Origin of the sequence: Halomicronema sp. CCY15110, from assembly GCF_016888165.1 — a bacterium.
Taxonomy (GTDB): Bacteria; Cyanobacteriota; Cyanobacteriia; order Phormidesmidales; family Phormidesmidaceae; genus Halomicronema.
Genome location: NZ_JACSWC010000349.1, coordinates 1 through 57,671, shown reverse-complemented (window position 1 = coordinate 57,671; position 57,671 = coordinate 1). Strand labels below are relative to the sequence as shown.

General features: G+C 55.7%; 38 protein-coding genes and 1 other RNA gene (1 of these 39 running past the window's edge). 22 read left to right on the top strand and 17 right to left on the bottom strand.

All coding sequences use genetic code 11. The features are described 5' to 3' along the window. From JUK32_RS16665 to JUK32_RS16650, 4 genes are all read right to left on the bottom strand, one after another. A protein-coding gene (locus JUK32_RS16665; RefSeq protein ID WP_204139992.1) for a CBS domain-containing protein crosses the window boundary here: on the bottom strand, positions 1-355 show its 5' portion. It extends 137 nt beyond the left edge of the window; the window shows 355 of its 492 coding nt (coding positions 1-355); its start codon is at positions 353-355; its stop codon lies off the left edge, out of view. 176 nt (positions 356-531) lie between these two features. Continuing rightward, entirely contained in the window at positions 532-1,575 is a 1,044-nt protein-coding gene (locus tag JUK32_RS16660; RefSeq protein WP_204139991.1) for a M42 family metallopeptidase, read from the bottom strand. 100 nt (positions 1,576-1,675) lie between these two features. Continuing rightward, entirely contained in the window at positions 1,676-3,988 is a 2,313-nt protein-coding gene (locus JUK32_RS16655; protein ID WP_204139990.1) for an ATP-dependent helicase, read from the bottom strand. 205 nt (positions 3,989-4,193) lie between these two features. After that, the gene (locus tag JUK32_RS16650; RefSeq protein WP_204139989.1) at positions 4,194-5,327 is read right to left on the bottom strand and encodes a GDSL-type esterase/lipase family protein; all 1,134 of its coding nucleotides are present in this window, start codon (positions 5,325-5,327) and stop codon (positions 4,194-4,196) included. A 342-nt stretch (positions 5,328-5,669) separates the two neighbouring features. On the opposite strand from JUK32_RS16650, the gene rplU reads away from it, so the two are divergent. The 3 genes from rplU to menD all read left to right on the top strand — a co-directional run bounded on the left by rplU (position 5,670) and on the right by menD (position 8,331). Further along, the gene (gene rplU / locus JUK32_RS16645) at positions 5,670-6,080 is read left to right on the top strand and encodes a 50S ribosomal protein L21 (RefSeq protein ID WP_204139988.1); all 411 of its coding nucleotides are present in this window, start codon (positions 5,670-5,672) and stop codon (positions 6,078-6,080) included. A 33-nt stretch (positions 6,081-6,113) separates the two neighbouring features. Then, positions 6,114-6,389 (top strand): 50S ribosomal protein L27, encoded by a 276-nt coding sequence (gene rpmA / locus JUK32_RS16640; protein ID WP_204139987.1) that lies wholly within the window; start codon positions 6,114-6,116, stop codon positions 6,387-6,389. Positions 6,390-6,561: 172 nt separating this feature from the next. Next, complete coding sequence (gene menD, locus JUK32_RS16635; RefSeq protein WP_204139986.1) at positions 6,562-8,331, top strand: 2-succinyl-5-enolpyruvyl-6-hydroxy-3-cyclohexene-1-carboxylic-acid synthase; 1,770 nt, start codon at positions 6,562-6,564, stop codon at positions 8,329-8,331. Between the two features lie 14 nt (positions 8,332-8,345). Here the strand turns inward: menD and JUK32_RS16630 are convergent, their stop codons facing one another. Next, complete coding sequence (locus JUK32_RS16630) at positions 8,346-9,653, bottom strand: aminopeptidase P N-terminal domain-containing protein (RefSeq protein WP_204140047.1); 1,308 nt, start codon at positions 9,651-9,653, stop codon at positions 8,346-8,348. Between the two features lie 207 nt (positions 9,654-9,860). Next, entirely contained in the window at positions 9,861-10,625 is a 765-nt protein-coding gene (locus JUK32_RS16625) for an MBL fold metallo-hydrolase (protein ID WP_204139985.1), read from the bottom strand. A 451-nt stretch (positions 10,626-11,076) separates the two neighbouring features. Here JUK32_RS16625 and JUK32_RS16620 point away from each other — a divergent pair, with 451 nt between their 5' ends. Further along, complete coding sequence (locus JUK32_RS16620; protein ID WP_204139984.1) at positions 11,077-11,604, top strand: prepilin-type N-terminal cleavage/methylation domain-containing protein; 528 nt, start codon at positions 11,077-11,079, stop codon at positions 11,602-11,604. Between the two features lie 66 nt (positions 11,605-11,670). On the opposite strand, the gene JUK32_RS16615 is transcribed toward JUK32_RS16620, so the two are convergent. The 3 genes from JUK32_RS16615 to JUK32_RS16605 form a co-directional block, all read right to left on the bottom strand. Beyond that, entirely contained in the window at positions 11,671-15,219 is a 3,549-nt protein-coding gene (locus JUK32_RS16615) for an AAA-like domain-containing protein (RefSeq protein ID WP_204139983.1), read from the bottom strand. Between the two features lie 16 nt (positions 15,220-15,235). Next, complete coding sequence (locus JUK32_RS16610) at positions 15,236-16,840, bottom strand: AAA-like domain-containing protein (protein WP_204139982.1); 1,605 nt, start codon at positions 16,838-16,840, stop codon at positions 15,236-15,238. 235 nt (positions 16,841-17,075) lie between these two features. Further along, complete coding sequence (locus tag JUK32_RS16605; protein ID WP_204139981.1) at positions 17,076-18,182, bottom strand: pentapeptide repeat-containing protein; 1,107 nt, start codon at positions 18,180-18,182, stop codon at positions 17,076-17,078. 253 nt (positions 18,183-18,435) lie between these two features. Here JUK32_RS16605 and JUK32_RS16600 point away from each other — a divergent pair, with 253 nt between their 5' ends. The 7 genes from JUK32_RS16600 (at position 18,436) to rnc (ending at position 24,734) form a co-directional block, all read left to right on the top strand. Further along, positions 18,436-18,870, top strand: coding sequence for a secondary thiamine-phosphate synthase enzyme YjbQ (locus tag JUK32_RS16600; protein ID WP_204139980.1), 435 nt, complete (start codon positions 18,436-18,438; stop codon positions 18,868-18,870). A gap of 4 nt (positions 18,871-18,874) precedes the next feature. Next, the gene (gene era / locus JUK32_RS16595) at positions 18,875-19,813 is read left to right on the top strand and encodes a GTPase Era (RefSeq protein WP_204139979.1); all 939 of its coding nucleotides are present in this window, start codon (positions 18,875-18,877) and stop codon (positions 19,811-19,813) included. A gap of 208 nt (positions 19,814-20,021) precedes the next feature. After that, positions 20,022-20,504 (top strand): ABA4-like family protein, encoded by a 483-nt coding sequence (locus tag JUK32_RS16590; protein WP_204139978.1) that lies wholly within the window; start codon positions 20,022-20,024, stop codon positions 20,502-20,504. Between the two features lie 73 nt (positions 20,505-20,577). Further along, a complete protein-coding gene (locus tag JUK32_RS16585) occupies positions 20,578-22,266 on the top strand; it encodes an ABC transporter substrate-binding protein (RefSeq protein ID WP_204139977.1) in 1,689 nt (562 codons plus the stop codon). A gap of 287 nt (positions 22,267-22,553) precedes the next feature. After that, complete coding sequence (locus JUK32_RS16580) at positions 22,554-23,171, top strand: TetR/AcrR family transcriptional regulator (protein ID WP_204139976.1); 618 nt, start codon at positions 22,554-22,556, stop codon at positions 23,169-23,171. Positions 23,172-23,242: 71 nt separating this feature from the next. Then, positions 23,243-24,052, top strand: a complete 810-nt coding sequence (locus JUK32_RS16575; protein ID WP_204139975.1) for a Uma2 family endonuclease — start codon at positions 23,243-23,245, stop codon at positions 24,050-24,052. A 10-nt stretch (positions 24,053-24,062) separates the two neighbouring features. Further along, on the top strand, positions 24,063-24,734 hold the full coding sequence (gene rnc, locus JUK32_RS16570) for a ribonuclease III (protein ID WP_204139974.1): 672 nt from the start codon (positions 24,063-24,065) through the stop codon (positions 24,732-24,734). 15 nt (positions 24,735-24,749) lie between these two features. On the opposite strand, the gene JUK32_RS16565 is transcribed toward rnc, so the two are convergent. Further along, on the bottom strand, positions 24,750-26,069 hold the full coding sequence (locus tag JUK32_RS16565; RefSeq protein WP_239112749.1) for an amidohydrolase family protein: 1,320 nt from the start codon (positions 26,067-26,069) through the stop codon (positions 24,750-24,752). Positions 26,070-26,362: 293 nt separating this feature from the next. Between JUK32_RS16565 and JUK32_RS16560 the strand changes: the two genes are divergently transcribed. Then, the gene (locus tag JUK32_RS16560) at positions 26,363-28,726 is read left to right on the top strand and encodes a serine/threonine-protein kinase (protein WP_204139973.1); all 2,364 of its coding nucleotides are present in this window, start codon (positions 26,363-26,365) and stop codon (positions 28,724-28,726) included. 419 nt (positions 28,727-29,145) lie between these two features. On the opposite strand, the gene JUK32_RS16555 is transcribed toward JUK32_RS16560, so the two are convergent. Further along, positions 29,146-31,179: an AarF/ABC1/UbiB kinase family protein gene (locus tag JUK32_RS16555; protein WP_204139972.1), complete on the bottom strand. Its 2,034-nt coding sequence runs from the start codon at positions 31,177-31,179 to the stop codon at positions 29,146-29,148. A 364-nt stretch (positions 31,180-31,543) separates the two neighbouring features. Here JUK32_RS16555 and recN point away from each other — a divergent pair, with 364 nt between their 5' ends. Next, on the top strand, positions 31,544-33,307 hold the full coding sequence (gene recN, locus JUK32_RS16550) for a DNA repair protein RecN (protein WP_204139971.1): 1,764 nt from the start codon (positions 31,544-31,546) through the stop codon (positions 33,305-33,307). A 104-nt stretch (positions 33,308-33,411) separates the two neighbouring features. After that, complete coding sequence (locus JUK32_RS16545) at positions 33,412-35,019, top strand: sodium:proton antiporter (protein ID WP_204139970.1); 1,608 nt, start codon at positions 33,412-33,414, stop codon at positions 35,017-35,019. 122 nt (positions 35,020-35,141) lie between these two features. On the opposite strand, the gene JUK32_RS16540 is transcribed toward JUK32_RS16545, so the two are convergent. Then, positions 35,142-36,359: a 4-hydroxy-3-methylbut-2-enyl diphosphate reductase gene (locus tag JUK32_RS16540; protein WP_204139969.1), complete on the bottom strand. Its 1,218-nt coding sequence runs from the start codon at positions 36,357-36,359 to the stop codon at positions 35,142-35,144. 162 nt (positions 36,360-36,521) lie between these two features. Then, complete coding sequence (locus tag JUK32_RS16535) at positions 36,522-37,817, bottom strand: DNA methyltransferase (protein ID WP_204139968.1); 1,296 nt, start codon at positions 37,815-37,817, stop codon at positions 36,522-36,524. 288 nt (positions 37,818-38,105) lie between these two features. On the opposite strand from JUK32_RS16535, the gene JUK32_RS16530 reads away from it, so the two are divergent. The 3 genes from JUK32_RS16530 (at position 38,106) to JUK32_RS16520 (ending at position 42,619) form a co-directional block, all read left to right on the top strand. Continuing rightward, on the top strand, positions 38,106-39,197 hold the full coding sequence (locus tag JUK32_RS16530) for a hypothetical protein (RefSeq protein WP_204139967.1): 1,092 nt from the start codon (positions 38,106-38,108) through the stop codon (positions 39,195-39,197). Positions 39,198-39,507: 310 nt separating this feature from the next. Continuing rightward, entirely contained in the window at positions 39,508-41,394 is a 1,887-nt protein-coding gene (gene ftsH2, locus JUK32_RS16525; protein ID WP_204139966.1) for an ATP-dependent zinc metalloprotease FtsH2, read from the top strand. A 139-nt stretch (positions 41,395-41,533) separates the two neighbouring features. Next, a complete protein-coding gene (locus JUK32_RS16520) occupies positions 41,534-42,619 on the top strand; it encodes a glycosyl transferase (RefSeq protein ID WP_204139965.1) in 1,086 nt (361 codons plus the stop codon). A gap of 86 nt (positions 42,620-42,705) precedes the next feature. Here the strand turns inward: JUK32_RS16520 and JUK32_RS16515 are convergent, their stop codons facing one another. Continuing rightward, on the bottom strand, positions 42,706-43,149 hold the full coding sequence (locus JUK32_RS16515; RefSeq protein WP_204139964.1) for a hypothetical protein: 444 nt from the start codon (positions 43,147-43,149) through the stop codon (positions 42,706-42,708). A 377-nt stretch (positions 43,150-43,526) separates the two neighbouring features. Here JUK32_RS16515 and ssrA point away from each other — a divergent pair. Beyond that, positions 43,527-43,917, top strand: a transfer-messenger RNA (tmRNA) gene (gene ssrA / locus JUK32_RS16510). A gap of 960 nt (positions 43,918-44,877) precedes the next feature. Here the strand turns inward: ssrA and purD are convergent. Beyond that, positions 44,878-46,149 carry a phosphoribosylamine--glycine ligase gene (purD, locus tag JUK32_RS16505; RefSeq protein WP_204139963.1) on the bottom strand — a complete coding sequence of 424 codons (1,272 nt, stop codon included), beginning with the start codon at positions 46,147-46,149 and terminating at the stop codon, positions 44,878-44,880. 531 nt (positions 46,150-46,680) lie between these two features. Between purD and JUK32_RS16500 the strand changes: the two genes are divergently transcribed. The 3 genes from JUK32_RS16500 to ppk2 all read left to right on the top strand — a co-directional run bounded on the left by JUK32_RS16500 (position 46,681) and on the right by ppk2 (position 51,725). After that, positions 46,681-49,635, top strand: coding sequence for an adenylate/guanylate cyclase domain-containing protein (locus JUK32_RS16500; RefSeq protein WP_204139962.1), 2,955 nt, complete (start codon positions 46,681-46,683; stop codon positions 49,633-49,635). 424 nt (positions 49,636-50,059) lie between these two features. Further along, positions 50,060-50,404, top strand: coding sequence for a hypothetical protein (locus JUK32_RS16495; RefSeq protein WP_204139961.1), 345 nt, complete (start codon positions 50,060-50,062; stop codon positions 50,402-50,404). Positions 50,405-50,702: 298 nt separating this feature from the next. Continuing rightward, positions 50,703-51,725: a polyphosphate kinase 2 gene (gene ppk2 / locus JUK32_RS16490; protein ID WP_204139960.1), complete on the top strand. Its 1,023-nt coding sequence runs from the start codon at positions 50,703-50,705 to the stop codon at positions 51,723-51,725. A gap of 201 nt (positions 51,726-51,926) precedes the next feature. On the opposite strand, the gene JUK32_RS16485 is transcribed toward ppk2, so the two are convergent. Continuing rightward, complete coding sequence (locus JUK32_RS16485) at positions 51,927-53,885, bottom strand: FAD-dependent oxidoreductase (protein ID WP_204139959.1); 1,959 nt, start codon at positions 53,883-53,885, stop codon at positions 51,927-51,929. A gap of 417 nt (positions 53,886-54,302) precedes the next feature. Then, a complete protein-coding gene (locus JUK32_RS16480; RefSeq protein WP_204139958.1) occupies positions 54,303-56,048 on the bottom strand; it encodes a DUF3370 domain-containing protein in 1,746 nt (581 codons plus the stop codon). A 464-nt stretch (positions 56,049-56,512) separates the two neighbouring features. Between JUK32_RS16480 and JUK32_RS16475 the strand changes: the two genes are divergently transcribed. After that, positions 56,513-57,592 (top strand): MBL fold metallo-hydrolase, encoded by a 1,080-nt coding sequence (locus tag JUK32_RS16475; protein ID WP_309224564.1) that lies wholly within the window; start codon positions 56,513-56,515, stop codon positions 57,590-57,592. The last annotated feature ends 79 nt before the right edge of the window (positions 57,593-57,671 follow it).

The following is a 57,671-nucleotide window of genomic DNA, read 5'->3' as shown; positions in this document are numbered from 1 at the left end:
CTTGGGCCGCTTCCTTGAGTGAAGCCGTGGGGAGGGTGGTCGTAACCTTGTCGTGGCCCATCACTTCCGCCACCGTTTGCCCGAGGGCTTTGTGCACTTCTTCGTTATAGCGGGCGGGATTTTCCAAATAAATGACGCTGTCGAGCAGCATGATGTAAGCCGGGAGGGGGGCACCCGTGACCTGCCACATCAGGTCAGCTTCCGACAAAATGCCTTTGAGTTCACCATTGGCGGTGACCACCGGCAAGCCACTGATGCGGTTGTTAGCCAGCAGTTGAATCGCCTCTGGTAGTAGGGTTTCGGGGGTGACAGTTAAGAGGTCACGGGTCATCACGTCGGCGACCGTTTTGGTCATCTGAGTTTCTCCCAGGTAAGGTCAGTCATGGCAGTGGACGCGGCTCATCAGGGCCGGATTGGCTCCCCTTGAGGATGGCAAGACCGAGCTAATCGCCCGTTGTGGGGCGATCCCGATCGCACTGCCCATTAGTTACTTTCATTTTAGGGAAGTGCCTTCGGTGAACTAGCTGACCGTTATAGGTCGTTACAGTATTGGGTCAGGATGTCGATGCAGTGGGCGATCGCTCCCAAATGGGCAATTTCGTAACCGTGGGTGTTGTGGGTGGGAAAGCTGAGGCAAGCGGCTTTGGGCACATGGCCAAAGGTCATCGCAATGGAGGCATCGCTGCCAAACCCGGTGATGATGGCTTGTTGGATGGGACATTGACGCGCCTGAGCCGCTTGCAGCAGTTGTTGATTCAGGTCTTCGTCATACAGGCCATATTTATCTTGGGAGAGCAGCACCGGCGCATCGTTCGCCGCGATGGGATATTCTTCCGAGAGGGGACAAATTTCTAACGCAATCAGGGCATCTAGCTGGTTACGGTGACTAAAGTACAGCGCTCCGATCGCTCCCACTTCTTCCTTGGCTGAAAAAACGAGATAAACCGTTTTGGTGGGAGCGTTAATCCATTCGGCGAGCGTCAATAAAATCGCCACTGAGGCTTTGTTATCGAGGGTATAGCTAGCGATGTAATCGCCCAAACGGTAGGGTTGCTTGCGGTGTTTGCCCACCACCAGGCGCGTGCCGGGGCGAATGCCCGCTTGTTCGAGGTCGGGCAGCGATCGCTTGGTTTCTACCCAGGCGGTTTCCCAAGTCACCGCCGCGCCCTCCTGTTGCACCTTTTGGGCCGACTCGTGGGAGATGTGGCGGGAGCCAAAGGACAAAATGCCGGAAATGGTTTCGTGATCCCCGAGAAAATCCACCACCCCTTCGCCATAAATCCACGGATAAGAACCACCCAGCCGCCGCACCAAAATCCGGCCATCGGGTTCGATATTTTTGACGATGCCGCCGATTTCGTCTTTGTGAGCGGTGATGGCGATCGCCCCGTCTCCGGTGCCGGGTATCCGAGCCACAATGTTGTCGGCATCATCTTGCCAGTGGTCGATCTCCAGGGCCACCAGTCGATCCATAAGAAATTCGTTGATTTCGCGTTCCGCCCCGCTGGGCGAGTGACACATCACGAGTTCGGCAATTTCGTCGTACAGAGTGTTGTAGAGCTCAGAATTAGACATGGCAATCGATGGGGCGAGCAAAAATTTTCCTTTAGCATGACACTAAAACACATCGGCCAATGGCGACTGACGCCCTCAAAAATGGGAGCGCTCATCAGGGCTAACGGGCACGCACCTCAGCCAATTCAGCCATCACCACAGGTAACGCCGCACAGGGGGGCAGTTCGCTGAGATTGTCAGGATTGCTCCAGGTAAAGGGGGCGGAGTGGGCCGCTGTCATCCACAACAAGCGCTTAGCGCGGGTCATGGCGACGTAGAGCAGGCGAAACTCTTCAGCAGTTTTGAGGTTTTTGGCCTGCTGCCATGCGGTCAATAAGTCGGGGATCGGGGCGGGGGTGGGCTCGGCGTGGGTGTGGACGCGAATTTGGGCGCGGGCGACTTCGGGCAGGCTGAAATCCCCTAAAAAGGTCTGTTGCTGCGGCACCCACAGATTGCCGGGGATGGTGCGTTCATGCAAGAAGGGCAAAAACACCACATCCCAGTCCAAGCCTTTGGCCTTGTGCATGGTGAGGATAGTGAGTTGGCCACGCCGGGTGTAGCGATCCTCCCGATCTTCGGTGTCTACAGCTTCAAATCGCTCCGACCCGACGATTTCTTGCAGGGTATTAATCATGGCGCGGAGAGTATTGTCTTCGCGGTTTTGCTGGGATAAGCGGGCGGCTAATTTGTCGGCAGTGGCGAGTTCGCTCTGGTTGTAGCCGAGGGTCAGCCCTGCAAAGGGGATCAGGTGATATGGGGGCAGTTCGAAGCGCGATCGCAGCAACCCCGTACACAACCGTCGTGCTTGTTCAGCGGCGTCGGTTAACGGGGGCGAGTCCAGCGGTCCCGGATACATAAACTGTTCGGGTTGCTTTGCCAGCAGGTTCAGGTCTTGGGAGGCGATGCGCTGGCGATCGACAAAAACCCGGAGGAGTGCCTTGAGGCGATCGGGCGAATGGGGCCGCTCAATGAACTGTAAAATCGTCAGCATCTCTGACGGCACGTGGGTTTGGCGTTCTTGTTCTCCCACGTCGTAGATCTGCAAACCGGTGCTCAGCAAATCGATCCCCAGCGTTTCAGGGTCGTTGAGAAGTTGGTGAATAAAGCGCCCCTGCCGATGTTCGCGCACCAAAATGGCCTGACTCAAACTGGGATTTTCGGTGTGCAGGGCGAGCGATCGCTGGGCCAATAGCCGCACCGTTTCCGTCACCGTGGGGGGGCGGTAAAACTCTACGCCGCCGCCGATAGGAGCCGGATTTGCATCCGGTTGGGGATCATCCCCAGGCACGGGGTGAATCGCCTGGGAGCGAAACGGAGCCAGGGTACCCGCGAGGCCCGACTGATTCACCCAGGTCAACATGGCGTTGGCAGCCGCCATAATCACCGCACTGCTGCGCCCGGCCTGATCCATCACCACGAGACGTTTTTGCTGCTGGGCGCGATCGCAAAATTGGTTAAAGAAAACTGGGTCAGCAGGGGTAAACGTCGAGTTGATCGCCTGATTAGGATCACCGACCCGCACCAGATTCAGCGGTGCCGTGGCATCTTCCGCGTCCTGCGCCAAAGTTTCCAATAATTGGGTTTGCAGCGGTGAGGAGTCCTGGGCCTCGTCTTCAAACACCGCAAACACGCGATTTTGCCAAAACCGCCGCGCCTCATCATCCGCCAGCACCCGCAGGGCCGACAAAATCATGTCGTCGTAGTCAATCAGATGGCGTTGCGACAAGAGGGTTTGATATTGCTCGTAGAGCCCCGCCGCCACCGTCAACACGTCATAATCTTCGACATCATCGGTAAGGGTGCGGGTCACAGAGGCAGCCAACCGAGCCAACTCCGTCGGGGTCATGCCGGAACTTTTGGCCTCGTGAATGACCGTGGTGGCGAGGTTGGGCAAAATTTCTGTGCGCAAAGTGGACTGCCGCCGCAACCGCTCGGTTTCCTCCCCATCAAACTGGCGGCCTTCGATCAATCGCTGATATAAATCGGGATGATCGACCAGCCACCGTTCCACACAGGTCCGAATGAGGCGGTTATTTTGCGTCGGGGTCAGCAAGGTCAGGGTGTCTAAACTGATGCCCGACAAATCGGGATTGCGAGTGGCAATCGTCAGCGCCAGGCCGTGCAGCGTATAAACCACGAAGCTGTTGAGGGGATATTGCAGCGATCGCAGATGGCGCTGCACCTTGGCCTTCAGGTTCGCCGCCGCTGAGCGGGTAAAGGTCACCAACACCAACTGGCGTTTGGCATTTAGCCCGTGACGCTCGATCGCGATCGCCGCCCCCGCCGCCATACCCGTCGACTTGCCCGCCCCTGGCACCGCCGACACCGCCAACGGCCCCCCCTGCCAGTCGGCCAGCGATCGTTGCCCCGCCCGCAAACTGTCTCGAATCTCAGTCAAAGTCGCCGCTCTGTCAGTCGCGATCGCCTCCGCCATCTCGCCTATTCCTCGTCAGTAAGGGATTGGCTCGATTTTAGGCGAAAGCCGCTGGGGGCGGTGGCTAGTGGCAGGGTGGCAGGGTGGCAGGGTACGGAGACTCAGGGCAGGACTCAACGACCCAATTACCCAACTACCCAGCTACCCAGCTACCCAACCACCCAGCTACCCTCACACTCCTCACACTCCACACACCCACTCCTCACTAAATCGCGCTCGCCACGATCGCCTGCTGCCACAACGCATAGCCCTGGGGATTCAGATGCAGGCCATCAGTGGTCAGGTCCGGTCGCAAATGCCCCCATTCATCGCGGAAGGTCGGTTGTAAATCGCGATATTCCACCTGGCGTTGCTGGGTCATTTGGGCCAGCTTGGCGTTGAGCGATCGCACGCGGTCATTACTAATTTCGGCCCGACGGGTTGGCAAAACCGAATAAACCACAATTTTGGCTTGGGGATGTTGCCATTGCAGCACACGCACAGTGCGCTGCAAGTTGCTGACAATCTGAGCTTCCGGCACGCCATTTTTTAAGTCATTCGCTCCGGCCATGAGGTGAATAGTGGTGGCACGGGTATTGGCAAACGTGCTGACCCGCTGCAAGATGCCGCTCGTCGTATCGCCCGAAATGCTTTGATTGAGCCAGAGGCGATCGCGGGGCAACATTTCCGGCGGCAACCACAGACCCAACGAATCGCCCACAATCACTTCCAAACGGTTTTGCCCCTGACCACCGGCCATGGCGCGGGCCTCTTGGGCCAACAGTTGCTGCCAGTCTTGATAGGTGGGTTGCTGCCCCATGACCTGCCACTGGTTGGCATAAGCACTCGGCGCAATCCGCGTATAAGACTGGCCCGACTGCAAGGCGACTTGCCGCTGACGAAAGAGCTCCGAACCGTTGCTGGGGCGGGCTGCATAACGGGGCGAACGGTTGGCGGTGGTTGGACTAGCGGCCACGGTTGGCGGCGCGCTGAAACGGGGCGGCGGCAATGTCGGGGTCGCGATCGGTCGTCGCGTCATGGGCAAGTTCAACGGCATTGGTGCGACGCTCGACGTAGAATCAGCCGGTGATGATGATGCCTGATTCCGCGCCATACCCGGCAAGGCACAAATCGCTAACTGTCGGGCTGTTTCCCCGTGACAAAGTTCACCAAACTGCGGCAAGGCCCGAACGGCGACCGGGGCGATCGCGTCGCTAGCGCGATCACTCATCACCGCATCAGTCATTTCCCGTGCTGAGGGCATCACCGTCGATGGTGGACGATCAGGCGAGGCGATCGCGGTCGCATCACAGTCCCCCGTCAGCGATTGCATCAGCAATAAACAAACCTCAGCAGCCATAATCCACACCTTTGCAGCATGTTGTTTTTGACAAGCCACTCAACATAGATTCAGGACAGTTTTGCTCAAGAACCGTAAAGTTCAGGAGCATCACGGAGCAGTGACGCTAAATCCCATCACCCATCACATCGGGGCAAACGTTGCCGTATATTGCGCAGACTATATTGAGTCCGCAAGCGCACCTTGCTGGGTCTAAACGGCAATTGGTGTCGTCGGATGAACGCCAAGTTGACATCTTCCTTCTACATGGCGAATAATGGAGGTTCGTGTGTAAACCCGCTCGGATCAGGCTGATGAAAAACAGTAAGACTGTTGCCTGCACGGCGATCGCAAGGAAAACCAATGACTTACGCAATTATTGAAGCCAGCGGCAAGCAGTTTCGGGTCGAACCCGGTCGTTACTACGACTTTGACCGCATGGCCGTAGACGAAGACGGCACGGTGGAGATTGATCAGGTGCTGTTCGTCTCTCATGATGGCGAAATGATGGTGGGACAACCCCACGTTGAAGGAGCTTCGATCTCTGGCACGGTGATGCGTCACCTGCGCGGCCCCAAAATCATCGTTTACAAGATGAAGCCGAAGAAGAAGACCCGCAAAAAGCGGGGACATCGTCAGGAGCTGACTCGCTTGATGATTGATACCATCAGCGTCAACGGTCAGGTTTTGGCCGGTGAGGCCAGCACTAGTGAGGCCCCGACTGCTGCTGAGCCCGCCCCAGTGGCAACTGCCGCAGCCGGTGAAGAAGAATAAGTTTCCATCGATTGAGTAAAACGGAGAGAAATCATGGCTCATAAGAAAGGTACAGGAAGTACTCGCAACGGGCGCGACTCAAATGCCAAACGCTTGGGTGTCAAGCGCTACGGTGGTGAAGTCGTGACTGCGGGCAGCATTCTGATTCGCCAGCGGGGCACCAAATTCCACCCCGGCAACAACGTCGGTCGCGGCGGTGATGACACGCTCTTCGCGATGATGGACGGTATTGTGACGTTTGAGCGTAAGGGCAAGAACCGCAAAAAAGTCAGCGTTTATCCCGCTGTAGTTGAAACTGCTGCGGTATAAGCGGCTAAGACAATTGATTATTTGTCAAAAGATGGCTGAAATCAGCCATCTTTTTTGTTGTCTGGTTTGAAAACATCACAGACCTCAAGGTCTGGGCAAATTGTCAGCGACCAGGGTTTTACCCGAATGACTGAAATCGGTCACATTGAGAGAATGCCAATTTGGGTGATGGATGCTGGATTTTAGGAATACCAACACGGTGTGGGCGTCGGTACTCACCGAGACGCTGGCGCATCTAGGGTTGAAAACGGTCATCATTTCGCCGGGATCGCGTTCCACCCCCTTAACGATCGCGTTTGCCAGTCATCCACAAATTCAGGCCATCCCGATTTTAGATGAGCGATCGGCCAGTTTTTTTGCGTTGGGGGTCGCCAAAGCGAGTGGTCAACCAACAGCGTTAGTTTGCACCTCAGGGTCGGCGGGAGCCAACTATTTTCCGGCCATCATTGAAGCCTACGAAAGCGGCATTCCGTTAATCGTGCTGACCGCCGATCGCCCCCCCGAGTTACGCGACTGTGCGTCAGGGCAAACCATTGATCAGCAAAAGCTGTTTGGCGACTACGTGCGCGGTTATCGAGAACTCGCCTTGCCCGAGGCGACGGTGCCGCAATTACGATATTTGCGCCAGGTCATTGCCCAAACGTGGCAGCAGAGTCAGTTGCCGGTGGCGGGGCCGGTACATATCAACTGTCCCTTTCGCGATCCCCTCGCGCCGCTGCCTGGGAACATTGACCTCAAAACGAAGTTAGCAGAGCAAATCCCGCCGGATTTCTTCTCGCATCTAACCCACCCAGCGGAGATCGCCTCCCTCATGTCCTTAACTGGGCCGCTGCCGCCAACCTGGGGACAAACAGAGCGCGGACTGATTATTGCGGGGCCGCACTCTACCGCCAGCGCCGCCGCTGATCGGGACTATTGTGACGCGATCGCCATCTTATCCCAACGGTTGGGCTGGCCCGTACTGGCCGATGGTCTGTCGCCCCTCAGAAACCATGCCTCATTGAATCCTGGTTTGATCACGACCTATGACTTATTGCTGCGTCATGAGGCCCATGCGCAGTCACTGATCCCGGAGCAAGTCATCCAACTGGGGGCGCTACCGACGAGCAAAGTGCTGCGTCAGTGGCTCGATGAAACGGATCCCCAACGGTGGATTATTGACTGCAGTGGTCGCAATCGCGATCCCCTCCATGGGCAGGCGGTGGTTTTACCGCTGCCCATGGCTGCCTTGGTTGCCCAGCCGCCTGTCCCTGACTTCCCTGTCGGAAAGAACCGCTCATCATATGGTCAGCAATGGCTCCAGCGCGAGGAACTGGCTCGTCAGCGTCTCCGCGAAAAATTAGCGGCTGTCGAGGCCCCCTTCGAAGGCAAGCTGAGTTGGTTGCTGCCGAGCCTGTTGCCGCCTGAGACGCCGTTGATGATTGCCAACAGTATGCCGGTGCGCGATGTGGAATGGTTTTGCCCCCCCAGCGATCGCGGCATTCGGCCCCACTTTAGCCGGGGCGCAAACGGCATTGATGGCACCCTCTCCACCGCAATGGGAATTGCCCACCATCACGGTCAGGCCGTGTTGCTGACCGGAGATTTGGCCCTCTTGCATGACAGCAACGGATTTTTAAACGCGCGCATCCGCTCGGGGCATCTAACCATTTTGCTGGTGAATAATCAGGGGGGCGGCATTTTTGAGAGTTTGCCCATTGCTCAGTTTGAGCCCCCGTTTGAAAAGTTCTTTGCGACCCCGCAGGCGGTAGACTTTGCGGCTCTGGCGGCCGCTCACCAGGTCGATTATGAGCTGATCGCGAATTGGTCGGTGCTGGCCGATCGCCTCCACGAGTTACCGACCTCTGGGGTGCGGCTGCTAGAACTGCGGTGCGATCGCAAATTCGATGCCCAGTTCCGGGCCGAGTTACTGCGATCGGCAGGCGACTTCAGCCTTACCTAAGCGCTGAGGAACCGTTAACTTTCCATATCGGCGACGGATTTGGGCACTCCAGCCGTGAGGACTTCGCATCCCGTGTCGGTCACCAACACGTCGTCTTCGATGCGAATGCCGATACCCCGCCAGCGATCGTCCACCTGGGGCTGACCTTCTACCGGTTCGTAGTCAGGCGTTACGTAAATGCCGGGCTCCACCGTGACGACATTACCGACTTCAAAGGGTTTCCAGGTTTTATCGGGATTCCGCAAGACGCCCGTATCGTGCACATCCAGACCTAAGAAATGGCCCGTGCCGTGCATGAAAAAGGCTTTGTGCTTTTTCTCTTCGATCAGGGTGTCGATATCGCCGACGAGGAGCCCCAGCTCAACCAGCCCTGCGGTAATGGTGCGCACGGCAGCATCGTGGAAGGCGTTGAACGGATTACCCGGCTTGACTTCAGCGATCGCCTTGAGCTGCGCCTCCAGCACCAATTCGTAGAGAATGCGCTGCTCGTCGCTAAATTTACCCGACACGGGAAAGGTGCGCGTAATGTCAGCGTTGTAGTAGTCGATGCAGCCCCCCGCATCGATCAGCAGCAGGTCACCGGCCTGCATCTGTCGGTTATTTTCCACATAGTGCAAAATGCAGGCGTTATCGCCCGACGCCACGATGGAAGGGTAGGCCGGATCGCCCCCTGCGAGTTTGAACAGGTGCTCCATCTCAGCCTGAATTTCGTACTCATAGCGACCGGGCTGGGCGATCTCGCGGGCATAATTGTGGGCCTTGACGGAAACGGCGATCGCCTTGCGCATCAACTCAATTTCCTCTGGCCCTTTGACCCGGCGTTGGGTTTGCAGCAGCAGCTTGCCGTCCTCAATGGCGACTGGCCCAGTGCCTCGCTTCACGTAGCTGGCGAGCAGTCGCCGCCAGTGTTTCAGCAGCTTGTCGTTCAGCGCTTCATCATGGCCGAAGTGATAATAGAGGCGATCGCCTCCCTTCAAATACTCCGGTAGTTTTTCATCTAGTTCACTGAGCGGAAAAACCGCGTCGGCTCCTAAAACTTCCTTCGCGGCATCGACGCCCAGCCGTCGGCCTGACCAAATCTCCTTGTCCTTGTCCTTGGGCCGCACAAATAGCACAAAGCGATGTTCCTCATGGTGCGGGGCAAACACGGCCACCGCTCCCGGTTCATCAAATCCGGTGAGGTAATAAAAATCGCTGTCTTGCCGAAAGTTGTACTCGACATCGTTGTGCATCACCGCCAGCGGCGCACTCGCAAAAATTGCGGTGCCCTTGCCCAGGCGTGACATAAGCGTTTGACGACGCTGCTGATAAACCGACTGCATAGTGAAAATCTGAGTAAACAAAGTGTAGAGGTCGACGGGATAGCGACCAAGGGATCGCCAGGCCACCGTTCCCGGTGACGACAGGCTGCTGTTGCCCCATAGCGACACGAGGGTCAACCGCCTTTGGTTAACCACCATAACGCCTGCAACTCCGCTTGGCAGTGCTCAGCTCAGCCATGTCGATGGGGGCACGCCGCCGTTAAACGGTTAACCCATGATCTGAATCACCATGCCGCTACTCGGCAAACTCCCTGTGGAGAGGGAAACTGTGCTGCCCGCTTGCCGCGTGGGGGTGCCGCTCATCAAATCTAAAAACGGCTGGAGTCCAGCAATATCACAGGCTTCGTCGTCAGCCGCAGCGGTGCGGTAGTGGGTGGGAATGACGATGCGCGGGTTGAGGGCACGAATGGCCGCCACCGCTTCCTCGGCGTCATAGGCTTTGGGGCCACCGCCCACAGGCACCAGCATCACATCCGGGCGACCCAGCTGAATCTGCGCTTCCACGGAGACCGGGGCAGCGGCTCCGCCCATATGCACAAAGGTGAGTCCCCCTTGCTCCCAGCGCCAGATCAGGTTTTTGCCAAAGCGGCGTCCACCTTCGCGATCGTGATCCACTTCCACCGACTTCATCCGGATCGGGGGCAATTCGTATTCACCCTGCTCCGAGAGAATCGGCGGATTACCGGGGAGCCCTTCCAACAGGCCCCCTTCGTCAAATAAGCGGCTGCTAATCAACACCACATCAGAGGCCACAGCGGGTGAAGGGTAACCCGCTGTGCAACCGATGGAACGAAAGGGATTAGTCAAAATGCGACGACCGTTGCCCTCAAACAAAAAGCTGGTGTGCCCCAAAGACCGCACCGTCACCCCAGAACTCTGCGCCTGGGCCGATCGCCAAGTTGAGGTCAGGCCCAACCCGAGCGCCGTCGCAAAGCCCATGCCGAATTGCCGTACAAACCGTCGTCGTTGCATTGTTTCCCTACACTCCACATCCACAATGAGGGCTGATGTTCCTGCCATTCAGCGTCATTATCCTATCGTTTTGCGGCAATCTTCGTCGCGGGGCTCATTTTAGTCCCTGATTGCCAGCGGCCCCTGGGCGGCAACCGCTAGGTCATCTCAGGTTGCATCCCGAGTTGGCACAATCGCGCCATGCATCAAGGGTCTCCCGAGATCGCCGCCCCCTTTAGGTCAAGAGGACTTGATGCCCTCTGTCTGTAAAGTCCAGGGCCAGAGAAACCGTCCAATGACCAAGAAATAGGTATAACCACTGTTGGCTGCCTTGTCATGACGACAGGTCACGGGATTTGTGCCCAGTGAGCAACGGCGATTGTGCCTGGATCACCTTCTCATGTAACGATTAGTAACGAGACCTGGGTAACCTAAAGGATACCGACTAGCAGGCGTCAAGAGGTGCAACAGGGTGAGACGCTCCCGTTATCAACAGGCTGGCTTTACGCTGCTAGAAATTTTGGTCATAGTGGTGATGGTAGGAATTTTGGCCGCGATCGCGGCCCCCTCCTGGCTCCAATATTTGGCAAACCGCCAAGTTGAAGCCGCCCAGGACGAGATTTATCAAGGTATTCAGCAGGCCCAAACGCAAGCGATCGCCCAGCGCCGCACTTGGCAATTCACGGTGCGTGAGCAAGATGATCAAGTGGCATGGGCGATCCATCCCCAAACGACGGCGGTGGATAACATTTCCACCTGGCAAACCTTTGACCCCAAAATTACGGTCGATTGGGACAACACTATAGAGTCCCATCAGGAGCAGGTTTACATCCTGACCTTTGACTTCAAGGGGATGGTGGAGGCCCAAAGCATTATCACCGTGGAAGATCGGGCGGACATTGCCCAAAAGAAGTGCGTGTTAATCAATAATCTGTTGGGCCGCACCTCGAAGGGCGAGGAATTGTCGGCTCGCAACCGCTTTGGCTTTGAATGTTTTTGAAGGTCGTGCGTTGGGTGAGGTCAGAGACTGACGCCGATTGCGATCAGCTTATGCGCACGAGCGCCCCTAGAAATCGCAGAGCTGCCGATCGCCTTCACTGAGGTCGGCGTTGGTTTGCAAATAGTCGGCGACCCATTGACAGGCATAATCCACTGGGTCGAGGGTCATGATGGCGGGCAAGTCCCAACGGATGACGGTGTTATCGTTGCTGGCCGAAAAGAGGTATTGCCCATCGGGACTAAAGGCGAGACGGAGCACTTTGGCGGTGTGGCGATCGAGGGTGGTGTGGAGGGTGCCGTCAGGGCTCCACAATTTGATGGTGTTATCGGCGCTGCCAGTCGCTAGGTAGAGATCATTGAGCACTGCGAGGGACGACTCGGGGGCAAAGGTCGCATCCCAAATGAGGTCGGTATGGCCTGTGAGCACCTGCGTCGTTTCACCCGTGGCGACATCCCATAGGCGGACGGTGCGATCGTCACTAGCGGAGGCGAGAACGCGACCATCGGCCCGAAAGTCAAGATCGTTGATGCGGCTTTCGTGGCCTGACAAATCAAGGCTGAGGCTGCCTGCCGCCATCGCCATTAAGCGGATTGTCTCTCCATCACCAATGGCTAACTGCGTGCCCTGAGGATGCCACGCGACACTGCTGGTGAGTCGGCTCTGCGTGGGTATCGCCGATAATTGAGTGCCATCCAGTTGCAGGCGACGTACGGCCTGATCCTCGCTACTGATCGCAAATTCTAGGGCGGTGGGATGAAAGGCCACCCGCCCAGAAAGGCGAGCATTGCTGGTAATGGTGCGCATGGGGGTGCCGTCGGGTCGCCAGAGGCGCACAGTGCCGTCGAAGCTGGAGGTGGCGAATTGGGTGCCATCGGGACTAAAGGCAAGATAAATGATGGGGGCGCGATGGCCCGGAAAGGTTTTGAGCAGCGTGCCGTCGGGCTGCCAGAGTTTGACCAGGCCATCGGTACCCGCAGACGCGATAGTCTGGCCGTCGGGACTGACCGCGATCGCAATGACCGCTGCCGAGTGATTGCCCACCACGCTGTACAGCGGCGATTCTAGCTGCCACACAATCGGAGCGGGGTCATCAATGCGGCCTGACGATACCAAGGTTTGCCCATCGGGACTGAAGTCCAGCGATCGCCCCGCTTCTACCATACCGGGATAAGTCTGCACTGGCTCGCCATTGAGCGGCCAAAACCGCAGTTCATTATCTTCGCTAGTAGAAACTAGTTGCTGACCATCCGGGCTAAAGTCCAAGTCTGTTACGGGCGCTTGGTGACCGGCAAAGGTGTTCAGCAGCTCTCCGGCTAGATTCCAAAGTTTTAGAGTTTTATCGGTACTGCTAGAGGCCAATCGCTGACCATCAAGCGAAAACTGCACATCGGTCACGGTGGCCGCATGGCCGGTCACGGTTTGGCGCAGGCGGCCATCTGCGAGGTGCCAAAGTTTGATGGTGGCATCGGCGCTGCCAGAGGCCAATTGCTGACCATCGGGACTGAACGCTAAGCCGCGCACCATGGCGCGATGCCCGGTGAGGGTATGCAATAGCGTGCCATCTCGCTGCCAGACCTTAACCGTTTTGTCGGTGCTGCCAGAAGCAATTTGTGACCCGTCGGGACTAAACCCGAGGGTGGTGATCAGTCCCTGATGGGCCGGGATGGCCATGAGCGGTTCCCCGGTCGGCACATCCCACAACCGAATAGTGCCTGGGCTGCCCGCCGCCAACACTTGCCCATCGGGGCTAAAGGCGATCGCCCGCACCCCTCCGTCATTACTGCTTAAGGTTTGCAATCGGGTGCCATCAGTCGTCCACAGTATCACCGTGCCATCGAGGCTGGCCGACGCGATGCGATCGCCCTGGGGACTGTAGGCCACCGCGCGCACTTCCCCCTCGTGTCCGGCCAACCGATTCTGCTCATTCAGGCCCAAGATGATGGTGTGCAGCGTGTCATCGATGGCCTGCGCTAACTCGGGATCGGGCTGCTTGAGGGCGGTGAGTTGACGTTGCGCCCGTAGCACCTGCAACACCGCATCCAGCCGCTGTTGCGAATCAAACCATCCTTGGGCGGACGCCAACAAGGCTCTGATTTCACTTTGGCGGGCAATTTGTTCATTTTGGCTGGCCCGTTGTGACTCGACAAAAGCGGCAAACCCGAGCCCTGTGGAGAGCAAGAACCCGGTAGTGATGGCTCCCAATAGCCACCGTTGCAACCGCACATTGCGCCGTGACTGGTGCAGTTGGGCGGCGATCGCCTGACTCCGGTCAGCTTCCAGCGCCATTTGGACTTCGTGGCGATCGCGCTCCGCCGATTCCGCCAAAAACTGATAATCTTCGTCGCTGAGGCGCTTATCTTGCGACCACTGCTGGGCATCTTGCAGAGCTTGCCCCCGCAACAAACGCGAGGGGTCCTGGCGGTCAGAGCCGAGCCAAGCCGTCAAGGCCTGGGAGTAAGGGCGCAAATGCGCTAGGTGATAAGCCGTCCAACTTTCGTTAAACACCGCCTGATAAATCGGGTTTTTGACTTGCAAGGTATTGCCCACCTTGTGCACTAACCCGGCGAGTTGCAGCTCGATCGCCTCCTCGGTGTCATCGGCAGGAATCTGCCCCTGATGGAGGATCTGCTGATAGAGTCCCAAGAGGCGGCCTGTGCGTTGGGGATGCCGCAACAGGCGATCGCGAATCGTCCGCAAATGTTCCGGTTCGTCTTGGGCTTCCCACTGATGCAAAATGCGATCGCGCACAAACTGCTTCACCCAAGCGGCCTCTTTGCCTGCGGATACCAGAATTGGCGTGCCTTGCCCGTGGGCGAGTTGCCAAATCAGCGCACAGAGCTTGTGGGTGAGAAATGGCTGTCCCCCCGTCCAGTAAAGAATTTCCTTTAAAACGACGGGGGCTTGGGCGATCGTGTCGCCTAGCCCAATCAGCAACGGCTGGCACTCATGGCTCTGAAAGCCATTGAGGGAAATGGCCTGACCAATGTTGAAGGGGGTGCGCTGGCGATCGCGAATCAAATCACTGGGGGTGGCCACGCCAAAAATGCCAAAGGTGAGGCGTCGATAGGCTGGGTTGACTGCCCGCTGGTTGTAGCAATAGCGAATCAGCGCAAAGAAATCATCCAGCGAAAACTCTAAACCCAAAATGTTGTCGATTTCGTCGATCAAAATCACAAACACATCTGCGGGATATTGTTCCAGCAAGACTTCCTCAAAAAAGCGCTGGAGCTTTTGCACCGGGGGCAACTCACCCTGATCTTGCCACCATTTTTTGTAATGTCCCTGACTAAAGAGCCCTAAGCCGCGCCAAAGGTCGGCCACCAGCCCCCGATACCACTGGCCCGCCGTCACCTCTTGGCTGCCCAAACTCGTAATATCCACCGTGGCACACCGACAACCCGCAAGTTCTAACTTGCGCAGGGTTTGCACCAGTAGCGAAGATTTGCCCATTTGGCGGCTGTTGAGCACGTAGCAAAATTCTGCCGCCTGCAAAGCTGCGGTCAACTGGGTATCGGCCTGCCGCGAGACATAACTGGGCAGGGCGGGTCGCAAACTGCCCCCCACCTGATAGGGCATCTCGGGCGATTCGGCAAACTGGGTTGCAAAGGAAGCCACGGCCATCCCCAGAAAACTACAAGAGCGAGATCACGGTGACGCGATCGCGCCCTAACCGCTTGGACTCGTACAGCACGCGATCGGCCACTTCTATGAACTGGTTAGGGGTTTGATTAGTCGCTGAGAATGCCACCGCAACGCCGATACTGACGGTGACTCGCGGCATGTCACCTCGGGCCGTTTGCGTGCTGATCTGCGATCGCAGAATTTCGGCCCGTTTTTCCGCCGCGAGCAAATCGGTATTAGGCAAAATAACGGCAAACTCTTCGCCTCCAAAGCGGGCGACAAAATCTGGCGCGGTTCTCGTGTTCGTGCGCAGAATGTGGGCTACCTGACGCAGACATTGATCGCCCGCCAGATGCCCATAAGTGTCGTTATAGGTTTTGAAATGGTCAATGTCGCACATCATCAGGGTGAGGGGTTCCGTCGTTTGGCTCAGTCGCTGCCAAGCGATCTGTAGCCGCAGGTCAAAGGCGCGGCGATTGGGAATTTGCGTCAACGCATCCGTATTTGCCAGTTGCTTGAGGCGTTGATTTTCTTGGTGTAGTTGAACGGGGGCAGCAGTCTCCACCTCGGCCAACTCGGCAGCCAGATATCGCTGGAACAACGCACAAGACACCTGGTAGCGATCGCCGTTGTATTGAATAATGCCCACACTCTCAAGCTGATAAGCCAGATGTAGTGGCAGTTTGAGCCCATTGGGGGCGTTGGCTAATTGCTGTAGCGCGTCAATTAAGTCCGGTTGCTGCCGGATGGACGCATAACAGCGCCGCAGGTATTCTCCCCAGATTCCTGTCGGCTGCATTGCCTGCTCTAACAGCGTTTTCGGGTTTTCAGCCGTACCAGGCAGTTGCGCCAGTAAGGTATGGGTCAGATACGGATGGCCGCCCACCAGCGCCATCAGCTCATCAGTAAATGGCACATAAGCTTCGCCCAACTGCTGGGGCACCTGATAACGCTCGGCCAGTTCTTGCACCTGGACGGTAGTGAACGGGGGCAACTTTAACTGCTGGCCGACGTTAAATGGCGACTGCTCCAACTTGAGCGGCACATACACTTCGGTGCAGTAGGCCAGGACCAACCGCAGGTTTTGCCATAGGGGCGATCGCTGGGCTTGCTCATGCCAAAACCGCAGCAGCGAGAGAAAGTCACCCGCCACCTCTTCATACTCAAACACCCGGTTGACTTCGTTGATCACCAACACCAACGGTGCGTCGAGTTGTCGCAGCAGGTGATTTTCAAAATAGATCGTGCAGCTCACCTTGCTGCCAATCGCTTCATCCCACCAGTCATCCAGGTCAGGGGCAAGGCCGAGTTGGCGTGCCGTCAAGCGACAAAACCAGCGCAGCAGCGTGTCCAAGCTGTCAAAACAAGCCTTTTCCGCTTGCAAAAAGTCAATCTTGCAGGTTTGATGGCCCTGCTGCTGGGCTTGCTCCATCACCCGCATCAGCAAAGAGCTTTTGCCCATTTGCTTGGGCGCTTTGATACGCAACAGGCTGCCTGGACGAGCGATCGCGTTATAGGCAAACGCCTCGACCGGCGGCCGCTCGATATAAAAGGCAGAGTCAATACCCAAAGGGCCAGTGGGACCTGCTTCCAAAAAAGTAATGGGTTGATGCACAGATTGCTTCACCGCAAACAGGGAGCCGATTACGCACTCAAGTGCGTGCTCAACTCTAATATGCACTTAAATTTGCCAGAAATCACCCAACGACGCTCCAAACACCAATGCAATGAAACACTTGTAATGAGGCACCAGAGCAGCGGTGCAACCTAGAAAATGACGACATTATTACCCCCATCGGGTTCGGCATGAGGGATCGACATACCGCTCCCGGCCACCGTAACCAGCGGCCTTAGGCCGAATACAGGTTGCCATCGGGCATCACAGCGTCGATTAAACAAGCATCTTTCAGGTTGGCTTGCCAAACGTTCGCTTGGGACAAGTCAGCCCCCGTGAGGTTGGCCCCTTGGAGGTTAGTCTCCGATAAGTTCGCCATTTTCAGGTCGGCAAACCGAAAATTTGCCCCCTGCAAATCGGCCTTGCGCATGATGGCTTCGCGTAAGTCAGCATTCTCGCAATTGGCCCGAGCCAGCTTGGCCTGGTGCAAATTCGCCCCGATCAGATTGGCCCCGATCAAGGTGGTGCCTTCCAAACAGGCGCGACTCAGGTTAGCCATGCAGAGATTGGTCAGGCTGAGGTTGGCAATGGTGAGATTGGCCCCGTGCAGGGCGGCTCCAATCATATTGGCGGCGCTACAAATGGCGGCCCTCAAGTCCACTTCATGCATCAGGGCATCTTGCAGCGTCGCCATGGCAAAGTTGGCCTCGCGCAAATCGGCTTGATTGAGGGTGGCGCTAGATAAGTTACATCGACTTAAGTCAGCCGTGTAAAGGGCGGCACTGCTGAGGTCAGCCCAGGCCAGATCCGCTTCAGAAAATTGCACCATACAGGCATCGGCTTGGTTCAACGAAGCATGACGCAAATCAGCTTGACGAAATTGAGCCTCGCGCAACACGCTGCGGGTGAGGTCAGCATGAGTCAGATTCGCCGAATTCAGCGTCGCCCCCTGGAGTCTGGCATCGTGGAGCGAAGCTTCCCGCAGGTCAGCACCGCTGAGGTTGGCATAGCTCAGATTGGCATAGCTCAGATTCGCGGTATAGAACAGCGTTTCTCGCAGATCGGCGTGACTTAAATCCGCCTTTCGCAAGTCGGCCATGCAGCAGTCAACTTTGGAGAGATTGATGTCTCGCAGTTGCGCATTTTTCAGCACGGCTTCACGCAGATTGATGCGCCCTTGAGCCCCTTGAGCCCCTTGGGCGGCCAGCATCTGAGCCGTGCGCGATCGCCATTCATTCCAAGCTTCCACCCCACTAGCCAAACGCTTGATCGACGCCGGTTGGGGAACCTGCGTCGAGGCATGAAATAACGATAAATCAGGGACGGATAAAGATTGGGGCACAGGGTTATACCGCTGGTTACGGAATTTCCGCCGTCGGTCAAACGGGCTGGAGGCAGTTCTCTGGCGGTTCTCTATAGTCTGCCCAAGCGAGATTAAGTTTTACATCAACTTTTGGTAAACCGCTTGGCAAGCAAGCCGTTGATAATCTGGCCCTGCTTAAGGAGATGCTCCCTGAATCATTGTTAGCGCGATCGCCTCAGGTTGTCAGCTAACATAAATGATTCATGGTTACTGTCCCTCTCATCCGAGCAATATGCCTGCTACTGCCATCACGCATCATTATCAAAAGGTACTCGATCTTTCGACTCGGGGAAAATCTTTACAGCGCTTTACCCAGCAAGTGCAGGGCGTCGTCAGCGAGTCGGGCATTCAGAGCGGTCTCTGTACGGTCTTCATTCGCCACACTTCGGCGAGTCTCATCATTCAAGAGAATGCCGACCCCGATGTGCTGGTCGATCTCGAAAATTTTCTCGCTAAATTGGTGCCTAATGGTAATCACTACGTCCATAGTGCAGAAGGCCCCGACGATATGCCAGCCCACATTCGGTCAGTGCTGACCAGCACGTCGGAAACGATCCCCATTGTGAATGGCCGCTTGGCGTTGGGCACCTGGCAGGGGATTTATTTGTGGGAGCATCGCGATCGCGGGCATCACCGGGAAGTCGTTGTTCACCTGGTGGGGAGCTAAGCCCATGGTGGATAGTCTTGGTTTCTCGACCATTCCCGCTGCTCCCGATGGCTTTCGCTCTGGCTTTGTGGGCATCGTCGGTCGTCCGAATGTGGGCAAATCGACCCTGATGAATTACCTGATCGGCCAAAAAGTGGCGATCACGTCTCCTGTGGCGCAAACGACACGCAACCGACTGCGGGGCATTCTGACGACGGCGACCGCGCAAATTATCTTTGTCGATACGCCGGGGATTCACAAACCCCACCACGAACTGGGCAAAGTGCTGGTGCATAATGCGCGGATGGCGATCGCGTCGGTGGATCTCGTGCTCTTCGTCGTCGATGGGTCGGTGCCCGCGGGGCGGGGCGATCGCTTCATCGCCGAACTGTTAGCCCAGCAGGACACGCCTGTGTATCTGGGCATGAACAAAATTGACCTGCGCGACGACGACGACGCCGAGGCGATCGCGAACAGCTATCGGGCGATCGCCGATGAACAGGGCTGGCCGCTGTTAGAGTTCTCGGCGGTGACGGGCGATCAGGTGCCGGACTTGCAAACGCAGCTCATCCAAAACCTGGAAACTGGCCCCTATTACTATCCGCCCGATCTGGTTACCGACCAGCCCGAACGGTTCATCATGGGCGAGTTGATTCGCGAACAAGTCCTCTACCACACCCGCGAAGAGGTGCCGCACTCCGTCGCGGTCGCCATCGAGCGGGTCGAGGAGGACGAGAAAATCACCCGCATTCTCGCCACAGTGCACGTCGAGCGGGATTCTCAAAAGGGCATTCTCATTGGCAAAAAAGGCAGCATGATGAAGGCGATCGGCTCCGGTGCCCGCGAGCAAATGCAAAAGGTCATCATGGGCAAGGTGTACCTGGAGATTTTCGTCAAAGTGCAACCGAAGTGGCGACAGTCGCGGACGCGGTTGGCAGAGCTGGGCTATCAGCGGGAAGATTGACCGGGTGGCAAGGTATGAGGGTGTGAGGGTGGCAGGGGTTATCTTGTCTAGGTTCCTGACTCTTATTGGGTAGCCGTACTCGTCTGCCTCCTCGACTGATCGCTACCTATTATTGGGTAGGCGTCCTCGCCTGCCCGCCACTGGGGAATGAGTGCTCATTGGGGCAGAATTTTTCTACAGTGGAAGGCGTACTTTATGCGCGATCGCCATGCTCATCCCCACACCGACGGACCTCGAAAATATCTTTCAAGTAGCCAATCTCTTTGTGCTGCCCTTTTGGGCGCTGATGGTGCTGCTGCCCAACTGGTCACTGACCCGCCGCCTCATGGCGTCGTATATTCCGTTTGCCGCCCTGGCGAGTCTCTACGTTTATCTATTCGTGACGCTGGACGGCGGCATCCTCGAAGCCTTTTCGGATCCGCAGTTGGAACTCACTAGCTTGGCCGGCCTATTTGCCAACAGCCACGTGATGGCGCTGGGCTGGGTACATTTTTTGGTGATGGATTTGTTTGTGGGGCGGTGGATTTACCTGCAAGGGCAAGAAAACGGTATCTTCACCCGCCATTCCCTGGCTTTCTGCTTGTTTGCTGGCCCCTTTGGTCTGTTAATTCACTTTTTCACCGCCGCCATTACCCAGCGCTTCTTCCCATCAGCGGATGACAGCCCAGCCGCAGAACCCTCGGCGGGATAAGGGTTGATTGACAGCGGCTCCAAGACAGGGGTTAATAAAGCACATTTAGATTCGTGAAGGTTGGGGTTGACCTATGGTGTCTTTGATCCGGTCGCGTTGGCGGCAATTCAGTCGGGCTTGGTCGCGGCGGCAGTGGCGATCGCGGTTGCGCTTCGTCACCTTGCTGAGCGTGTGTTTTGCCTTTGTGGTGGCTTGTACCGGCAGTCCCACGCCGGAGACCGAGGCTCCAGCTGAATCTGCTGACGGTGCGGGGAGCGATCGCATTTCCATCGGCACCACGCTCACGGTGCGGACTTTAGACCCCGCCGACTCCTACGAAATCTTCCCCGGCATTTTGCTGCACAACTTGGGCGATCAGCTCTACGCCTACGAACCCGGTAGCACTGAACTCATTCCCCAGCTAGCGGCAGACATGCCCACCATCAGCGACGATGGCCTGACCTACGTCATTCCCCTGCGGGAGGGCGTGGTGTTTCACGATGGCACTCCCTTTGACGCCGAAGCCATGGTCTTTTCGCTGGAGCGCTTTATGCAGAATGGGGGCCGACCCGCCTTTCTGTTGGCGGAGCGCATTGCCTCGGTAGAAGCCACGGGCGACTACGAAATCACCCTTACCCTCAACTCTCCCTTCTCCGCCTTCACCGCCCTGCTGACGTTTTGGGGGGTGACACCGGTCCCATCCGACACCTACGAAATTGCGGAAGGCAGCTTTATCCCGGATAACTTCATCGGCACTGGCCCTTACAAGCTGGCCGCGTTCAACAGCGATTCCATCAAGCTGGACGTGAATGAAGACTACTGGGGCGAAAAGCCTGCGAACGGCGGCATCGATATTCAGATTTTCAGCAGTCCGGCCAACCTGTACAACACCTTCAAAACCAAAGGCATTGATGTTGCGTATCAGACCCTGGACCCCGAGCAGATTGCCGATCTGGAACGCACCGCTGAGGAAGGCAACTGGCAGGTAGTGGAAGCGGGCACTACCGTCGTTAACTACATGAGCCTGAACCAGAAAATTGCGCCATTGGACGATGTGCGAGTGCGTCAGGCGATCGCCGCCATGATCGATCGCAACCTGGTGAACGAGCGCGTGTTTCAAGGCCAGGCCGAACCGCTCTACAGCCTGATCCCCACCAGCTTCGACGTGTACGAGCCCGTACTGCAAGAAGCCTACGGCGACGGCGACTTTGAACTGGCGGAGCAGCTCCTGCGGGAAGCGGGATTTTCGGAAGAGAATCCCTTCAACTTTGAGATTTGGTATCCGTCCGCTTCGACCACCCGTAGCGTCGTGGCCAACACCCTGAAAGAATCCTTTGAAACGGGGTTGCCGGGGCTCATTACTGTGACGGTACAAACCGCCGAAAGTGCGACTCTATGGGGCAACGTCGATAAGGGCGTGTATCCCTCCGTGCTGGCCAATTGGTATCCCGATTACTACGACGTGGATACCTTTGTGCAGCCTTTCCTGAGTTGTGACCAGGGTTCCGAAGCCACGCTTTGTGAAGCCGGGGCCAGCCAGAGCAATGGCTCGTTTTACTACAGTGAGCGAGCCAACGAACTGGTGAGCGCCCAGCAGTCGGAGCAAGACCCGGCAGCTCGCGACGCCATCATTCAAGATATCCAAGCGCTGTTGCAAGAAGACGTGCCCTACATTCCGCTTTGGCAAAACAAAGATTACGTCTTTGCCCACGACGGGATTGAGGGGGTCGCGATTCAGCCGACTCAACAATTCTTGATGTGGCAAATTAGCAAAGGCAGTTAATGCTGGGGGCATTGGCGATCGCACGATCGCCAATGCTCTCTCGGGTCACATACTATGCCAAAGCCGTCGTCACCGCTTTGACGCTGTCGCTGCGGCGACGTCAGGCGAATGGGCCAATAAGTCCGGATGGACTAGATGGGTTTTTCCTGGCTTCAGCAGTGAGCGCTTGTGTGAATAAACAACAACTGACGATACCAAGGTTCGCTATCGTGTATGGATGAAGTCAACCTGTTCGCGATCGCGAGGCAAGTTGTTCTCACCGCCAATTACCAGATGCTTGCTCAACCATGACCGTTACTGTGAATAAGACCGATAAAGCGACCCAAATTTTGAACGGGGCGCTCCAGGAGTTCTTGGCGCATGGGTATGCGGGCACGAGTATGGATCGCGTAGCCGCCACCGCTGGCGTCTCCAAGCCCACGGTATACAACCATTTTCAAGATAAAGAAGGCTTGTTTCGAGCGCTGGTGCAAAAGATCGCGCGGGAACGGTTTCAAATCAAATTCAATGCGGAAATCTTAAGTGGGCCACCGGAAGAGTCGTTGCCCCGGTTGCTGGCTTCCATGGTCAACACGATCGCGGATGATCACGACTATCAAGACTTTGTACGGCTCGTCATTGGCGAGTCGGGGCGCTTTCCCGAACTGGCGCGCACCTTTGTGACCTATCTGGTGCGGCCCGGTTTGCAACAGATGCAAGATTACCTAGAGCAGCATCCCGAATTTGGCTTTGCCGACTCCCAAGCGATCGCCCAAATCATTCTCGGGTCTGCCGTTTACATGTGCCTGACCCAATATATTTTGCAAGGGCACGACATCATGCCCCTCAGCAAAGAAAACTATATTGAGGCCATGGCGAAATTGATGCTGAACTCGGCGCTATCCGAGGCCAGAGCCTCCGTCTAAATCGGGGCGATCGCCCCGACACCAGTGCTCGCCACTTACACTAGAAACGTCACTGCTAAGACCAGCTGCCCATGGGTTCTGTACAAGACTCCTTCATCCCTGCGTTAGCGTCTGCCCCGCCCCGCGAGACGTTGCCGACCATGTATGACTTGCCCAGCGAATTTCCTGAGGAGCCAGGCTTGCCGGACGAATTCCACGATTTGCAGCCGCAGTTGCTGAGCCGCACTTTAAGATTGGCCGCATACAGTCGGGATGACTGGTTTACCGGCACTGACCTAAACGTTTACTACGACCCCAACCACGTCCTCTGGCATAAGCGTCCCGATTGGTTTTTGGCGCTCAATGTCCCCCGTTTATACAACGGTGATGACTTGCGGATGAGTTATGTGGTCTGGCAAGAACAGCAACCGCCCCATGTGGTGGTGGAGTTTTTGTCGCCCAAAACGGAGCGGGAAGACCTGGGCCGATTTTATGGAGCGGGCGATCGCGTGGTCGATCCCCGCGCGGATCAATTTCCGCCCCCATTAGCTCCCGTCAATACGCCACCCAGCAAGGTCGAAGTGTATGAACAGTACTTGGGCGTCAAGCATTACATTGTCTACAGCCGCTACACTCAACGGCTGCGCTACTTTCAGCTCCAGTCGGGGCGCTTTCAAGAACAGGCGTTGCAGCCTGAAAATCCCCGTATTTGGCTGCCCGATTTAGGCATTGGTTTAGGCATCTGGCAGGGTCTTTTTGAAGGCATTCCGAGTCACTGGTTACGCTGGTGCGATCGCTCGGGCAATTGGTTTTGGACGGATACGGAAACTGCTCAGCAAAGGGCCGAGCGGTTGGCGGAACGATTGCGATCGCTCGGTGTAGATCCGGATGAAGTGGACTAGGAAACCGGCCATGGCGAGTCTGCCCTCGTTTCACAATGCGGCGCTGTTTATCCAGGCGATGACCCACAAGTCCTATGCGCGGGAACATCCCGATGCGGGTGGGGACAACGAACGGTTGGAGTTTCTGGGCGATGCGATCCTGACGTTTTTGTGTGGCGAATTTTTGTTTGCCCGGTATCCCGATAAGCCCGAAGGCGAGCTGACGCCGCTACGGGCCTCGCTGGTAGATGCGACGCAGCTCGGTAAGTTTGCCCAGCAACTCTCGCTGCAAACCCACATCCGGTTGGGTAAAGGGGTCGAAGGCAGCGATGGTCGCACCAATGCCCGTCTACTCAGCAGCGCCTTTGAGGCTTTGATCGGGGCGTACTTTTTGGATCAGCGATCGCAAATTGCCCCCGTGCGTGAGTTTGTCTTTCCGCTGTTTGAGGCGGTGGTCGATGACTTCACCGACCCCACCCGCAATATCAACGAAAAAAGCACGCTCCAGGAATGGTCGCTGGGGCGATCGGGCGTCATCCCCACCTATGAGATTGTGAGTGAGTCCGGGCCAGATCACGCCAAAGAGTTCACGGCGATCGTGCGCATTGCCAGTGAACCCTACGGTCGCGGGCAGGGACGCAGCAAACAGGATGCCCAGAAGGCCGCAGCACGAGACGCCTTGCAGCAGCTCAGATTGCTGTAACTCATGCAACGGAGCCTATCCGGTGGCGACCGCTTCCCAGAAAGTCTGAGACTGGAGCTGGGTTTGAGCTACGAGTTTGCCTGCTTTAAAGACGGTGCGATGGGGGGTGGCGGTGGCGATCGCTGCCGAAGCCGAATTCACTCCCAGCAGTACCAAATCCGCCGCACACCCTGGCTCCACTCCATAGTTGTCAATCCCGATCGCTTTCGCCCCTTGGCGCGTCACCAGGTCGAGGCAAAACTCATGCTGCGCCGAGGTGCCCAATTGCAACACGTTCGCCAGCAGGGTCGCAATTTTGAGCACATCGCCATCGCCAAACGGCGTAAACAGATTTTGAATATTGTTGGTCGCGGTGCCGACGGTCACCCCCCAATCCGCTAGCTGATGCAGGGGAGCCACGCCACGCCGGACATTGTAGGTGTCTTGGCGCGACATCATGTAGAGATCCGAGGCGGGTAAGGCCAGTATCGAAATTCCAGCAGATTGGAGATCAGCCGCGATCGCTTGCAACTGCTCTGGCGACAGCCCCGCCAGCTTGGTCATATGCCCGAGGCAAACGCGACCCTGCCACTGGCGCTTTTGCGTTTCCGCCACGACCAGGGGCAACTGCAAGGGGTCGTCGTTGTCTAAAAAATCGAGATGAAAGTCAACGTCACAGTCAAATTCCTCGGCGATGTCAAAGATGATCGCAATATTCCGCTGAGGATCAGGATCCACATAGGGCGCTGACCCAATCACATCGCCCCCCATCGCCATGGCCTGTCGCAGCAACTTTTCAGTCCCCGGTTGATTCGTAATACCCTCTTGGGCGAACACGGCCAGTTGCAGCGTGATGCCCGTTGCATACTCCCGTTTCAGGGGCAGCAGCGCCTCCATCGACTTGAGCCCTAAAATTGGATCGACCTCGACGTGACTGCGCATCGCCGTAATGCCAAAGGCGATCGCCCGCTCTAGCACCGTGCGCGATCGCTCTTGAATGTCCTCAATGGTGTACTGCTGCTTTAATTGCAACGTGGTCGCTAACGCCTCGGCAAAGTCCCCAACTTGGGCGGGCGCTTGTTGCAGCAAAAACGCCTTGTCTAAATGGATGTGGCCGTCCACTAAGCCCGGAATCAGTAAGTGGCCTGCCGCGTTAATTATCGTCTGGGCAGGGGCACGCATCGTTGGTTGCACATCGGCGATGTGGCCATCTTGCAGAGCGATCGCCCACCGCCCAGGCCGCCCGACGAGTGCGGCATTTTCAATTACACAATCCATCATTACGCCATCTTCCTTCACCGGTCGGCGATGGTTGGCCCACATCGGTGAACGATAATCCCATTGGGGCATCGCCATCCATCACCCTGCCCAGCATACCTGCGTCGCGCAGCAGGGCGTTGAGCCCTCTGTACCGGGTTGCTAGTCGGTGATCAAAATTGCCCATCGCTGATGCCGAGAAAGGGAAGCGCGTACAATTTGAAACAGCGTTTCTGCAACATACCGGGCCAACAGCAGTCAATCGTCGAATGCCGCGCCCATAACGGTGATTTACTCCTGACCGCTAGCCCTCACAGCTTGCAGACATGTCGTCAAGGGGGGTCGATCAGCATCTACCTTTCAGCGCAGCCGCCCTCGGATAACAATTCTTTATGACTCATTCGGCAACGGTTACTCAGTCCAAAACGCAGGCCAGCGCTCGGCCCTTTTACCTTCGTTGGCAAACTTTATTGGCTGGCGGCTGTTTGTCGCTAGCGGCTCTATTCACAGCAATCAATAGCCCGCTACTGGTCCAGTGGGAGCGGGAAATCCAAACGCTGTTTTTTGAACTGCGGGGGCCACGGGCGGCCCCTGACGATATTGTGATTTTGGCGATTGATAATGAGTCGTTGTCCCAGGTCGAGCATTATCGGAGCGATCCGGTGCAGTATGCCGACCTAGAGCCGATCCAACAGTGGCCCTGGCAGCGAGAGGCGTATGCGATCGTCATTGAGCGCCTATTGGCAGCGGGGGCCAAAGCGGTATCGCTCGACATCATTTTGGCGACGGACAGCGCCTACGGGCCGGCGGATGACGATCGCCTCACTCAGGTGCTAGAGCAGTATGGCGATCGCGTCACCCTTGCCATGGTTTATGGCGAAAATCAGACGCGGCAGGGGATGACGTTCCAGCCCACACTGCCCCTCGCCAAGTTTCAGCAGACGGGCATTCACCTGGGCAATATCAACTTTCCCCTGGAAGCGGATGGCCGGATTCATCGCCAGGGACATACGTACTTTGAGGAGCTCGCGCGATCGCCGCTCGTCGAAACCTTCGGGGATGACTCGGCTGCCCCCTTAGCCGCCCAGCAGAGTTTTGCCGAAGCGACCTTGGCGGCGGCCCAAGTATCCTGGCCCGCCGATCGGGGCAAGGGCATCCAGTTTCACGGCCCGGTCAACACCTTCACGCACATTCCCTTCTGGTATGTGTTGGATCGCGATCCTTGGGAAAATTACCTGGACTCCGGGGCCGCCTTGCAGGACAAAATTGTGCTGATCGGCACCACCTCGGAGGTGCATCAAGATTTTCATAATGTGCCCTTTGCCCAGAGCGCTGGTTATCCGCTGAAGATGCCCGGCGTCGAAATTTTGGCGAACGATATTGCCACTCTACAAGCGGGATCGGCCATTCAGACCCTGGTGCCGAACCCATGGGGGCGAGCCGCTTTTACCCTCGTGGCGGGAACGGGATTGTTGCTCCTGCTGGTGCGCCGCGATCGCACCCTCTATCGCGTGATGTGGACGGCGATCGCCGGAGCGGGCTGGCTGCTCATTAGCTTCGTGAGCTTCGCTGGATTTGGCGTCTTTTTGCCCATTGCGAGCGTCACCCTCGCGTTGGTCACCACGGGCGGTTGTTACAGCGTCGCCAGCCTCATGAGTGAGCAGATGCGCAAGCAGCGGTTCCGCCAAACCCTGGCGCAATATGCCACGTCCCCCATCGTGCAAGAAATCATCAGCCAGGAAGAAGACTTCCAAGATTTATTAGAAGCCCGCCAAGCCGAAGTCGTCGGCACCATCTTGGCCGCTCGCTATCAGGTACAAGCCGTCCTCGGTGCAGGGGGCTTCAGCGAAACCTACACCGCCGCCGATACCCAGCGGCCTGGCCATCCCCTCTGCGTGGTCAAACGACTCCGCATTCTCAGCGATGATCCCAAGTCCCATCAGTTAGCCCATCGGCTGTTTGTGGCCGAAGCCCAAACCCTGGAACGCCTAGGCCACCACAATCAAATTCCCCGCCTGCTGGCCCACTTTCAAACCGGCGTGTCTTTCTACCTGGTGGAAGAGTTAATCGAGGGCAACATGCTGAAAGATGAACTCAGCTCGCGACACCCGAAATCAGCCGCCTGGGTCATGAACTTTTTGCTAGATATTTTGCCCGTGGTGGAATTTGTGCATCAGCAAGGCGTCATTCACCGCGATATTAAACCGTCCAACTTAATTCGACGGGCGGGGGATGGTCGGCTGGTGCTGATTGATTTTGGCTCGGTCAAAGAACTGCCCCAACAACTGGCGGAAACGGAACCCCACGTCACCTCTACCATTGGCATCGGCACGAAGGGCTACATGCCCAGTGAGCAGTCCGCTGGGATGCCGCGCTTTAGCAGTGACTTGTACGCGATCGGGATTACGGCGATCGAAGCGCTGATCGGCATTTCGCCCTACAAGCTGCAATACGACGATCGCGGCAATGTGATCTGGCAGTACTGCGTTCCCGAGCTGCATCCCACCCTGGCAGCAGTGATTAGCAAGATGGTGTGCTACGACTTTTCCCAGCGCTACGAATCGGCCACAGCAGTATTGGCCGCCCTGCGCGAGATTCCGGTCACCCTGCCCGACACCGCCCTCATCCGCAACTCCATACCTCTAGAAATGAGTCCGCAAGGCACCGAGGATGACGAAGACTGCTGGGACGAGCCGACGGGTTACTTGCCGACTGACTGGGCCGCCGATACCGAACAAGACAGTCGCGTCAAGTAATTTTCCGGCGGCGCAGCAGCTCCGGCTTTCCCATTCATGTTCTAGATTTCATGTTCTAGGGCCTGTCATCATTTAGTCATCAAAGCCTTGCGGCAAAAGGACGACAGGCCCTCGTTTATTTCAGGAGTGCGGGCGCGGTAATGCTGATCCCACCAGGTCTCTGGAATTCATTGATGACGCGCCCTAGATTCTTGACCGCCATAGCCCTGCCAAAGCAGTCCCTTAACTAGCAGCCCTTGATGCTGAACAGACATCAAGGGCTGTCATATATCGACAGCAAATTCGAGTGATACCAAATCCGGGCAACACAATCCCGACTCCCAAAAACAAACCGTAGGGGCGAATGGCATTCGCCCTGGGCAATCGGGGGTAACCGAGAAGATTTGGTATGAATCGCACTGAAATGATCAAGTAACCGTCTAGCGATAGGCGGCAGGCACGACCTCAGGGGATTTAGCAGACGTATTGGCCAACAGCACATCGCGAAGAAAGCGAGCCGCCGCCCGCTGGGTGAGATTGCCCACAATGCGTTGCCCCATGTCACGGGTTTCGCGTTTGGTCAAAACTTGGGGCAACTGCCGCACCAGTACGGTCGCATCAAAGCCATCGTTTTGGCGCAGAATATCCACAATGCGCAGAATGCGATCAAAATTGCTGTCGTCGCTATTGGTCTGCGCCGCTAGGGTGACTTGACTCGCTGGAGGCTGCTGCCAGCCAAGTTGCTGACGAATATTCTGCTGGACGGTCTGCACCAAATTATTGCCAAAATAATCCAGTTCTTTGGCGACTTCATCGGCGATGCGATCGCGAATAAAGTCTCCCCGTTCAGAAAACAGAAACTCAAGGGTTTGGTCGAGCACCTTTTCCATATCGTAATCTTCGCTATCGCTGGCATTGCGCAGCAGGTTTTCTAACCGATTCCAGCGGAAGTCGCCGTCTTGAAATAGCAAGTCAGAAAGGGACGATCGTAACTCCGGCGACGGATCGGTCAAGAGTCGTTTCGCCACATAGGGATAGGCTTTGCTCAATACCTTGAACTCGGGGTCTACGTTGATAGCAATGCCTTCGAGGGTGACCAGCGATCGAATAATCAAGGCATAGTAAGCCGGCACCCGGAACGGGTACTCATACATCAGCGCCGAAAACTCATCCGTAATGCTCTTAAAGTTGAGCTCGGCCACACTGGCTCCCAAAGCATTGTTAAACACCTCTGCCAAGGCCGGAATAATCGGGCTGAGATCCGTATCCGGCGTCAAGAACTCCAGCTTGATGTAGTCGCCTGCTAGCCCTTCAAAGTCGCGATTCACCATGTGCACTACGGCTTCAATCAAGCCATAGCGCTGATAGGGCTTGACCTCGCTCATCATGCCAAAGTCGAGGTAGGCCAACTTGCCATCGGCCATAGCTAGCAGATTGCCCGGATGAGGGTCGGCGTGAAAGAAGCCATGCTCCAAAAGTTGGCGGAGAGAACATTGCACCCCCACATCAATCAAGTGGGTCGCGTCGATCCCCTGTTCGGCCAGTTCCTTTAGCTTGGTCAACTTGGTGCCGTCGATCCACTCCATGGTCAAGACCCGGCGGGCGGTGTATTCCGGATAAATTTTGGGGACGTAAATGTCGGGTAAATGCCCATACAAATCGGCAAAGCGAATGGCGTTTTCCCCCTCGTGGGTGTAATCCATTTCCTCAAAAATTCGCGCCCCAAACTCATCCATGATGGCGACGAGGTCGCTGCGAATCTGCGAAATATTATCGGTCGCCCACCGGGCCAGCTTCCGCAGAATATAGAGGTCGAGGGTGATGCGTTGGGCCAATCCGGGCCGCTGCACCTTAACGGCTACGGTTTCCCCCGTTTTCAAGCGGCCCTTATAAACCTGCCCTAACGAGGCGGCTGCCACCGGATTAGGCGAGAGGTCGTCGTAAATTTCATCTGGCGCTGCCCCCAATTCCTCTTCGATGTATCGAAACGCGACTTCGTTGGCAAAGGGGGGCAACTGGTCTTGCAGTTGGGTGAGTTCATCCAAATAAACGGGCGGCACCAAATCTGGCCGAGTGGAGAGGGCTTGCCCAATCTTGATGTACGCTGGCCCCAAATCAGTCAGCAGTTCGCGCAGCCGCTGAGCTTGGCGGCGTTGGTTGGCCTCAGACGTCCCCCCACCACGACCATTCAGCCACACGCCTAGGGCGAATGACAGCATCGGCCACAGCACGGCAAATACTCGCGACACCACGCTCGGGAAGCGGCTTTGGTAGTAGGCATTAATCCCGGCTGGGTCATAGTCCAGCTCTTCAAAAGGGTCGAAGTCACGACGCGATCGCACGGGCTGAGGCGGTGATGACTCACTAACCGGATGAGCGATCTCGCTCTCAGTTTTCGTAATGGCTGATGTATCGGGGGATTGGATGGACTGAGTCACCGCCCTACCTCGCGTCAATTTACCTTTCTTAATCATTGTAGTGAGTTACGGGCCGAACGATGGGTAGGAAAAACCCACCGCCGAGGTGATTTGGTTCGTTTGTACCCGTGTGCGATAGATTAAGATGACCCCGATGCACCACAATGCGGTTGGCAACGGCGGTGTGAGCCCCGATCTTCGCGACCTGCGGCAACCTTCCACTCTCTGTTGGCGGTAATCCGCAATGACATGCCCCCGCCATCCACAACTGCGTACACTGTGAGGGTTAGGGAAACCGCAGCGGTCATGAAGTCCCACCCAGACCATTAAACCGAGTGCGTTGCGGTTCTACCAAATCCCGTCGGATAATATTGGCGAGTCTTGATTCCCTGCCCCCTTTTAAGAACTGTGTAAATCGCCCATGCTGGTCGCCCTCAAAATCGAGAATTTTGCCCTGATTGACCACTTGGCTCTGGATTTACAAGCCGGGCTGAACGTGCTGACAGGGGAAACCGGGGCGGGCAAATCCATCATGCTCGATGCGCTGGATGCCGTGCTGGGGGGGCGCGTCAGTCAGCGGATGATCCGCTCCGGTGAAAAGCGGGGCGTAATTGAAGCGACGTTTGTGATTACCGATCGCACCCGCGCCTGGCTGACCGAGAACGACGTTCCCGTGGAGGGCGATCGCTTGGTCTGCGTCCGTGAACTGACCGCTGGCAAAAACACGGTCCGCAGCCGCTCTCGACTCAACGGCGTCAACGTCAACAAGCCCCAAGTCGAGGCGCTCCGGTTGCACCTGGTGGAAATCACCGCCCAAGGGCAAACCCTGCAAGTCGGCGATCCCCAAATGCAGCTCCAATGGGTGGATGGCGTGGGCGGCGAGGCGATCGCTCAACAGCGTCAGGTGGTAGCAGCAGATTTTGCCGCCATGACTGAGGCCAAGACCCAGCTTGACCGTCGCCGCCGGGCCGAACAACAGCGCCAAGAACAGCTCGACCTGTTTGACTATCAGTGGCAGGAACTCAGTGCTGTGGGTCTGGAAGACCCGGAAGAACTCACCCAACTCGAACAAGAGCAGCAGCGGCTCAGCCATGCAGTGGAATTGCAGCAGCAAAGCTATCAGGTTTACCAGTTTTTGTACGAAAGCGACCAAGAGAGTGCAGCTTGCGCTGATCTGCTCGGGCGGGCTACCCAAACCCTCGAAGATATGCTGCAATACGACAACACCGTGGAGCCCATCTTAGATTTGGTAAATGATGCCCTCGCGCAAGTGGAAGAAGCGGGACGGCAGATCAACGCTTACGGCGAAGATGTGGAAACCGATCCCCAGCGCTTGCAAGATGTGCAGGCGCGGATCAGTCAACTCAAGCAACTGACGCGCAAATATGGCAAAACCCTGCCCGACCTGATTGACTATGTCCAGGAAATTCAGGCGTCTTTGGAACTCTTGAATGGGGAGGGGCAATCGCTCGAAGCGCTGGAAACCGCTTACGAAAAGGCCCAAACTACCTTGTCTAAAAGCTGTGAGCAGCTCACCAAACTCCGGCAAAAGGCTGCCAAAACCTTGGAGCAGCAACTGGTGGAAGAGTTGAAGCCGCTGGCGATGGAGCGCGTGCAGTTTAAAGTTGCGATCGCCCCCGCCGAGCCAACGGCATTGGGCGCTGACAAGATGCAATTTCTGTTCAGCCCGAATCCGGGGGAACCGTTGCAGCCGTTGGCAGAAACGGCTTCGGGGGGCGAAATGAGTCGCTTTTTGTTAGCGCTCAAAGCCTGCCTCTCGCAACTCGACGTGGTCAATACTCTGGTGTTTGACGAGGTGGATGTCGGAGTCTCCGGGCGGGTGGCCCAAGCGATCGCGGAAAAACTGCACCAATTAGGGCGATCGCAGCAGGTACTCTGTGTCACCCACCAACCCATGGTCGCCGCCATGGCCGACGCCCACTTCCGGGTCGGCAAAGAAGTGATTGAGCCCGCCTTGGCCAGCGGTGGCAAAAAGCGTAAATCACGCGCCCAGGGTACCGACGAGGCCAGCGACCAAGTCCGCACCGTCGTCCGAGTCACCCCACTAGACGACGCCATGCGACGCGATGAGTTGGCCCAACTGGCTGGTGGCCAAACCCATCAAGAGGCTCTGTCCTTCGCCGATTCCCTGTTGAAACAGGCAAAAAAATTGCGGCAAGGTTAGCGCCTTGAGCAGTCGTCAGCTGCGGGGCAAACTGATCGGCGCATTCACGGCAACTAGCAGTAAGGTAAGGTCTTTAGTGGCAGTTTTATCACCCCGCCGGCACTATGCACTTTCCTATCCTGATGGTCGAAGCCGCGTTGAAAGATCCTCTGATTGAGGAAGGGTTGCGGCAATTTTTACTGGTATTGTCGGTCTCGCTGGGGGTCGCGACGCTCTCCCGAGCGCTGAGCTGGTTGCGCAACATTCCCTACACGCTGCTGTTGCTGTTGGTCGGCTTAGGCTTGGCCACGCTAGACGTGCGGCTAATCAACCTGTCCCCGGAGTTGATTCTCTTCATCTTTTTGCCGCCCCTCTTGTTTGAAGCGGCGTGGAATATCAAGTGGTCGAACCTCAAGCGTGATTGGTTGCCGATCGGCTTGTTTGCGATCGTCGGGGTCGTGATCTGTGTCGGCGGTCTGTTTCTGGGATTACAGCAGTTTGCCGGAGCTTCATTAGCCACGGCGTTATTAGTCGGAGCCGGATTATCGGCCACCGATCCCGTTTCGGTGGTCGCGCTGTTTCGGGAACTGGGGGTCGGCAAACGGCTCACCACCCTGATGGAAGGGGAGAGTCTCTTTAACGACGGCGTCGCGGTGGTGGCGTACAACTTGCTGTTGGGAATTGCCCTGGGCATCGAGCAGTTTGATATCCCCGTGACGATCTCCCGCTTTTTGGTGTTTGTGGGTATTGGCCTCAGCATTGGCGGTCTGATTGGGTTTGGCATTTCGTACCTGACCCAGCGGTTTGACCTGCCCCTGGTGGAACAGTCTTTGACTTTAGTTTCGGCCTACGGCACTTATCTGGTGGCTGAAGAATTGGGCGGCTCTGGGGTCATTGCCGTCGTCACCACCGGCCTGATTTTGGGAAACTTTGGCTCCCGCATTGGCATGAGTCCCCGCACCCGGTTATCGGTGTCGGAATTTTGGGATTTTGTCGCCTTTTTCGTGAACTCAATCGTATTTTTGCTGATCGGCGATCAGGTGATTTTCGATGGCCTGATTGACAACCTCAATACGATTTTGATTGCGATCGCGGTGATGATTTTGGCCCGGGCGATCAGCATTTTTGGCCTTAGTGCCATCAGTAACTGGTGGGGTAAGTCCAACATTGAATTATCCAATCAAGTGGTGCTCTGGTGGGGCGGACTCCGAGGGTCGGTATCGGTGGCACTGGCATTGAGTGTGCCAGAGTCGCTGCCGGAGCGGGAAGACATTATCGCCATTATTTTTGGGGTCATGCTCTTTACGCTGCTGGTGCAAGGGTTGACTACCAAGCCCCTGCTACAGTTTCTCAACTTGCTGGGTGATCAACCCCTGCGGCAAGCATTCATTCAAAAAATTGCCCGGCGCGTTGCTCTTAACCGCGTGATGGATGAACTGAAGGACGTTAAAAAGAGTAACTCTGTCGATGCCGAGTACTGCGACTATCAAATGGCATTAGTAGAAGGCCAGCTGGAAGTAATTCAAGAAGAAATGACCGTCATGCAGCGTGACCATCCAGAACTATCGAGAATTGTGATCGATCGCTTGAACGAAAGCTTGGTGGCGATCGAAGCCGATACCTACGCCCAATTTATCCGCGCTGGTTATCTCAAAGAAGAAATTGAGCCGCTGCTGGAATCCCTGTTGGAAGACTCCGAAACCGAGGAAGCAGCAGCGGAAGCACTCACATAAGCCATGATGAACCGCCACTGGCAACGCTGGGAGTCGACTGATGCATCAGCAATCACCACCTCCCAGCATGTCGGGATGCGCCAACGTGAAGACACAACAGGGCGACGGTTACCTAAAAGCTATCAGCCCGCCGCCACCAAATTTGTCACCCCTTTGAGCTGAAAGATGCGTTCGATCGCGGCTTCCACCGCCCGATCTGGAGTAGACGCGCCTGAAGTGACCCCAACCGCGATCGGTCCAGCCGGCAGCCAATTTTCCGTCACCATCAGCTCACCGTGTAGCTGCTTGTGCTCAATTCGGTTATCCGGCCCAATCCGCTCTGGCCCATCAATGTGGTAGGAGGGAATATTGCGCTCGATCGCAATTTCCTGCAAGTGAGTCGTGTTGGAAGAGTTGTAACCGCCAATCACCAGCATCAGATCAACGGTTTCATCCACCAGCTCAAACATGGCATCTTGCCGCTCTTGAGTGGCATCGCAGATAGTGTTAAACGCCAGGAAATGATCGTTGAGTTCGAGTGGCCCATACTTTTGCAGCATCGTTTTTTCAAACAGCTTGCCGATCGCTTCCGTTTCCCCCTTCAGCATGGTGGTTTGATTGGCCACGCCAATGCGCTCCAGATCGATATCGGGATCAAAGCCCTCGGAGTGGGCGTTCTGGAACTTGGCAAGAAATTCGTCGCGATTGCCACTGTGCAAAATATAGTCCGCCACGTACTGGGCTTCGTCCAGATTCAGCACTACCAGATACGTCTTCGCAAAAGAGCTGGTGGCGACGGTTTCCTCATGCTTGTACTTGCCGTGGATGATGGAGGTATGGTCTTTTTTCTTGTGCTTCTCGACCGTATTCCACACCTTCGAGACCCAAGGACAAGTGGTATCGACAATGGTGCAGCCGCGATCGTTCAGCAACTGCATTTCCTGCACGCTCGCGCCGAAGGCGGGCAAAATCACCACGTCCCCTTCGCCCACGACGGTGAAATCTTTTTGCCCGTCTACCAGTTCAATAAAGTGGACGTTCATGTCTCGCAGCCGCTGATTCACCCCTGGATTGTGGATAATTTCGTTCGTAATCCAAATGCGCTCGGTGGGAAAGTGCTGCCGCGTTTCGTAGGCCATGGCCACCGCCCGCTCCACCCCCCAGCAAAAGCCGAAGGATTTCGCCAGATGAATGGTGACCTCGCCCTCAGTCAGCACATGGTTGTTGTCACGGATTCTCTGAATCAGGCTGCTCTGATATTCCGTTTTCATCTGGTCAGCGACATGCTCGCCATGCCCCAAACTCTTGCGGAAATACTTGTCTGATTGATTCAGCGATCGCTTAAACGCTTTGGTATCCATGCCACTCCTAGAGGTCGGCTGCTCTGTTGACTAGGATAACGGTTTGTGACGCCTTCCCTGGCCTCGGTGGGATTGGAAAGCTCAATCCTTTACCAAACCCCCAGCGTGGCGGACGAGATCGGCACTGACTGCATCCAAGCGTTTCTGAAACCAGTCGCTGCTTCAAACAAAATACTGTCGTTGCTGCGGCTGGCCTGTCCAAGTGAGCAGCACCACCTCTTCGCGGAGCTGCGCCCCTGTGGCCGTGGCCACCCGCGTCCGAAATAAATCGCGCCCTTGCACTTGGTACCCCACCTCGGCGGCAATTTCTTCCAGCAGTTCCCCCGTGCGAATCATGATTTGAAAAAAGGACGCCTGATCCCCCACCACGTAGGCCAACTGTGCCCCTGGCTTCAAGGCGGGCTGCAATGCTTGAAAATGCCGCTTCATACCTCCGAAGTACAGGCTGGTGACGCGATGATACAGTCGCTCAAACCCGGATGTTTTTTGCAATTCCAGACGGCGGGCTTCGATCGCATCGGCCAGATAAGTGACCGGACTTTCCGCCGTCAGCACGCGATCGTCGTCGTCAACTTTGTAGACATTGCGCGTGTTCGACCGAATCAGCGCCTGTTTGAAGGCTCGCAAGTCTTGCTTGTTTTGCAAAAAGCCCAGCAGCACGGACTCCAATCGGGTCGTGCGGGTGTAGTCCTTTTCGTTGGGGTAGGGGGGCGAGGTGATAATGGCGTCGATGGATTGTGGTTCGAGGAGCGATCGCAGCGATCGCGCATCGCCCCGATGGCACTCGGCAGATACCGTCACAAAATCACGGTAATCCGCTAAATCCTGCATCATTTTCGCGACTTTTGCTTGCCAGCAGTCCAGCACCGCCACGTCTTCTCGCTTGCGCCGCCGAATACCGACTTCTGGCCCAAACTTCAAATTACTCGCTTCGTGAACGGCGACGTATGCCAATGCCAGATTAAAAAGATCCTTAATCGCTGGATCGGTCACGGTGGCGATCGCCTGCTTCAGCACCAAACATTGATGGAGCGGGCGATCGCTGATGGAATTTTTCACCACAATCGCCTGCTGCTCCGGCGTAAACCCCAGCCACGGCGTCGCCTCCAGCCGTGATGCCGCTGTCTGCGTCACCTGCTGTCGTGCTACCTCCACAGTGGCTAAATCCACCTGCCATTGCACCTTGGTGCGACAGGCAAGCTGCGACATGGGCACCGCTTCCACCCCCACCGAGGCCAACCCCAGCTTTTTGGCTTCCACAATGGTGGTGCCCGTGCCGCAAAACGGGTCTAAAACCGTGGCATCAGTTCCCAGCTCAAACTGATGGATATAGTGGCGCACCAAATGCGGCGGATACGACAGCACAAATCGATACCAGTCATGAAACGCGCGATCGCTCGGCTGCAATTTGTTATTGCTCAGGTCTTCGGGATTTGAGCTAATGGGGGAGGCAGTCATGGGCAGTCAGCAACGCGACATCAACGCCATTAGTGCTGATGATCTAAAAAGTCCCCTTACTATATATGCTCACTCCCAATCCCGCACCCCAACCAGTCAGACTTGCTGAAGCGGCGGCCCGACCGTAGATCCAACTTTTCTTTACCCCCAGCGCCGGGATGCACAATCACTCTGGCGAATCACATCATCCGCCCTTGCAAGTTTTAAAGAAGCACAACAGCCCAGCAATATCCTCTTCAGATTGCGTCAACATCAAACCACATTGATTTACTCCAACGCTTGATAACCATGAAAGAGGCCATCATTTTAGTGCCGGGGTTCGGCAGCGAGTGCCAAGACTTCTATCTCGACAATTTTTTAACCCCTGGCCTCTTAACCTTGCTCGAAGATGTCGAGGTCACACTCGATCCCCAAGCGGTGAAAATTCCCGGACAAGCGGGTAAGCGCTTTCAGTGCCAGGTCGAGGATGAGAAAAAGACCCTGGATATTTATGAAGTCTATTGGGACGACTTGGTCGATCATCTCAGTGCCAAAAATGCCCGCCAAAAACTGGCCAGGGGCCTCAATCTGTTTATCTACATGCTGGTCAGCGGCTGGAAAATTATTCGCATCTCGCCGATTTTCTTCATCCAGTCCTGCGTGATCTTGGTGCTGGTAGCGGCTTGGTACTACGGCATCGTGATTCTGGTGTTGGCCTCCTTGGCGGAGCAAAATACGCTGCAATCCATCGAATTCTTACAACGCGGACTCAACTGGATGACCGCCTGGGCGACCGAGGGGTGGGGGTGGCAGCTCTGGCTCCTCATCAGTGCCCTGCTGGCCATCTTGCCGACTTCCATCAGTTTGATTATTGATCTGATTGATTTTTTTGTTCGTTACCTGCAAAACGAGTCGAGCCGAGGGCGGCCACCCCGTCGCGCCGTCTTACGCACCCGACTCAAGCAAGCGGTCGATAATGTACTGGCTGAGCCATCGTACGATCGCATCACCATCGTCGCCCACAGCATAGGCTGCCTCATTGCGACCGACTTTTTGGCAGATTATCAACCCCGCAGCGATCGCGCCATTTGCCTCGTCACCTGGGGCAGTGCGCTCGCCAGCTCGACCTCCGTCAGCACCTGGGTTTCCTCAGAGATCAAGAAATGTCTCGACAATCCCCTGATCGAGCAGTGGGATGACTTTTACTCGCATCAAGACTGGTTTTGCTCCCAAGTCCCCCTTCCTAACGGCACCGTGGCTCCCAAACTCATCTCCCGCGAGGCCTCCTTTCGAGTCTCACTCCTCAAGCAGCTCAGCGGCGAATCCCACGGCGAGTATTTCTACGATCCCAAAGTGCTCCGGCATCTCGTACTTGGCGCAACGCTCCCAGTCGTGTCTTAATGCCCGCGATCGCGCCACTGGCCGGAAATCCTTCAGCCGTCACAGACAGCCACTGACAGCGGCCTGAGACGGAGCTAGGAAACCTGCCAATCCGACCCTGACACCGCTCTATTTGATCACTCTGGGGAAATTACGTTAAATTTAGTTAACTAACACTCATATTTTTGACTGCAGTATTAGCTGCTTGGCAGTGGTTACTGATGGTTACAGTCCAATTGAGTCATATTTAAGAAAACATGTTGCAGAGAACCCAGACGTTCTCAGACAACAGGATCTTGTCGTTGAACGATGCATTAGAGGCCACCTGGTTATGAAACTTTCTTGGAGAGTCGTCCTGTTATGGGCGCTACCCATCCTGGTTATCGGATTTTTCTTCTGGCAGGGGACATTTTCGACCAACATGATGGATTCTGGTCAAAATGCCGCTAACACGCGGATGACTTATGGCCGCTTTTTAGATTATTTGGATTCGGGCCGGGTCATCGCCGTTGATCTGTACGATGGCGGTCGCACCGCGATCGTCGAAGCGATGGATACTCAGCTCGATAATCGCGTTCAGCGCTGGCGTGTAGACCTGCCGGGGAACAGCCCTGAGCTAGTGTCTCGCATTAAAGATGCCAACGTCAGTCTAGATTCCCATCCTCCCCGCAGCACCGGCGCGATTTGGGGCGTCTTGGGTAATTTGTTGTTCCCCTTCCTACTGATTGGCGGTCTGTTCTTCTTGTTCCGCCGTTCCAACAATGCGCCGGGTGGCCCTGGTCAAGCCATGAACTTTGGCAAATCGAAGGCTCGCTTCATGATGGAAGCCAAGACTGGCGTCGTGTTCGACGATGTCGCTGGGATCGAAGAGGCGAAGGAAGAGCTGCAGGAAGTGGTGACTTTCTTGAAGAAGCCGGAGCGGTTTACTGCAGTCGGCGCTCGCATTCCCAAAGGCGTCCTCCTCGTCGGCCCTCCGGGAACGGGTAAAACCCTGTTGGCTAAAGCGATCGCGGGTGAAGCGGGAGTCCCCTTCTTCGCCATCTCCGGTTCTGAGTTTGTCGAAATGTTTGTAGGGGTTGGTGCCTCTCGCGTCCGGGACCTGTTCAAAAAGGCCAAGGAAAGCGCGCCCTGCATCATCTTCATCGACGAGATCGACGCTGTGGGTCGGCAGCGGGGCGCTGGCATCGGCGGCGGCAACGATGAGCGTGAGCAAACCCTGAACCAGTTGCTCACGGAAATGGATGGTTTTGAAGGCAACACTGGCGTCATCGTCATTGCGGCCACTAACCGGGCCGACGTATTGGATTCCGCGCTCTTGCGTCCGGGTCGGTTTGACCGACAAATCATGGTCGATCCGCCGGATGTCAAAGGTCGCTTAGAGATTCTGGATGTCCACGCTCGCAATAAAAAGCTATCGGATACCGTTTCGCTAGATGCGATCGCTCGCCGGACTCCCGGCTTCTCCGGTGCTGACCTGGCTAACCTACTGAACGAAGCGGCGATTCTCACCGCGCGTCGGCGTAAGGAAGCCATCACCATGGCTGAGATTGACGACGCGGTTGATCGGGTCGTTGCCGGGATGGAAGGAACGCCGCTGGTGGACAGCAAGAGTAAGCGCCTGATTGCTTATCACGAAGTCGGCCATGCGATCGTCGGCACCCTGGTCAAAGCCCATGATCCTGTCCAAAAAGTGACGCTGATTCCCCGGGGACAAGCCCAAGGCTTGACCTGGTTTATGCCCAGCGAAGACCAAACGCTAATTTCTCGATCACAAATCCTTGCTCGTATCAAAGGCGCATTGGGGGGCCGCGCGGCTGAAGACATCATCTTTGGCGATGCTGAAGTAACCACCGGCGCAGGCAACGACTTGCAGCAGGTAACTGGTATGGCCCGCCAAATGGTCACCCGGTTCGGCATGTCCGACTTGGGACCGCTTTCGCTAGAAAGTTCTCAGGGCGAGGTTTTCCTCGGTCGCGATTGGATGAATCGTTCCGAGTATTCGGAAAACATTGCGTCTCGCATTGATGTGCAGGTACGTCAGATTGTTGATGCTTGCTACGACGAAACCAAACAACTCATTCAAGAAAATCGAGCTGTCATTGACCGCCTGGTCGACCTCTTGATTGAAAAAGAGAGTATCGATGGTGATGAGTTCCGTCGTATCGTCTCGGAGTACACGACCGTGCCTGAGAAAGAGCAGCTAGTTACTCAAATCTAGCCATACGCTCTTTGGCCTCTAATGCTCACGGAAAGGCTCGTCTCCTCGGAGGCGAGCCTTTTGTCATATCTAGTCATCTCGATCACGGGGCAGCATGATTCAATACAACAGTTCATCACTGCATTCTCAAGGAGATGGCATGTCCCCCAAAACGCTGTATGTCGCCATCAGCAATCATGGCTTTGGACATGCCACTCGCGCAACGGCGGTAGCCGCCACAGTGAAGCAGCTCTGTCCCGATGTTCATGTGATTCTGGCGACCAAGGCCCCAAGTTGGCTGTTATCGAGCTATTTTGAGGGGGTCTACCAGTTACGTGAGGTCGCGGTGGATATTGGCGTGCTCCAGCAAGATAGCCTCACGATGGACAAAGCGGGCACCCTAGCGGCACTCAAAAACATTCGCGATCGCCAGGCAGAATTAGTGGATCAAGAAGCCACATTTCTGCAATCCGCCGGAGTCGATCTAGTCCTCGGGGATATTCCGCCACTGATGGCGATCGCCGCCAAAGCGGCCAACATTCCCTGCTGGATGATGAGTAACTTTGGCTGGGACTTTATCTATCGTCCTTGGGGCGGCGAGTTTATCGATCTGGCCGACTGGATCGCCGACTGCTTTGCCCAGTGCGATCGCCTCTTTCGCCTGCCTTTTCATGAACCGATGAGTGCCTTTCCGCACATCACCGACGTCGGCCTCACCGGGGGAGAGCCCCGCCTGAGTGCCACCGAGGCGCGATCGCGCTTTCAACTCACCGCACCGCAAGAGAAGACCATTCTCCTAACCTTTGGCGGCCTGGGAATCGCTGGCATCCCGTACAAAAATCTGGCCCACTTTCCTGACTGGCAGTTCATCACCTTTGATCGAGCGGCTCCTGCGCTGCCAAATTTGCGCAAAGTCAATGATCACACTTTGCGGCCCGTCGATTTCATGCCCTTTTGTGGCCGCGTGGTGTCCAAACCGGGCTTCAGTACCTTCGCTGAAGCTTGCCGATTAGACTTGCCGATTGTCACCGTCACCCGCGACAACTTCGCCGAAGGCCCAGTCTTAGTGGAAGCGATGAAACATCACAGCTATCACCAAGTCATGTCGCCTCAAGAATTAGCTGAAGGCACCTGGGACTTTTTGCGGGCAACCCCCGCAGCGCCGTTAAGCGATCAACCGATCAGCAAAACTGGCAATGCCGAGATTGCGGGCGCGATCGCAGACTTTTTGGGCAGTCATCAATAAAGGACGTTGAAATAAATCTCAACGTCCTTCACAAAATTACGGGGAATTACGACACCAAGCTCGCTAGCGAACTCGCTGTACCTCTATCAGTCTAAGTAGCCCATAAGGACTGCCGGAGTCGGATCGACAATATCGTTAGGGGCGATCGGTCGATTCCCCGGCAAAAACTGTAAGTCAGAGATTGGGAGTGTGCTCACTGCGACCGGACGATGTCCCGGCAACAGATCGGTAGTCGCGACTTCAAATTCCGTAGACATAATCGGACGATCTCCGGCCATATCGAGACTCCCAACCACATGAAACTCACTCAGAGCAATGGGTCGGTGATTGGGCAGATATTCAGTCGGCGTGATCCGCGTCATGTCATCGAGGACAAACACCACTTCCTCAGTCTCCTTCTCGTCAGCTTTTACCAAGGTGCTCTTGGCTGGGCGACGGGAAGAAGAAGACTTAGTCGTGGTGGACTTAGTGCTGCTGGATGCTTTTGGAGTCGCCTCTTGTTCGTTGGTAGTGCCGTTTTGGCTGGTCATGGGTCAACCTCTTACTGCTTGGCGTAACATAGTCTGCCCTTGAAAGAGCTAACTTAAGACAGACTCACCCCCTGCCCGTATCAGCTCTGGATTAGGCGTAACTCGTGCCAATGCCTCTGAACTCTGTAGGGGGAACCTGCCAGGCCAGAAATAATTAGCAATCATTAAGTAAATATTATAGTAAAAATGGACACAATTAAGTTCATGAAAGATTATGGGTCTGATAACGGTCACGATCGCGATCGCCCAATCAGCCGACTTACCGTGTTCACAGCCCAGCAAACCGCGCAGGACCAGACAACCCGGACATGAGCGGCCAGATGGGGAACCCACACCTTGATTCAGAGATGAATGCGTTACAATAAATCTAGTAACTAGGGGCCGTAACGGTTTCGACGTTTTGACGAAAGTCATTCTGTGATTCAGACCGAGAGGGAGTCTACTCTCGTTAATCCAGGCTCAAAACAAACGTAACTGCGAACAACATCGTTCCTTTTGCTCGTAAAGCTGCACCTGTTGCTGCTTAAAAACTAACTCACGTTAGCGAGCGTCTGCGATCTGACTCCGTTAAGGATTGCGGACTTAACCCCAACGGATGCTCCTCAAGTGTTCCTCTGGTAGCACTTAAGGCTAAGACCCCACTAGAGCATCCCACCGCTAGGGATAATTAGCGGTTCCCGCCTTGAGGGTTAGAGAGGCTAAGTCTGTGAACGAATGGAATGTTACTACTCGAAGCGGACACGGGTTCGACTCCCGTCGGCTCCATTTCTATGAACTTTATTGTTCTTTATTGAATATTTTTTTAACTAGGGTTTGTTAGGCAATCTCTAGTTTTTGGGCATGTTTATACTGTGAGATACAGCACTGACATTGATGGTCGATGCGTCAGCGATTGGGCTTCCTCTCCACTGTAAACTTTTGTCCTCACTCACCATGAAATCTCAATATAATCCCCATAAATTTCCACTTTGGGCCTACCTTAATCAACCAGTTTTTAGTCCTCACTACAAATTGAGGTTGAACCCTCATCAATTCTGGCATTCTCAGCGTCTCAGACATCTCGAAAACTGCTGGGTTAAAGTCTATAAACCGGAAGAGCACTACAATTCTTGACTGTAACCATCGATCTGAGCCAGCCTAGCGCTGGCTTTTTTTATCGATATTTATGAATAAATCTATCTTTTACTTACATTCCAACAGCCCTCCTCAAGCCCAAAAGCTTGAGATAAAAATCAGTTTTTACGCAGCTTAAACTTAATATTTTTCGTGAATGCTATTGAGCGAATAAATTAAGGTGCGGCTGATGAAAATACGCTGGTAGTAAGCATCACTCTGTCGTCAGAGATTTTCTTAAAGAAAGCAAAATGTCAGGAAAGAATCACTTTTCGAAATGAGCGATTAACGTGACGTCTGGGGTACCGGATCCAAAGGCAACGGAGTTCGGGGATCCTGACAGCGGCGTTGCCGTATTCGCCCTCTCAAACAACCGCCACTGGGCATCTCACCCCGAGCTCTCTCAAAGAGTTGGGACGCCACTCGGTTGGAACACGGTGAACTGTTAGAAGCGTGCCCGATGAACTCCTAATCAGCGGCGTGCGAGTCCCCAGTTTGGCGTGCGGATGGGATTTACGGGCCAGATGTTCGTCCCAAAGCATGGATGAATTGGCAAGTTAGAACTACGTCACACATTACTGAGCATCGTTCTCGGCGATTAACGAAGCTGAGCAATTAGCGGATTCGGAAGCCGATGTCGCGACGATAGTACATCGACTCAAACTGGATTTCGGCGATCGCGGCATAGGCCGTTGCTAGGGCTTCGTCAAAGGTTTCGCCGAGAGCCGTCACGTTGAGCACCCGCCCCCCGTTCGCCTTGACTTGGCCTTGGTGTAGCTGAGTCCCGGCATGAAAGACCACCGCGCCGTTCTCAGCAGCGGCTTCTAGGCCCGTAATGACCATGCCCTTCGCATACTGCTCCGGGTAGCCTGCGGCGGCTGCCACCACGCAAGCAGCCGAAGCCGGTTTCCAGCGGAGCGGGGGCAAATCGGCGAGGCGCTTTTCAGCGCAGGCTAGCAAGACTTCGTCCAGGGGCGTTTCTAGCAGCGGCAATACGACTTGCGTTTCTGGATCGCCAAACCGACAATTAAATTCAATGACACAGGGGTCGCCAGTGGGCGAAATCATCAGTCCCGCATAGAGCACGCCTCGATAGTCGATGCCCCGTTGCTTGAGTACGGCGATCGCCGGTTCTAAAACTTTTTCTTGAATTATGTCCAAAATCTCTGGTGTCACCACTGGGGTCGGGGCATAGGCCCCCATGCCACCAGTATTGGGACCCGTATCGCCTTCGCCAATTTGCTTATGATCCTGCGCGGGCATGAGGGGAATGATGGTTTCGCCATCGGTGACCGCTAGCACTGAGGCTTCCTGTCCGGTCAAATAAGCTTCAATCACCACGCGATCGCCCGCAGTGCCAAACTTGCCTTCAAAAGCTGCTTGAACCGCGGCGATCGCCTCATCGCGAGTTGGAGCGACGGTGACCCCTTTACCCGCTGCGAGGCCATCAGCTTTGATGACGATGGGCAGAGGTTGCTGCTCTAGGTAGGCGATCGCGGGGGCCACCTCAGTAAACACCTCAGAGGCCGCCGTGGGGATGCCAGCCTCCATCATGAGGTCTTTAGCCCAAGCTTTGCTGGCCTCAATTTGCGCCCCAGCTTGCGAAGGGCCAAATACCTTTAAACCTTGCTGCTGCAAATAATCAGTGATGCCATCAGCGAGGGGTTGCTCTGGCCCCACGACCACCAGACTGAGGTTATTCACCAGCGCCACGCGGGCAATGCCTTCAAAATCACTAAGTGACAGCCCCATATTGCGGCACCCGGGCAGCGTCGCCGTTCCCCCATTGCCGGGTATGCACATCACCTCTTCGATATGCGGCGAAGCTAACAGTTTCCAGGCGAGAGCGTGCTCTCTGCCACCACTACCAAGTACGAGCGCTTTCACAAGATTCGGAGACCTTTGTCAACAGCTGACTGAGATGAGGGGCCAATTGCATTCAGGCATCGGGGGCTGAGGCGGACGTAACCAGATTAGTGGCCCAAAAGGTAGCCATTCGAGTTAAAAGCATCCATGATGGGGACAAGAGCCTCCCAATTCTGCAACAACCTTCGCTCAAACGCCACGCATCTACAGCAATATTGACCCTACTCAGGATGACATCTTCCCATGTCGTTGCTCGATGTCTACAGATTTTTTGCAAATCTCTGCTGCTTCCACCCTGGCGCATGGTTTTTGAAGGCATGGCCGGCCCGATTTAATTTGGCAAATTAACCGGAATCGCCGGGCAAATGGTGGATGAAGTACTTAGTCGCTCTCACCTGTGAGTGATTAATAGCTGTAACTAACGGTCATCGCCGCCTGGACTCGGGCTGGCGATGTCGGGTCTGCCTCCTCTGATGTGAGGACTAGATCCCCTAGAAACTTACTGGACTGTTGGAAAAGAATCGGAACCCTGCTATGACGGAGCGATCGCCCTTGTCTCAATCAAAACAAGCTGCCGTCTCTCAATCTCAGTCGGCTGAAAGCGCTGGCGAAGAAGCGTTGCGGCAAGAAATTTTAAACTTTAAACGCGAGGTTACCGATCTCAAGGCGGAGTTGCGCGATCGCTCCCAGGAACTAGACGTCGCCCACGCTAAGATCGCCGACCTCAACCAACGGTTTGAAAACCAGACGGCGGCGCTGAAAGAATCGAATGACACGCTGGTCGCTGAAGTAGTCGAGCGGAGCCAAGCGGAGAGCAGTTTGCGCACTGCCCGTGACCAACTTCAGGCCATCCTCGATGCCGTGCCGGGCATTGTGTCGTGGATTAGTGACGACCTTCGCTACCTGGGCGTCAACAATCATTTAGCGCAGACCTTCAACATGCCGGTAGATGCCTTTATCAACCAAGATATTGGGTTTCTACATACCAGCAACGAATTCAACTTATTTGTTCAGGACTTTTTTCAAAGCCACCAGCTTGATGCCTACCGAGAGGTCTCAGCCCAGGTCGCAGGTGAGCAGCGGCGATTTCTGATCGTGGCGCAAAAGTATAACCAGGGCAAAGCGGCGTTTACGGTCGGAATTGACATTACGGAGCGCGATCGCGCCGAAACCGCCCTACGGGAAGCCGAAGCCAAATACCGGAACATCTTTGAGCACGCGGTCGAAGGCATCTTCCAAACGACGCCGGAGGGCCACTACCTGAGTGCCAACCCAGCGCTGGCCCAGATTTACGGCTACGACTCGGCCGACACCATGATGGGCGAGTTGACTAACATTCAACAACAGCTCTATGTCGAACCAGAACGCCGCCAACAGTTTGTGCAGGCATTGCAACGTGATGGCGCAGTAACCGGCTTTGAGTCGCAAATCTATCAGCGCAACGGCAACATTATTTGGATTTCCGAAAATGCCCGCGCGGTTAACGACGATCAAGGTCACCTGCTGTATTACGAAGGCACCGTTGAGGATATTACCCAGCGCAAAGAGGTGGAAGCCGCGCTCCAGCGGGCTAACGAAGAGCTAGAGCTCCGGGTCGAGCGCCGCACTGCCGCCTTAACCGAGTCAAACCAGCGGTTACTCTCCGAAATTCGAGAACGGCATCGGGTCGAGGAAGCGCTGCGAGCTTCGGAGGCGGAACTGCGAGCCCTCTTTGCCGCGATGACCGACATCATCACTGTGTTTAACAACGATGGCCGCTATCTCAGCATGGTGGCGACCAACTCGCAACTGCTCTACAGCCCGGAAAAAGAGCGCATCGGACAGACGGTTTACGATGTGTTGCCGCCGTATCAGGCCAGTCTGTTTATGCGCCACATTCAGCAGGCGCTCAATACCCGCAAACCCGTGCGCATTGAATACAGCCTACCCGTGGGTGACTGGCAGCAGCAGGATGACGCCAGTGGTCAAGCGGCCTCAGATGATTTTGACAATACTGCTTGGTACAGCGCCATCATTTCCCCCATGCTCGACAATCGGGTGATCTGGGTGGCGCGTGACATTACGGAAAAGCGCCGCTCCGACGTGGCTTTACAAAAAGCGGAGGAAAAATACCGCAGCATTTTTGAAAACAGTGCTGAGGGCATCTTCCAAGCCAGCCCCGACGCTTGCTATCTGAGTGTGAATCCGGCTTTATCACGGATGTATGGATATCCCAGTCCCACAGAGATGATGGGCCAAGTGACCAATATCGATCGCCTCTATGTCAGTGAAGAGCGCCGTCGCATCATGTTGCAGCGGCTGCATCAGCAGGGGGCCGTCTTTGGGTTTGAATCGCAGGTATATCGGACAGACGGCCAGATTATCTGGGTGTCGGAAAATGTGCGGGCGGTGCGCGACAGTCGCGACAACATTCTGTATTACGAAGGGACGATCGCGGATATTACTCAGCGTCGCCAAGCGCAAGAAGCCTTGCGCGAGAGCCAGCGCACCTTGGCGACGCTGCTGGGCAACTTGGCGGGTATGGCATATCGCCGCCACTGCGATGCCACTTGGAGCCTGGAATTTGTGAGTGATGGCTGTTATGACCTCACTGGCTATGCCCCCAGCGATCTACTCGGGGCCGAGGCCCTCCCCTTTGAACAGTTGATCCATCCCGACGATCGCAGCTATGTGACCGGAGAAGTTGAGCGGGCGTTGCCAGAAGGCACTCCCTTTCAAATGACCTACCGCATTCTCACGGCAGAAGGACAGGAAAAATGGGTGTTGGAAAAGGGCGTTCCCGTCTCTGGGCCGAATATAACGCCCGCCGTGGTGGAAGGATTTTTGACCGATATCACCAACCGGAAAGAAATTGAGGAAGCCCTACGGGTGGAACAAGAGCGGTCAGAACGCTTGTTGTTGAATATTTTGCCGGCTTCGATCGCGGATCAACTCAAACGCAGCAGTCGCTCGATCGCCTATCGCTTTGATGAAGTCACGATCCTATTTGCCGATATTGTGAACTTTACTGAGCTCTCAGGGGCATTGCCGCCAACCGATTTGGTCGATCTGCTGAATGAAATCTTCTCCGCGTTTGACCACTTGGCCGAGCGCCATCGGCTGGAGAAAATCAAAACCATTGGGGACGCCTACATGGTGGTGGGTGGCGTGCCTAGTGCCTTGCCCCACCACACGCAGGCGATCGCCGAGATGGCCCTCGATATGCAGGCCGCGATCGCGCAGTTTCGCCGTCAAGACGACTCTAAGTTTAGTCTGCGCATTGGTATTGACACTGGCCCAGTGGTGGCGGGCGTCATCGGACTCAAGAAGTTCTCCTATGACCTGTGGGGCGATGCGGTGAACGTGTCGAGCCGTATGGAATCGCAAGGACAGGCTGATTGCGTACAGGTCACGGCAGCAGTTTACGAGCAGCTCAAAGACCAGTATGTGCTCGAAAAACGTGGGGCGATCGAGGTGAAGGGGAAAGGCGAAATGGTGACCTATTGGCTGCGTGGTCGCCAATCTTAGGCTCGATTTCGCTCAATGAATAGACAGCCACCTGGATTACTCCTACGGTCTGCTCGCAGAATTATGCAGAATTATTCGGCAGCGGTAGCCCCACCTCTCTCAGTGGGAACTGTCTTCCCAAGCGACTGGTTAATTGTGAACAGTCTGAGCTGTGGAAGTCGCTAATATGATGACTAACTTTAGTCAGCTCACCCCACTTAGGAGAGCCCTCGCGTCTCAACATCGTCAGATGTGGTGGCAAGGCTTTCCGGGGTGGCGACTGTGACTCGGCAACTTAACAGCAGGCTTCTGTTTTGTATGCGCTTTCAGACTCAACCTCTAAACACATTGTTCAGGCACGGGGATTCTCCGTGCCTTTTTTCTTCGGTGCTCATTAGTCCTGCCAGGACAATGCACTACCCAGCCCAGATTCTGAGCTCAGTTTATGAAATACAACTTTGACATCATTGGCGTCACTACGGTTTGGGATTTTTTTCGCCATCAACAGCAGGTCGAGCAGTCGCCCGATCGCGGCTGCGCCTATCTGGGCAGCTATAAATGCACCCTTGATAGCTTCATTGAGGCCACTGAAACCATTGAGCGACGACCCGATTGGGATTGGGATGCCGTGGTCGCACAAATGATTAACTTTTGGATGCAGGATGGCGATCGCATGTCACGTTGGAAACAAGAACTGAGAAACGCTGAGGAAACCAGTTTAATTGTGGGTCGCATCGCCAATTTCGCTAACCTGCGCAACGAATTTGAACAGCTTTTGGGCGACTCATAAACTCGTTGAAGACATCGGCTGATGCTCTCAAACTATCGATAGCTGAGCGCATCAGTTAACTCTGCTACGGTGAGGTTTTTGGAGCCGGATGCCTCTCACGGTTGAAGGACTGGGCGACAGTGGCTGGCGGAGCTACCTGTCCGCCAAGCGTGTCAGCTTTTAACCCGGCATCAATCTCCCCTCTAGAGGGCTGCCCAGGAATTCACCGGGTGGGGCTTCTCCTACGATTTGTGGATCATGGATGAAGTCAGCCCTGGTCATGATCTACAAGTAATGAAAGCTCGTCTGAATAAATACCATGACAAAGAACGGCCTCAACCCAGATTCTGATGCTAAAGCTACAGTTCAGAATGAGCCGGCACCGGAGACGGTTGCCCCGAGTACAGATCAACCGAAAAAGACGAAAGGCAAAAAGAAATCCGCGAAGCAGGCAGCCAAAGACAAGCATCGAGATAAAAAACATAAGGGCAAGGGCAAAAAGCACGATGATGATGCCGCTGATCGGCGGGTCTTTTATTACCCGCAAGAGTCCGAGGGTAGTTCTAAGTTGCCAAAGAAATTTTATGAAAAAGAACTGGCGCGCTTGCAGGTAGAGCTCGTCAAAATGCAGTACTGGGTCAAACATGCGGGTGCGCGAATTGTCATTATCTTTGAGGGTCGTGACGCCGCGGGCAAAGGGGGCACTATCAAACGCATCACGGATCCCCTTAATCCCCGAGGCTGCCGGGTGGTGGCATTGGGAACGCCCAGCGATCGCGAAAAAACTGAATGGTATTTTCAACGCTATGTGGCCCATCTGCCCGCCGCTGGGGAGATTGTTTGCCTTGACCGGAGTTGGTACAACCGGGCTGGCGTGGAACATGTGATGGGTTTCTGTACCGAGCGGCAATATCGCGAGTTCATGCAGACTTGCCCTCAGTTTGAGCAAATGCTGGTGCGTTCGGGCATTATTTTGCTGAAATACTGGTTTTCCGTCAGTGATGACGAACAAGAGCGGCGCTTTCAATCACGGCTGACGGATCCGGCTCGACGGTGGAAGCTGAGCCCGATGGATCTACAGTCCCGCGATCGCTGGGTCGAATATTCCAAAGCGAAGGATGAGATGTTTGCCCACACCAACATTCCCGAGGCTCCTTGGTTTACGGTGGATGCGGACGACAAAAAACGCGCCCGTTTAAACTGCATTAGTCATATTTTGTCGAAAATTCCCTACATCGATATGACGCCGGAACCGTTTGATTTACCGCCCCGCCAGCTCGCTCCCGTCGATTATGTTCGCCCCCCCATCAATGAGCAGTTCTTTGTGCCGCGCATTTACTAGGATGGTTCACGGCAACGCTCAACTCGCCCCGGGGTCCAAAGTTCCTAAGACACTGATTAGGATGCTTCCCCTCTCAGCTGCCCTTTCCCCAAAATGGGCGAGGAAGAGCGCAGGCTAGGCTTGCCGACTCCCCCTCTCCCGTCCTGGGCACAGGGGGGTTGGGGGATGATCAGGACAGAGCGGTTCCGCAAGTAGTCGCGCCTAAATTTTGAGCACGCCTTCTGGATTGACAGACAAGATAGGCCGACGCTGCGCGCCTTCTTGTTGCAAGACGGCATTGGCAGCGAGCAGACCACTACTCACGGCTCGTTCCATGAGGCCGCAGGGGAAGGGCATCTTGACCCAATCGCCCGCGAACAACAGGTTAGGCGCGGCGGTGGTGGTTTCGGGGCGATCGCCATAGCTACCCGGCGGGAAGCCTGCAAAGTTTTTCTGATTCACCAGTTGCTTATGCAACAGAGTGGCGTCTTGCAAGGTGGGGACGATCTCGAATAGCTCGGCCTGGAAGGTGTCGAGCAGGGCTTGTTGGGTGGGAAATTCTTTTTCCTTGTAGCAGTAGGCGTGGAGTTCGACGACACTGCCGCCCGTGCGCTCCGCCCAGTCGATGTAGTCTTCTTGAATGTGGTGGTACAGCGTAATGCTATCGGTTAGCTGATAGCCGGAGAGGGAGGTAAACCAGCTGTGCTCCCAGTCAAAGTCGCGATCAAACCAGAACCGCCCCACCGCAAAGGGGTCAGCGACTTGCAGCTGATCCACTTGATAGGCCACCGTCGGCTCGACCTGGCCCTGCGACAGCGACATGAGGTGCTTGATACCGGGAATGTCGGCGGCGAGCACAAAGTAATCGGCCGCCAACGTAGCATCCGTGGCTCCCCCAGTAGCCGGCGTTTGCGCCAAAAGCCGAATTTGGTCACCCTGGCGATCAACCACTCGATAGCGGGTTAAGTTTTCACGGGCGGGGCCACCGAGCACTTCGCCATCTTGGGCATATACAGCGCCATGGCAGGGACAGGCATAGCCGCCATCGGTGCTGACCTGCACCGTCTTTTGAACCGTGCAGCCCTGATGGGTGCAGGTGAGGGAAAGGGCTTCGACGCTGCCAGGTTGATGGCTGAAGACGAGATCGCCCGCCCCAAAGTATTCCAGCTCGTCGGTGCTCAGCAGGGGATTGCGATCGACCCAAAAGGGCACCGGATTCGCGGCCACTGAGCCTTGGTGATAAGTGACCTGGCTGATGTTTTGATCTTGCCAGTCGAGTTGGCTCACGGTGGCCCCAGTAATCACCTGACCGCCATTGTCTTCAATGGCCGCCACGATGGGATCGACCAAACTGCGGCCCATGTCTTGGCAGGTGCCGTTAAAGGCGAGTCCTTCGGGATTGCCAAAGAAATAGAAGTGGAAGAACTGCATGAGTTCGCCAGCGCTCATCTCATCTGGCGCATTCAAGCTGGACTTGGCAAAGGGCAAGAAATACAGGTCGTAGAGCCCCTGGGGAAAGTCTTCCTTGACCCACTCGGCGACGGAGATTTGATCGAGGCGATCAAAACTTTGGGGCGTGCGGAAACCGGTAATTTCTCGAAAGACTTCCAGATGCTTGAGCTTGACCAGGTTAATGCCCCACTTCAAGCGGTTGGGCGAGTTGATCGCCAGATCCACCACATTCCAGGGAAAGGCGGAATGACTGGGGCGAAAGACTTCCGGCTGATAGCCGGTTTTATAAACAACGGAATAATAGTCTAGCAACTTAAAGTTCTGGCGAATTTGCAGCTCTTCCACCAGGCCAAACAGATTGTAATACTGCGGGAAGAAGCCGTGAAAGCCATGTTCCATCATGAAGTGCTCGTCGCCGACCTGGATGGGCCAGCTAGCAATTTTGCCGCCGAGTTGGGGCGATCGCTCTAGCAGGGTCACTCGGACACCCCGTTGACTCAGCTCATAAGCCGCCGCCAGCCCAGCCAAGCCTCCACCAATGACGACCGCCTTGAGGTCACGCCCCGGCTGGCGGGGCAAGGCCAATGTGTCTTGATGATGTACCGTGGGTTGCGGTTTGCTAAATCGAGAGTAGCCGACCCCAGCAGCCAACGTACCAAATCCGAACAGTTTGAGCACACTACGACGGGAGAGCGCCTGTAGAGACGAAAGTTCCGGGAGTGAGGACATGTATTCCGCAATCAGTAGACAAAGACGTGTTTGGCTAAGCCCCTAGAGGCCAAGTGCGATCGTGGCAGCGCGGCTTAGACAGTTGCCTAACCATGGCTAAAACGGGGCACCTCTAGGAATTGCTTAAACACATGGGGTAAATCTTAACAACAGTCACTCACCTTTTGGTAGCAATTTCGCCCATCCCGGTGCTCTGGATGATGATCCTTCCTTATGAATAAAGGGAGGCATGACGGCTAACGTGCGATCGCCCCCTATGACAAGTTGCCGTCCAAAGAACCATTTGAATGTTGGGCTATTGCCGTGCGGCCTAAACTCGTCGAGCAACGGACTCTGAGGCGGCAGCGATCACCATCGGCTGGACACAACGACTCTCGTCCGGAAAACCCGCTGAGAGGAGACGTGTCCTAGCCTGGCTCAGTCCGCCAAGAACTGATCCATGCTAGTCGGTATCAGATCAGCAGCGGTTGTTTCGGGGTTCATCTCTGGAAAATCCTCCCCTAACAACGGGGCCGTGGAAACACCGGCAGGCGGGGAAGACACCGGGCTGGAGCCCGACTCATTCACGTCACTGCTGGGAGTTATGCCCAGGGGCGCGGGGGCCACAGTGCGAGCGCTAGCATTTCCTAGGGTTTCCAATGTCAAGACTTGAGGGGGCGTGGCATCAGGCGGATAAATCAGTTCAACGGTGACATCCCGCTGGGCGTTGGGCGGCAAGGCCAAGCGCAAGAGAGGTTCGCCTTCTTCGCCCTGGCGCTGGACGACGTGGATATAGCGGGTTTGCTGTTGGCCGTTGTCAGTTTCATATTGAACGCGGACGGTCCCCCGAAAAAATATTCGATCCAGTGGGTTGCGCAAGAATCGCAGGCCATTCTTCAAAGTTTCGTCTTGCAGTGGCGTTTGCAGGCTGAGGGCAATGCGCTGGGGGCGATCGGTATCGTTGCGCAGGGGCATCCGAATTTTGTAATGCACCCCATAGTTACCATGGGCACGATAGGCCGTATCGGCATAGCGGGCCAACATCGGGGCGCTTTGAATCTGGCTGGTGCCAAAGGTGTTGTAATCAACCGTGCTGATGACATACGAGATTGCATTGCCCGGATCGGGAATCGACAGAGAGTCCGCGTCACCCTCGTCAACAGCCCTGGCTTCCCACTGGCCCCCCTGGGCAACCCCAGCTACTCGGCCATAGAAAAAGCGACTATCTTCATCACTTTTGGCATATTCTTCAGGATTGGTGGGGGGAATATCGCGGGGACCAGCGAGGCGACCATTGACCAGCAAGCGTAACCATTCTTGCAGGGTAGGCGCGCGTTCTTCACCCTCGGCGGTGCGCGGTGCATACATCGCGAGTGTGGCCGCATACACGGGACCACTGCTGTCTAAATGCAAGAGCAGCGATCGCCCATTGCTAGGCAGCGGTCGTCCATCGGCACGGGGCACGACCGAGGCCACGGGATAGCCCTGAAAATTATTGGTAGCACCGGGCAAAACAGAACCGGGGGGCAACGTCGCATCAGCGGCGAACGGTAAGCGACGCAGCGGAATCGGGGCGTTGACTAATAAATAGGTCTGCTCGGGTGGAATCACAATCCGCCGGGGCCATTGGGATTGGCGGCGCTGCTGCAAGATGTCGGCAACGGTGCGACTGCCCGGCCCCGAAAAGACCGACCCATCGGGGTTGAACCGCAGAGCTGGCAGATTGTAGAAAGGAGCTTCCTGACTGAGATAACTCACCCCTTGCCCAATGGTTAACGTCACCGGCTCAGAGTTGGGGTTGTAAATGACGCCGCCAATAAATAACGTGCGGCGATCGTCAGCCACCAGGCCCCGGGCGATGTGGTGAGCAAAAAAGTCAAACCGTCCTTCAAAGGCAAAACCGAGGTGAGCCGCTTCATTGGCCATCTCATCGCCGGGGAAGGTGGAAAGCAGGATGCCATCTTGCTGCACCAGTTCTGGACTGTTGCTGTTGAAGACGGGCACGTTATTCAACTGCCCTGGCAAGGGCCGGACTTCATGATACAGGGTAAATTCGTCAGGAATGCGAGGAAGCGCCGGCCCCTCGATCGCCGGTACAGCGGCCACTAACGGGGTGGGGGGTGGAGGCAGGGGGGCGTTCACAACGGCGGGAGCCAGCGAAAGCCATGCAAGTGCAGTAAACATAGGCGAATCGTAACAAGGGGTAAAATCACTCAACCGACATGGGTCACGGTAGAAGCGTAAATTTGACGATCAAACAGTAATGCAGTTGATGAAGAGGCGATCGCAATCCTTCGGTATGTCGTTTTAATGTGCCCTCAGCACTGGATGTAAATAGCGCCAGCTACCAAAATATCATTCCGTTACGCTTTGTGAACAATAGACCGCGATCTTCTCGGAAAGACAGCCCCTTCGCTAACGACTCAAACGCTTACCAGCCAGGCAGCTCACCAATAGCAATGATCATTTTCGATATGGAAGGAGCAGCCATCTGTAGAGGGAGCAGCCATTGGAGATGCGCCTGACGGTGAGGCAATAACAGACAAAAGGCAGACAAATCGACAATGCGGTTGCGATCGCTGCCTTAATCAGAACAGCAGGCGTTATACTACTAAATAGTCATACGTTCATCAAAAGTGAGGTTTGTTGTGGACTACTCTGCCTTAATTTTTCGGCAACTGTTCGACTCGTCGTCTTCGACCTACACCTATCTCCTGGCGGATCCACAAAGCCGGGAGGCCGTGTTGATTGATCCGGTCTTTGAGCAGCACGATCGCGATCGGGCGCTGATCGAAGAGTTGGGGCTCACCTTGCTGTACACGTTGGATACCCACTGCCATGCAGACCATGTCACCGGCGCGTGGCGGTTGCAGCAGTCCCTCGGGTCCAAAATTGCGATCTCGGGACGCTATGGCGACATGATTGAGGGTGCTGATCGACGGCTGGATCATGGCGATACGGTTCAATTTGGCGGGCGATCGCTGTCAGTACGGGCGACCCCCGGCCATACCGACGGCTGCATCACGTACGTTTTAGATGATCAGTCCATGGCCTTTACCGGGGATTGTGTGCTGATCCGGGGGGCCGGACGCTGCGACTTTCAGCAGGGCAATGCGTCGGTGATGTACCACTCCATCAAAGAACAGATTTTTACCCTGCCGGATACCTGCACCATCTATCCGGGGCACGATTACAGCGGTCGTACCGCTTCCACTGTGACGGAGGAAAAGCAGTACAACTCGCGCATTGGCGGCCAGGCGACCGAAAAAGACTTTGTCGGCTATATGGATAATCTGGGGTTGCCCCACCCGAAAAAGATTGACGTGGCGATTCCGGGCAATTGTCGGTGCGGTCGCCCCGAAGATGGCCAAATACCAGGAGTGATTGACTGGGCTCCGGTGCGCCAAACCTACGGTGGCCTGCGTGAGATCGATCCGCAGTGGGTGGCCGAACATCTCTCTGAGGTCACGGTCATCGATGTCCGAGAGGCCGATGAGTTTAACAATCGCTTGGGTCACATTGCCGGAGCCCAGTTGATGCCTCTGGGCACGCTGCGCGATGCGATCGCGCAAATTCCCCAAGACAAGCCGGTGGTCTCGGTTTGCCAGTCTGGTAGCCGCTCGGGACAGGCAACGGTCATTCTCCGCAAGGCCGGGCTGGAGCAAACGGCCAATCTGCGGGGCGGCATGTTGGAGTGGAACCACGCTGGTTTGCCAGTGGAAAGGTAGTCCCCCTCACTGGTGCAGAAAAGTTTTGGGAGCAAAGTATCGGTAGTCTCATCGTGAGAAAGTCGTCACTTTCGAGAAC

Excerpts from the sequence above, each read along its gene's own strand:
- JUK32_RS16660 (WP_204139991.1), bottom strand. The coding sequence starts at position 1,575 with ATGTCTAATTCTGAGCTCTACAACACTCTGTACGACGAAATTGCCGAA.
- JUK32_RS16655 (WP_204139990.1), bottom strand. The coding sequence starts at position 3,988 with ATGGCGGAGGCGATCGCGACTGACAGAGCGGCGACTTTGACTGAGATT.
- JUK32_RS16650 (WP_204139989.1), bottom strand. The coding sequence starts at position 5,327 with ATGGCTGCTGAGGTTTGTTTATTGCTGATGCAATCGCTGACGGGGGAC.
- rplU (WP_204139988.1), top strand. The coding sequence starts at position 5,670 with ATGACTTACGCAATTATTGAAGCCAGCGGCAAGCAGTTTCGGGTCGAA.
- rpmA (WP_204139987.1), top strand. The coding sequence starts at position 6,114 with ATGGCTCATAAGAAAGGTACAGGAAGTACTCGCAACGGGCGCGACTCA.
- menD (WP_204139986.1), top strand. The coding sequence starts at position 6,562 with ATGCTGGATTTTAGGAATACCAACACGGTGTGGGCGTCGGTACTCACC.
- JUK32_RS16630 (WP_204140047.1), bottom strand. The coding sequence starts at position 9,653 with ATGCAGTCGGTTTATCAGCAGCGTCGTCAAACGCTTATGTCACGCCTG.
- JUK32_RS16625 (WP_204139985.1), bottom strand. The coding sequence starts at position 10,625 with ATGCAACGACGACGGTTTGTACGGCAATTCGGCATGGGCTTTGCGACG.
- JUK32_RS16600 (WP_204139980.1), top strand. The coding sequence starts at position 18,436 with ATGCCTGCTACTGCCATCACGCATCATTATCAAAAGGTACTCGATCTT.
- era (WP_204139979.1), top strand. The coding sequence starts at position 18,875 with ATGGTGGATAGTCTTGGTTTCTCGACCATTCCCGCTGCTCCCGATGGC.
- JUK32_RS16590 (WP_204139978.1), top strand. The coding sequence starts at position 20,022 with ATGCTCATCCCCACACCGACGGACCTCGAAAATATCTTTCAAGTAGCC.
- JUK32_RS16585 (WP_204139977.1), top strand. The coding sequence starts at position 20,578 with ATGGTGTCTTTGATCCGGTCGCGTTGGCGGCAATTCAGTCGGGCTTGG.
- JUK32_RS16580 (WP_204139976.1), top strand. The coding sequence starts at position 22,554 with ATGACCGTTACTGTGAATAAGACCGATAAAGCGACCCAAATTTTGAAC.
- JUK32_RS16575 (WP_204139975.1), top strand. The coding sequence starts at position 23,243 with ATGGGTTCTGTACAAGACTCCTTCATCCCTGCGTTAGCGTCTGCCCCG.
- rnc (WP_204139974.1), top strand. The coding sequence starts at position 24,063 with ATGGCGAGTCTGCCCTCGTTTCACAATGCGGCGCTGTTTATCCAGGCG.
- JUK32_RS16565 (WP_239112749.1), bottom strand. The coding sequence starts at position 26,069 with ATGGCGATGCCCCAATGGGATTATCGTTCACCGATGTGGGCCAACCAT.
- JUK32_RS16560 (WP_204139973.1), top strand. The coding sequence starts at position 26,363 with ATGACTCATTCGGCAACGGTTACTCAGTCCAAAACGCAGGCCAGCGCT.
- JUK32_RS16555 (WP_204139972.1), bottom strand. The coding sequence starts at position 31,179 with ATGATTAAGAAAGGTAAATTGACGCGAGGTAGGGCGGTGACTCAGTCC.
- recN (WP_204139971.1), top strand. The coding sequence starts at position 31,544 with ATGCTGGTCGCCCTCAAAATCGAGAATTTTGCCCTGATTGACCACTTG.
- JUK32_RS16545 (WP_204139970.1), top strand. The coding sequence starts at position 33,412 with ATGCACTTTCCTATCCTGATGGTCGAAGCCGCGTTGAAAGATCCTCTG.
- JUK32_RS16540 (WP_204139969.1), bottom strand. The coding sequence starts at position 36,359 with ATGGATACCAAAGCGTTTAAGCGATCGCTGAATCAATCAGACAAGTAT.
- JUK32_RS16535 (WP_204139968.1), bottom strand. The coding sequence starts at position 37,817 with ATGACTGCCTCCCCCATTAGCTCAAATCCCGAAGACCTGAGCAATAAC.
- JUK32_RS16530 (WP_204139967.1), top strand. The coding sequence starts at position 38,106 with ATGAAAGAGGCCATCATTTTAGTGCCGGGGTTCGGCAGCGAGTGCCAA.
- ftsH2 (WP_204139966.1), top strand. The coding sequence starts at position 39,508 with ATGAAACTTTCTTGGAGAGTCGTCCTGTTATGGGCGCTACCCATCCTG.
- JUK32_RS16520 (WP_204139965.1), top strand. The coding sequence starts at position 41,534 with ATGTCCCCCAAAACGCTGTATGTCGCCATCAGCAATCATGGCTTTGGA.
- JUK32_RS16515 (WP_204139964.1), bottom strand. The coding sequence starts at position 43,149 with ATGACCAGCCAAAACGGCACTACCAACGAACAAGAGGCGACTCCAAAA.
- JUK32_RS16495 (WP_204139961.1), top strand. The coding sequence starts at position 50,060 with ATGAAATACAACTTTGACATCATTGGCGTCACTACGGTTTGGGATTTT.
- ppk2 (WP_204139960.1), top strand. The coding sequence starts at position 50,703 with ATGACAAAGAACGGCCTCAACCCAGATTCTGATGCTAAAGCTACAGTT.
- JUK32_RS16485 (WP_204139959.1), bottom strand. The coding sequence starts at position 53,885 with ATGTCCTCACTCCCGGAACTTTCGTCTCTACAGGCGCTCTCCCGTCGT.
- JUK32_RS16480 (WP_204139958.1), bottom strand. The coding sequence starts at position 56,048 with ATGTTTACTGCACTTGCATGGCTTTCGCTGGCTCCCGCCGTTGTGAAC.